At 58.8% G+C, this 57671-nt stretch carries 54 protein-coding genes and 1 tRNA gene (1 of these 55 running past the window's edge); 18 read left to right on the forward strand and 37 right to left on the reverse strand.

The genetic code is table 11. From position 1 onward, the window contains the following. Both QZ534_RS08535 and QZ534_RS08540 read left to right on the forward strand, forming a co-directional pair. A partial coding sequence (locus tag QZ534_RS08535) for a methyl-accepting chemotaxis protein (protein ID WP_296933660.1) occupies positions 1–1075 on the forward strand: 1075 nt, incomplete at its 5' end. Between the two features lie 48 nt (positions 1076–1123). Next, on the forward strand, positions 1124–3610 hold the full coding sequence (locus QZ534_RS08540) for an MMPL family transporter (RefSeq protein ID WP_296933662.1): 2487 nt from the start codon (positions 1124–1126) through the stop codon (positions 3608–3610). Positions 3611–4043: 433 nt separating this feature from the next. On the opposite strand, the gene QZ534_RS08545 is transcribed toward QZ534_RS08540, so the two are convergent. Further along, on the reverse strand, positions 4044–4508 hold the full coding sequence (locus tag QZ534_RS08545; RefSeq protein WP_296933663.1) for a Spy/CpxP family protein refolding chaperone: 465 nt from the start codon (positions 4506–4508) through the stop codon (positions 4044–4046). 242 nt (positions 4509–4750) lie between these two features. Here QZ534_RS08545 and ylqF point away from each other — a divergent pair, with 242 nt between their 5' ends. The 3 genes from ylqF (at position 4751) to fnr (ending at position 7923) form a co-directional block, all read left to right on the forward strand. Then, positions 4751–5689 (forward strand): ribosome biogenesis GTPase YlqF, encoded by a 939-nt coding sequence (ylqF, locus tag QZ534_RS08550; protein WP_296933664.1) that lies wholly within the window; start codon positions 4751–4753, stop codon positions 5687–5689. A gap of 136 nt (positions 5690–5825) precedes the next feature. After that, the gene (fabB, locus tag QZ534_RS08555; protein WP_296933666.1) at positions 5826–7034 is read left to right on the forward strand and encodes a beta-ketoacyl-ACP synthase I; all 1209 of its coding nucleotides are present in this window, start codon (positions 5826–5828) and stop codon (positions 7032–7034) included. A gap of 139 nt (positions 7035–7173) precedes the next feature. Next, complete coding sequence (fnr, locus tag QZ534_RS08560) at positions 7174–7923, forward strand: fumarate/nitrate reduction transcriptional regulator Fnr (protein ID WP_296933668.1); 750 nt, start codon at positions 7174–7176, stop codon at positions 7921–7923. A gap of 29 nt (positions 7924–7952) precedes the next feature. On the opposite strand, the gene QZ534_RS08565 is transcribed toward fnr, so the two are convergent. Beyond that, positions 7953–8831 carry a sugar nucleotide-binding protein gene (locus QZ534_RS08565; protein WP_296933670.1) on the reverse strand — a complete coding sequence of 293 codons (879 nt, stop codon included), beginning with the start codon at positions 8829–8831 and terminating at the stop codon, positions 7953–7955. Positions 8832–8982: 151 nt separating this feature from the next. On the opposite strand from QZ534_RS08565, the gene QZ534_RS08570 reads away from it, so the two are divergent. After that, positions 8983–9339, forward strand: coding sequence for a hypothetical protein (locus QZ534_RS08570; RefSeq protein WP_008176372.1), 357 nt, complete (start codon positions 8983–8985; stop codon positions 9337–9339). Positions 9340–9356: 17 nt separating this feature from the next. On the opposite strand, the gene alr is transcribed toward QZ534_RS08570, so the two are convergent. From alr to rnr, 8 genes are all read right to left on the reverse strand, one after another. Further along, entirely contained in the window at positions 9357–10433 is a 1077-nt protein-coding gene (gene alr, locus QZ534_RS08575; protein WP_296933672.1) for an alanine racemase, read from the reverse strand. Next, on the reverse strand, positions 10433–11839 hold the full coding sequence (dnaB, locus tag QZ534_RS08580) for a replicative DNA helicase (protein ID WP_296933673.1): 1407 nt from the start codon (positions 11837–11839) through the stop codon (positions 10433–10435). Before dnaB ends, alr begins: the two co-directional genes overlap by 1 nt. Positions 11840–12070: 231 nt before the next feature. After that, positions 12071–12517, reverse strand: coding sequence for a 50S ribosomal protein L9 (gene rplI, locus QZ534_RS08585; RefSeq protein ID WP_296933675.1), 447 nt, complete (start codon positions 12515–12517; stop codon positions 12071–12073). 20 nt (positions 12518–12537) lie between these two features. Further along, a complete protein-coding gene (locus tag QZ534_RS08590) occupies positions 12538–13404 on the reverse strand; it encodes a hypothetical protein (RefSeq protein WP_296933677.1) in 867 nt (288 codons plus the stop codon). A 26-nt stretch (positions 13405–13430) separates the two neighbouring features. Next, positions 13431–13661 carry a 30S ribosomal protein S18 gene (gene rpsR / locus QZ534_RS08595; RefSeq protein WP_007154918.1) on the reverse strand — a complete coding sequence of 77 codons (231 nt, stop codon included), beginning with the start codon at positions 13659–13661 and terminating at the stop codon, positions 13431–13433. Between the two features lie 25 nt (positions 13662–13686). Further along, on the reverse strand, positions 13687–14103 hold the full coding sequence (gene rpsF, locus QZ534_RS08600; protein WP_069184037.1) for a 30S ribosomal protein S6: 417 nt from the start codon (positions 14101–14103) through the stop codon (positions 13687–13689). Positions 14104–14349: 246 nt separating this feature from the next. Beyond that, positions 14350–15087, reverse strand: a complete 738-nt coding sequence (gene rlmB, locus QZ534_RS08605) for a 23S rRNA (guanosine(2251)-2'-O)-methyltransferase RlmB (RefSeq protein ID WP_296933680.1) — start codon at positions 15085–15087, stop codon at positions 14350–14352. 15 nt (positions 15088–15102) lie between these two features. Beyond that, positions 15103–17652 carry a ribonuclease R gene (rnr, locus tag QZ534_RS08610; RefSeq protein WP_296933682.1) on the reverse strand — a complete coding sequence of 850 codons (2550 nt, stop codon included), beginning with the start codon at positions 17650–17652 and terminating at the stop codon, positions 15103–15105. 252 nt (positions 17653–17904) lie between these two features. Here rnr and QZ534_RS08615 point away from each other — a divergent pair. Further along, positions 17905–17991, forward strand: a tRNA-Leu gene (locus QZ534_RS08615). Positions 17992–18106: 115 nt separating this feature from the next. Here QZ534_RS08615 and QZ534_RS08620 read toward each other — a convergent pair. From QZ534_RS08620 to mpl, 5 genes are all read right to left on the reverse strand, one after another. Continuing rightward, positions 18107–19993, reverse strand: coding sequence for a hypothetical protein (locus QZ534_RS08620; RefSeq protein ID WP_296933684.1), 1887 nt, complete (start codon positions 19991–19993; stop codon positions 18107–18109). A 138-nt stretch (positions 19994–20131) separates the two neighbouring features. Further along, a complete protein-coding gene (locus tag QZ534_RS08625; protein WP_296933686.1) occupies positions 20132–21874 on the reverse strand; it encodes a protein adenylyltransferase SelO family protein in 1743 nt (580 codons plus the stop codon). 82 nt (positions 21875–21956) lie between these two features. Beyond that, entirely contained in the window at positions 21957–23096 is a 1140-nt protein-coding gene (locus QZ534_RS08630) for an acyl-CoA dehydrogenase family protein (RefSeq protein ID WP_296933688.1), read from the reverse strand. Between the two features lie 122 nt (positions 23097–23218). Further along, positions 23219–23866: a flavin prenyltransferase UbiX gene (locus QZ534_RS08635; protein WP_296933690.1), complete on the reverse strand. Its 648-nt coding sequence runs from the start codon at positions 23864–23866 to the stop codon at positions 23219–23221. Between the two features lie 46 nt (positions 23867–23912). After that, on the reverse strand, positions 23913–25307 hold the full coding sequence (gene mpl / locus QZ534_RS08640; protein ID WP_296933692.1) for a UDP-N-acetylmuramate:L-alanyl-gamma-D-glutamyl-meso-diaminopimelate ligase: 1395 nt from the start codon (positions 25305–25307) through the stop codon (positions 23913–23915). Positions 25308–25462: 155 nt separating this feature from the next. Between mpl and QZ534_RS08645 the strand changes: the two genes are divergently transcribed. Then, entirely contained in the window at positions 25463–26725 is a 1263-nt protein-coding gene (locus QZ534_RS08645) for a 6-phosphofructokinase (protein ID WP_296933694.1), read from the forward strand. Positions 26726–26812: 87 nt separating this feature from the next. Here QZ534_RS08645 and QZ534_RS08650 read toward each other — a convergent pair whose 3' ends face one another. After that, on the reverse strand, positions 26813–27067 hold the full coding sequence (locus tag QZ534_RS08650) for a GrxA family glutaredoxin (protein WP_296933696.1): 255 nt from the start codon (positions 27065–27067) through the stop codon (positions 26813–26815). A 120-nt stretch (positions 27068–27187) separates the two neighbouring features. After that, the gene (locus QZ534_RS08655) at positions 27188–29314 is read right to left on the reverse strand and encodes a methyl-accepting chemotaxis protein (RefSeq protein WP_296933698.1); all 2127 of its coding nucleotides are present in this window, start codon (positions 29312–29314) and stop codon (positions 27188–27190) included. Positions 29315–29374: 60 nt separating this feature from the next. Between QZ534_RS08655 and QZ534_RS08660 the strand changes: the two genes are divergently transcribed. Continuing rightward, positions 29375–29818, forward strand: a complete 444-nt coding sequence (locus tag QZ534_RS08660; protein ID WP_296933699.1) for a YqaA family protein — start codon at positions 29375–29377, stop codon at positions 29816–29818. Here the strand turns inward: QZ534_RS08660 and QZ534_RS08665 are convergent. Continuing rightward, positions 29758–31203 (reverse strand): AarF/ABC1/UbiB kinase family protein, encoded by a 1446-nt coding sequence (locus tag QZ534_RS08665; protein WP_296933701.1) that lies wholly within the window; start codon positions 31201–31203, stop codon positions 29758–29760. The two genes, QZ534_RS08660 and QZ534_RS08665, sit on opposite strands and share 61 nt — an antisense overlap. Positions 31204–31455: 252 nt before the next feature. Between QZ534_RS08665 and QZ534_RS08670 the strand changes: the two genes are divergently transcribed. Continuing rightward, positions 31456–32547, forward strand: a complete 1092-nt coding sequence (locus tag QZ534_RS08670; protein ID WP_296933703.1) for a GGDEF domain-containing protein — start codon at positions 31456–31458, stop codon at positions 32545–32547. A gap of 1 nt (position 32548) precedes the next feature. Here QZ534_RS08670 and lipB read toward each other — a convergent pair whose 3' ends face one another. From lipB to QZ534_RS08720, 10 genes are all read right to left on the reverse strand, one after another. Further along, positions 32549–33187, reverse strand: a complete 639-nt coding sequence (gene lipB / locus QZ534_RS08675) for a lipoyl(octanoyl) transferase LipB (protein ID WP_296933705.1) — start codon at positions 33185–33187, stop codon at positions 32549–32551. Between the two features lie 5 nt (positions 33188–33192). Further along, entirely contained in the window at positions 33193–33462 is a 270-nt protein-coding gene (locus QZ534_RS08680) for a DUF493 domain-containing protein (RefSeq protein WP_296933707.1), read from the reverse strand. Positions 33463–33492: 30 nt separating this feature from the next. Next, positions 33493–34659: a D-alanyl-D-alanine carboxypeptidase family protein gene (locus QZ534_RS08685; RefSeq protein WP_296933709.1), complete on the reverse strand. Its 1167-nt coding sequence runs from the start codon at positions 34657–34659 to the stop codon at positions 33493–33495. Between the two features lie 57 nt (positions 34660–34716). After that, positions 34717–35610 (reverse strand): septal ring lytic transglycosylase RlpA family protein, encoded by an 894-nt coding sequence (locus QZ534_RS08690; protein WP_296933711.1) that lies wholly within the window; start codon positions 35608–35610, stop codon positions 34717–34719. A 123-nt stretch (positions 35611–35733) separates the two neighbouring features. Beyond that, positions 35734–36876: a rod shape-determining protein RodA gene (gene rodA / locus QZ534_RS08695; protein ID WP_296933713.1), complete on the reverse strand. Its 1143-nt coding sequence runs from the start codon at positions 36874–36876 to the stop codon at positions 35734–35736. After that, a complete protein-coding gene (gene mrdA, locus QZ534_RS08700) occupies positions 36876–38765 on the reverse strand; it encodes a penicillin-binding protein 2 (RefSeq protein WP_296933714.1) in 1890 nt (629 codons plus the stop codon). Before mrdA ends, rodA begins: the two co-directional genes overlap by 1 nt. 9 nt (positions 38766–38774) lie before the next feature. After that, positions 38775–39245: a 23S rRNA (pseudouridine(1915)-N(3))-methyltransferase RlmH gene (gene rlmH / locus QZ534_RS08705; protein ID WP_296933715.1), complete on the reverse strand. Its 471-nt coding sequence runs from the start codon at positions 39243–39245 to the stop codon at positions 38775–38777. Positions 39246–39247: 2 nt separating this feature from the next. After that, on the reverse strand, positions 39248–39598 hold the full coding sequence (gene rsfS, locus QZ534_RS08710) for a ribosome silencing factor (protein WP_064227041.1): 351 nt from the start codon (positions 39596–39598) through the stop codon (positions 39248–39250). A gap of 70 nt (positions 39599–39668) precedes the next feature. Next, positions 39669–40319 carry a nicotinate-nucleotide adenylyltransferase gene (nadD, locus tag QZ534_RS08715; protein ID WP_296933717.1) on the reverse strand — a complete coding sequence of 217 codons (651 nt, stop codon included), beginning with the start codon at positions 40317–40319 and terminating at the stop codon, positions 39669–39671. 5 nt (positions 40320–40324) lie between these two features. Next, positions 40325–41581, reverse strand: a complete 1257-nt coding sequence (locus tag QZ534_RS08720) for a glutamate-5-semialdehyde dehydrogenase (RefSeq protein ID WP_296933719.1) — start codon at positions 41579–41581, stop codon at positions 40325–40327. 186 nt (positions 41582–41767) lie between these two features. Here QZ534_RS08720 and QZ534_RS08725 point away from each other — a divergent pair, with 186 nt between their 5' ends. The 3 genes from QZ534_RS08725 to QZ534_RS08735 are packed head-to-tail and all read left to right on the forward strand — an operon-like array spanning position 41768 to position 45227. Beyond that, positions 41768–42784, forward strand: a complete 1017-nt coding sequence (locus QZ534_RS08725) for a GGDEF domain-containing protein (protein WP_296933721.1) — start codon at positions 41768–41770, stop codon at positions 42782–42784. Next, entirely contained in the window at positions 42781–43779 is a 999-nt protein-coding gene (locus tag QZ534_RS08730; RefSeq protein ID WP_296933723.1) for a diguanylate cyclase, read from the forward strand. Before QZ534_RS08725 ends, QZ534_RS08730 begins: the two co-directional genes overlap by 4 nt. After that, a complete protein-coding gene (locus QZ534_RS08735; RefSeq protein ID WP_296933724.1) occupies positions 43776–45227 on the forward strand; it encodes a bifunctional DedA family/phosphatase PAP2 family protein in 1452 nt (483 codons plus the stop codon). The genes QZ534_RS08730 and QZ534_RS08735 overlap by 4 nt, the downstream gene beginning before the upstream one ends. A 3-nt stretch (positions 45228–45230) precedes the next feature. Here QZ534_RS08735 and QZ534_RS08740 read toward each other — a convergent pair whose 3' ends face one another. Continuing rightward, positions 45231–45809, reverse strand: coding sequence for an LON peptidase substrate-binding domain-containing protein (locus QZ534_RS08740; protein WP_296933726.1), 579 nt, complete (start codon positions 45807–45809; stop codon positions 45231–45233). Positions 45810–45861: 52 nt separating this feature from the next. Continuing rightward, positions 45862–47118, reverse strand: a complete 1257-nt coding sequence (locus QZ534_RS08745) for an HDOD domain-containing protein (RefSeq protein ID WP_296933728.1) — start codon at positions 47116–47118, stop codon at positions 45862–45864. Positions 47119–47278: 160 nt separating this feature from the next. Between QZ534_RS08745 and ilvD the strand changes: the two genes are divergently transcribed. Further along, positions 47279–49114 (forward strand): dihydroxy-acid dehydratase, encoded by a 1836-nt coding sequence (ilvD, locus tag QZ534_RS08750; protein ID WP_296933730.1) that lies wholly within the window; start codon positions 47279–47281, stop codon positions 49112–49114. 75 nt (positions 49115–49189) lie between these two features. Here the strand turns inward: ilvD and QZ534_RS08755 are convergent, their stop codons facing one another. Then, a complete protein-coding gene (locus QZ534_RS08755; RefSeq protein ID WP_296933731.1) occupies positions 49190–49603 on the reverse strand; it encodes a peptidoglycan-binding domain-containing protein in 414 nt (137 codons plus the stop codon). A gap of 122 nt (positions 49604–49725) precedes the next feature. Next, positions 49726–50841 (reverse strand): AI-2E family transporter, encoded by a 1116-nt coding sequence (locus tag QZ534_RS08760; RefSeq protein ID WP_296933733.1) that lies wholly within the window; start codon positions 50839–50841, stop codon positions 49726–49728. 127 nt (positions 50842–50968) lie between these two features. On the opposite strand from QZ534_RS08760, the gene QZ534_RS08765 reads away from it, so the two are divergent. From QZ534_RS08765 to QZ534_RS08775, 3 genes are all read left to right on the forward strand, one after another. Continuing rightward, positions 50969–51319, forward strand: coding sequence for a hypothetical protein (locus QZ534_RS08765; protein WP_296933735.1), 351 nt, complete (start codon positions 50969–50971; stop codon positions 51317–51319). 75 nt (positions 51320–51394) lie between these two features. Further along, a complete protein-coding gene (locus QZ534_RS08770) occupies positions 51395–51643 on the forward strand; it encodes a hypothetical protein (protein WP_296933736.1) in 249 nt (82 codons plus the stop codon). A 147-nt stretch (positions 51644–51790) separates the two neighbouring features. Next, on the forward strand, positions 51791–52690 hold the full coding sequence (locus QZ534_RS08775; RefSeq protein ID WP_296933738.1) for a haloalkane dehalogenase: 900 nt from the start codon (positions 51791–51793) through the stop codon (positions 52688–52690). 13 nt (positions 52691–52703) lie between these two features. Here the strand turns inward: QZ534_RS08775 and QZ534_RS08780 are convergent, their stop codons facing one another. Beyond that, on the reverse strand, positions 52704–53492 hold the full coding sequence (locus QZ534_RS08780) for a thioesterase family protein (protein WP_296933740.1): 789 nt from the start codon (positions 53490–53492) through the stop codon (positions 52704–52706). 198 nt (positions 53493–53690) lie between these two features. On the opposite strand from QZ534_RS08780, the gene QZ534_RS08785 reads away from it, so the two are divergent. Further along, positions 53691–55217 (forward strand): DEAD/DEAH box helicase, encoded by a 1527-nt coding sequence (locus QZ534_RS08785; protein WP_296933743.1) that lies wholly within the window; start codon positions 53691–53693, stop codon positions 55215–55217. On the opposite strand, the gene QZ534_RS08790 is transcribed toward QZ534_RS08785, so the two are convergent. The 4 genes in view from QZ534_RS08790 to QZ534_RS08805 are tightly spaced (at most 23 nt apart) and all read right to left on the reverse strand, a layout consistent with a single transcriptional unit that may run on beyond the window. Continuing rightward, positions 55196–55711: a dihydrofolate reductase gene (locus QZ534_RS08790; protein WP_296933744.1), complete on the reverse strand. Its 516-nt coding sequence runs from the start codon at positions 55709–55711 to the stop codon at positions 55196–55198. The genes QZ534_RS08785 and QZ534_RS08790 overlap by 22 nt on opposite strands. 23 nt (positions 55712–55734) lie before the next feature. Beyond that, a complete protein-coding gene (locus QZ534_RS08795; RefSeq protein WP_296933745.1) occupies positions 55735–56574 on the reverse strand; it encodes a thymidylate synthase in 840 nt (279 codons plus the stop codon). Then, complete coding sequence (lgt, locus tag QZ534_RS08800) at positions 56571–57359, reverse strand: prolipoprotein diacylglyceryl transferase (protein ID WP_296933747.1); 789 nt, start codon at positions 57357–57359, stop codon at positions 56571–56573. Before lgt ends, QZ534_RS08795 begins: the two co-directional genes overlap by 4 nt. Positions 57360–57369: 10 nt before the next feature. Beyond that, a protein-coding gene (locus tag QZ534_RS08805) for a sulfite exporter TauE/SafE family protein (RefSeq protein ID WP_296933749.1) crosses the window boundary here: on the reverse strand, positions 57370–57671 show its 3' portion. Its footprint extends 496 nt past the window's final position; only the last 302 of its 798 coding nucleotides appear in the window; its start codon lies beyond the right edge, outside the window — the gene reads right to left on this strand; it ends in the stop codon at positions 57370–57372.

Raw genomic sequence — 57671 nt, forward strand, 5'->3', positions numbered from 1 at the left:
TGATACAGCGCCCGGCTTTGCGCTGGTGGTTGCGGTGCTCATGGTGCTCGAAATGGCCGGCTCCCAATTGCTGATCTCGTTTATCGAACGCCACGTGAATCGCCTGAAAAACACCATGGTCGACGTACAGGCCTCGGGCAACCTGAGTCAGCGGGCGGTGGTGGATTCCACCGACGAAATCGGCGAAATGGCCAGTGCCTTCAATGCCATGCAGGACCGCACCGTTGGGGTAGTCCGCAGCATGAAGGAAGCCACTGATCGGCTGCATCATGAAGTTGAAGAACTCACCTCGGCCGCCGAAGCCCGCCGGGATGACCTGGGCCGTCAACAACAGGGCGCCGACCGTTCCGCGGAAGTCATCGAAACCATGCTGCAGAGCTTCACCGGCATCGCCGAACAGGCCGGAATTGCCAAGACCCTGTCCCACGAAGCCAGCGATGCAGCCCGCGACGGCAGCACCCGTGTTGGCCAGAGCGCCGACAGCATCCGCAAACTCGCAGATGTGGTACGCAATTCCGCCAGCAGCGTCGAAGCCCTGGCCGAGAACAGCCATGACATCAGCCACGCCATCACCGAGATCCGGGGCATTGCCGAACAGACCAATTTGCTGGCCCTGAACGCGGCCATCGAGGCGGCCCGGGCCGGCGAACAGGGCCGGGGGTTTGCCGTTGTGGCAGATGAAGTCCGCAAACTGGCCCAGCGGGTCCAGGACTCCACCGATCAGATTCAGGACACCATCGACCGGCTTCTCAATGCCATCAACACCGCCGTGAACCAGATGACCGGCAGTTCCGAGGATGCTACCCGCTGCGTCGAGGAATCCGAGGAAGGCCGCCGCGCCCTGGAAGCCATCAACGAAGTGGTCAGCCGCATTGATCATACCAACCAGGAAATCGCCAACGTATCGGCGGAGCAGACCGCTGGCACTGACGATGTGCTGGCCAACGTACAGGGCATTCGCGAAACCACCCAGAACATGGTGACCCAGCTTGCCGAGAGCGCGGATATGAGCCGCCGCCTGAAAAAGCTGATCGATTCCCTGGAAGAAGCCTCGTCAAAGGTCACGGTTCACTGAGGTTTATGGCACACTCTGCACTCGTTTGAACCGGCAGAGTAGTTGTTCATGAATCGTCTTCGCGCCCTGTATGACCGCCTGATTTTTCCGCATCCGTTTATTATCCTGGCGGCTTTCGCCCTGCTTCTGGCCTTCGCCGCCATCAAGTTCGGCGAATTCCGCCTGGATGCATCCGCCGAATCCCTGGTGCTCGAAAACGACCGATCCCTGGAACAATACCGCCAGGTAAACCGTCGCTTTACCACCTCCGACGATTTCCTGATCGTCACCTATACCCCCGAGGGCGAACTGTTTTCTGAAGAGGGCCTGGCAAAACTGGGCGCGTTGAGGGATGTACTGCAAAACCTGGACGCCGTGGGCTCCACCAACAGCATCCTCAACGTGCCGCTTCTGCATAGCCCGGATCTGACGCTGGACACCGTGGACAGCGAGATCAAGACCCTGGACGAACACGATGTGGCACCGGACACCGCCCGCCAGGCGCTGCTGAACAATCCGCTCTACCCCAACCTGCTGATCAGTGAAGATGGCCGCACAACCGCGATACAGGTCAACCTGCCCACCCCGGATCGTTATTTCGAACTGCTGAGAATGCGCAACGATCTGCGGGACAAGGCTGACGCCGGCGAAGCCTCCGAGGCCGAGCTGGTCGAACTGGAAAAGGTAAAACAGGAATTCATCGATTTTACCGAAACTCTCGGGGTTGAGCGCGATGCCACCATTCGCACCGTTCGCTCTATCCTCGACAACTACCGGGATAGCGCTGAAATCCACCTGGGTGGCGTGCCCATGATCGTGGCGGACATGATCCGCTTCATCGAAAACGATCTGTCGACCTTTGGGCTCGGCGTGCTCGCGTTTCTCCTGCTCACCCTGGCCATTATCTTCCGGCAATGGCGATGGGTGCTGGTGCCGCTGCTCTGCTGCGGCTTTACGGTCTGGCTGATGATCGGCTTTCTGGGCTGGGCCCAGTGGCCGGTGACGGTTATCTCGTCCAACTTCATTTCCCTGCTGCTGATCATGACCCTGTCGCTCACCATCCACCTGATCGTGCGCTACCGGGAATTCCAGCATGACGAACCCGAGGCCGGCCCACGAGAGATCCTGCGCAACACCGTGATGGCGATGATCAAGCCCTGCTTCTACATGGCCATCACCACCATTGTCGCCTTCGGCTCCCTCACCTTCAGCGGCATTCGCCCGGTCATCGACTTTGGCTGGATGATGACCCTGGGCCTGACGGTGGCCTTCCTCATTACCTTCATCATCTTCCCGGCCCTGCTGACCCTGCTGCCGCCGCCACTGGACAGCCGGGTGACCTCCGACCGGGTTCCCTTCACCGATGCCTTTGCCAGGTTCACAGAACACTTCGGCAAAACGGTACTGGTCGGATCCGGAGTGATTGCTGTTCTGTGTGTTGTCGGCCTGAGCAAGTTGACGGTGGAAAACAGTTTCATCGACTATTTCAAATCCTCCACCGAAATCCATCAGGGCATGATCACCATCGACAACCGCCTCGGCGGTACCACACCCCTGGACGTGGTAATCACTGACGATCCACCACCGGAAGGCGCCGGCACCGGCGACCCGTTCGCCAGCGATTGTGACCCGTTTGTGGAGGACTGCGGTGCAGACGAGGAATACCGGGATACCTGGTACACCTACCAGAAGATGGAAGAACTTGAAGCCGTCCACGAATACCTGGACGGATTACCGGAGACCGGCAAGGTGCTCTCAATCAACACCACGCTGGATATCCTCGCCAGGATCAACCAGGGCGAGCCATTGGATGCCCTGGAACTGGCGTTCGTTCCCGCTGCCGTGCCGGATGACCTGCAGGACACCCTGTTGACGCCCTATATATCCGAGGAGCACGACCAGGCGAGATTCAGCATCCGGATCCTGGAAACCATGCCGGACCTGCGTCGAGACGAGCTGTTGAACCGAATCCACACGCACCTGACCACGGAACTGGGCTACTCGGAGGATCAGGTGCTCTTTGCCGGCATGACGGTGATGTACAACAACATGCTGCAAAGCCTGTTCGATTCCCAGATCAAGACCATCGGGGTGGTTTTCGCCGCCATCATGGTGATGTTCCTGATCCTGTTCCGTTCCCTGAAACTGGCCCTGATAGGCATCGCCCCCAACCTCATCGCCGCCGGCTCGGTGCTCGGCCTGATGGGCTGGCTCGGAATCCCCCTGGACATGATGACCATCACCGTGGCCGCCATCACCGTGGGCATCGCCGTAGACGACACCATCCACTACATCCACCGCTTCAAAACCGAGTTCCGGAAAGACGGCGACTACATCGCCACCATGCACCGCTGCCACCGGAGCATCGGCCAGGCCATGTTCTTCACCTCGCTGACCATCATCTCCGGGTTCTCGATACTGGTGCTGTCCAACTTCATCCCGACCATCTACTTCGGGTTGTTTACGGGGTTCGCCATGTTCATGGCTCTGGTGGGGGCTCTTACCCTGCTTCCGCGACTCATTGTTCTGGTTAAACCCTTTGGCTCAGGCGTGTAGGTCTGGCCTGGGCTCCTAGCCTTCTGGCTTTGGGGTGGCTCGGCGGGTGCGGGCCTTTGTCAGAACCGCTACGAGCACATCCATGTGCGCTTGACGTCGGCCATCCTTGGCCGCCGACATTCTGTCAAAGGCCCACACCCGCCAAGCTTCAGAAATAGGAGTTATAGGAAGACACTCCGCGCCAAATCTTTCAGCCAACCTTATGATCAGTAAGCGATTACTGAACCGTTTGAAGAACAGGGGTGTGGAGCCCTCCCAAAAATGTCTGTGGCCAAGGATGGCCACAGCCAAGCGCACATGGATGTGCTCGTAGCGGTTTTTGGGAGGGCTCCACACCCCTGTTTCTCCCGCCAAACCAGCAGGCTAGGGGCACAAAAAAGGGCCACACCAAAAGATGCGGCCCTTCTCCAACCCAGCTAAAGGGAAGTCAGGATCACTGCATGCCCTGACCTTGCCCCTGCTGCATCTGTTGTTGCATCTGACGACGCTGCTGCATTTGCTGCTGCATCTGCTGCATACGCTTATCCAACTCGTCGCGCTGCTCCTGGGTAAACACGCTGTCGACCTTCGCCTGCATCAGCGTGGACAGAGCTGCAATCTCGCCGGTCACTTCGCCCAGCTCTTTGGCCTGCTCGCGAATAGCCGCTTCGTCAAAGTCTGATTTGATCTCACCCTGCATCTGCTGCTGCAGCGCGCGGGCTTCCTGGCGAAGCTCCCCGATTTCGCCCTGCATCTCATCAATGATGGCACGGATTTCAGTTTGCTGATCTTCGGTCAGCCCTACCATCTGGGCCAGTTGGTCAACTTGGTCAGGCTGGCCACCAGACTGCTGGGCCACGGCCGGGACCGAAAGGCTGAGGGCAACCAGGGCAGTACCAAACAGTTTTGCAAGCTTCATAACTCTCTCCATAAACAGGGTGGCCACGATCTGAATACCACCGACATACATTGGTTTCATCGTTCAGGGACTACACCCTAAAACATACGGATACGGTTTTTCACCCCGATCAGCCCTCTTTTTGTACATACTTCTCAGTATCCCCCGCCAAAAGCCGCCACACACGGGCATTCAAACAAATGTGAAAGTTTGGTCATTCCCCTTCATAATGGCGCCGTTCAAACCAATCCGGAGCAGATACGATGGCCATCAACTGGTTTCCAGGGCACATGCACAAGGCCCGCAAGGAGATCAAGAAAGTCATGCCGCAGATGGATCTCATCATCGAAGTGGTTGATGCGCGTATTCCTTTCAGTAGTGAAAACCCGCTGGTACCGGCCCTTCGTGGTGACAAGCCACTGATCAAGGTACTGAACAAGCGAGACCTGGCGGATCCAGAGATCACCGACCAGTGGTTGGCCTGGTTCGAGAAAGAGCGCGGGGTACGGGCCATCACGCTTACCCACAACCAGCGCAATGAGGCGCTCTCCATCCTGAAGCTGGCGGAAGAGATGACGCCCGGTCACGATCGCCAGAAGAGCGCTTTGCGGGTGATGATCCTGGGCATCCCGAATGTCGGCAAGTCCACTCTGATCAACACCCTGGCGGGACGCCCTGCAGCCAAAACCGGGAACGAACCGGCCGTAACCAGGGCCCAACAGGCCATCAAGCTGCCCAACAACATTCTACTTTACGACACCCCGGGCTTCCTCTGGCCGAAACTGTCGCCCGAAGCCTGCGGTTACCGTCTGGCAGTAACCGGGGCGATTCGCAGCGCGGTTCTGGATTTTGAGGATGTGGCCATGTTCGAGGCCGAGTACCTTCTGGAAGCCTATCCGGAGCTGGTCAGAACCCGCTACGGCTTCGAGGAACTGCCGAAAGACGCGCTGGCGTTGATGGACGGGATTGCTGCGAAACGCCGATTTTTCGGTCGTGGCGGCATACCGGATCTGCACAAAGTGTCCGAGGTATTGCTCAATGAATTCCGGGCCGGCACTTTGGGACGTATTTCGCTGGAAACCCCTGACATGGTCGAGCGCGAGGCCCGGGAGGCCGAGGCAGCGGCGGCTGAGAAAGCGGCTCGCGAGGAAGCTCGCGGCGTCAAGAAGGGTTCCAGAAAGGGTAATAGCGGCAAGCGCTAGACACTCTATAGAGCTATATCCGATCGTCTCCCCTTACCAAGGTCAAATATCGTATCCGGGCCAAAGCGCCTAGACTGTTAAATAACGTAATTGATCGCAAGGTCGGCCATATCGGCCGATCGGTAAGGAGGAACTTATGAGACGCGTCGTCGTCACCGGCATGGGCATTGTGTCTTGCCTCGGCAACTCACTGGACGAGGTCACCCAGAGCCTGAAGAACGGAAAATCAGGGATCCGCTTCAACGAAACCTACAAGGAAATGGGCTTCCGCAGCCAGATCGCAGGTTCGGTGGATGTGGACACATCCGTTATCGACCGCAAGATCCGCCGGTTCATGGGCCCTTCTGCCATGTACAGTTTCCTGTCCATGGAGCAGGCCATTGCTCAGGCGGGGCTGACCGAAGACCTGATCTCCAACGACCGTACCGGCCTGATCGCCGGTTCCGGCGGCGCTTCCTGCTCAAGCCAGGTGGAAGCTACCGACATCATGCGCGAGAAAGGCGTGAAGCGCATCGGGCCCTACATGGTTCCCCGCATCATGACCAGCACGGTCTCCGCCTGTCTGGCCACGGCTTACAAGATCCGGGGCGTGAACTACTCCATGTCTTCGGCCTGCGCCACCAGCGCCCACTGCATCGGCCATGCCATGGAGCAGATCCAGGCCGGCAAGCAGGACATTGTGTTCGCCGGCGGCGGTGAAGAAGAGGACTGGAGCCTCACCATGATGTTCGACGCCATGGGCGCGCTTTCTACCAAGTACAACGATGCCCCTGAAACAGCTTCCCGCCCCTTCGATACCGGCCGGGACGGTTTCGTGATCGCCGGTGGTGGTGGCATGATGGTACTGGAGGAGCTGGAACACGCCAAAAAACGTGGCGCCAACATCATTGCCGAGCTCACCGGCTACGGTGCCACCTCTGACGGCTATGACATGGTCGCTCCCTCAGGGGAAGGCGCCCAGCGCTGCATGAAACAGGCCATGGCCACTATTCGTGGCAAGATTGACTACATCAACGCCCACGGCACCAGTACCCCTGTTGGTGATGTTGCCGAGATGGGTGCGGTGCGCTCAACCTTTGGTTCCGACATTCCCACCATTTCCTCTACCAAATCACTGACCGGTCACTCCCTGGGTGCCGCAGGTGTTCAGGAGGCAATCTATTCTCTGCTGATGCTGCAGAATGGCTTTATTGCCGGCACCAAGAACCTGAACCATCCGGACGAGAAGATCAGCGATCTTCCTCTTGTTGGACCGGAAAGCCGCGAAACCGCGCTGAAAACCGTGATGTCCAACAGCTTCGGCTTTGGTGGAACCAACGCGTCTCTGGTATTCGAGACACTCTGAAGCCAGCAGAGATAAGGGCCCACGGGCCCTTATCTTTTAAAAATATATTCTAAGATCATTAAGCTTGATTATTGGCAAAGACAGTTATCCGTATTAAGGTACATAGTTGATATGGATCAACTCGGACGGATCATCACGTATGGCTCAAGCAATTCCGTTTCGTCAGGCTTCTCCCCTCAAGGCGTCTTGCCACCAGTGCAGCCTGAGCAATCTTTGCCTGCCACTGGCTATCGAGGAAAATGACCTCGACCGTCTGGAGGACATTGTCCAGCAGGGGCGGATTTTCAACCGCGGCGAACATATCTTCGACCAGAGCACACCCTACCGCTCCTGCTTTGCAGTGAAAAGCGGCTCCATAAAGACCTCGATCATTACTGAAAACGGTGAAGAGCAGGTGACCGGCTTTTTCATGCCCGGTGAACTGGTGGGTCTGGACAGCATCGGCAGCGAACACTACGCCTGCACAGCCAAGGCACTGGAACGGACCAGCGTGTGCGAGTTTCCGATCGACCGGCTTGAGGAACTGACTGGTAAACTGCCGGAATTGCAGCACCACATGTACCACCTGATGAGCCAGGAGATTCAGAACAGCCACCAGTTGGCCATGCTGCTGAGCAAGAATACCGCCGAAGAACGTATTGCCGCCCTGCTGTTGTCGCTGTCCAGTCGATTCCAGCGCCGCCGGATGTCCCCGACCAATTTCAGCCTGCCCATGGCGCGTAACGATATCGCCAACTTCCTGGGTCTTGCTGTTGAAACGGTAAGCCGGGTGTTCACGCGCTTCCAGAACCAGGGGATTATCAAGGCCCGTGGACGGGAGGTCGAACTTCTGGATATTGAAGCCTTGCAGATGGTCAGCCGGGAATTCTCCCGCCAGTGCAATAACTGAGAAACTGCTTCTTGTGCCCGCCGCTGGCGTTAACCGGCGGGCTCACTCTCCACTTCCCTGCCGTTGTTCTTTTTCAGCATGGCCAGCTCATCCACCAGCCCCGAGCGCCATGGCATTTGTTTGATACCGAAGGTATTGCGGATTTTGGTGCAGATCAGCGTGGTATTGACCGGCTCAAGATGGCCCCATTCGGGCACCTCATCCACCACACGGATACCCTCGGGAATGCCCGGCAGGCCGGCAATGGCCAGGCCAAGCTCGTACAGATTGATTTCCTCGGCACCCGCGTATTGATAGGTACCCCAAACCTCGGCCCCGCAGTCGAGCTGCAGAACCACCGCCTCGATCACCCGGGCAAGGTCCCTGACCGCCACAGGCTGGCCACGGCACCGCCCTGGCAATGACAGTACCTCGCCTGCAGCTGTACTGGCCTGAACCTTCCGGATAAACCGTGCCAGGCTCCAGCCGGTCCGCAGGATGATGTGTCTTGGCAGCAGGGTCCTCAGTGCCTGCTCGCACTCCCATTGCCAGTTGCCCAGCTCATTCACCGGCTGCCCCGGGTTCGAGGTAATATACCCGCTTTGCTTGCGGCCATCGAATACGTAGCAGGAGGAAAGCTGGAGCAACGCCATGCCGCGATCACGGGCAAACTCGGCGATGGCCACCGGTAGCGAAAACGCAGCCATGTGGACGCCCTCAGGGTCTTTCTCGGCGACCTCGGGATCAGCCATCCAGAGTGCGTTTACAATCAGGTCGGTATCTTCAGGAATCCAGTTTTCCAGCGCATTGAGATCGGCATTGGAAGGGTCGCTGACAAGCAATGGGCTGACGTGCAGGTGAGTTTCCCGCAGTCGCTCCAGCAAAACCTTCCCCAAGGGGCCGTAATCGTGAACAACAAGTACATGCACGAGGATTCAATGCCTCCGGATATCACTGATGTGACGGTATTTCGGAACCGGTCTGGCCAATGGTTTATCCATTCCGGTCCATACACTGTGATGCAGTCTGGACTTAATGCTTTGCTATTTCTTTCAAGAGCATACAACAACAGGAACTCTCATGCTGAAACAACAGAGCCACATTGTGGCGCCGATCCCCGATGAGTTGCGAACCCGCGCCCTCTACACCGTTGGCGAATTGCGCGAACGGGGCAAGGCCGACAAGGAAGCCATCGACAAACTCTTCAACCTGATTGTGGACATGACCGAAGAAGGCCTGGACTTCTTTTTCCTGGAGCCGCTTCGCCGCCTGCATGCCAGCAACATGATGATGGGCATGGCCAAAATGGGCATCAGCAGCATGCTCAAAGGCAGCAAGATGGTCGTACACAAGGTGCTCAAAAAGCTGGACGACCGCAGCCTCGCTGCCATTCTCGACTTCATCGAGGAAATCATTCACGAACCGGAACAGGGCTGACAGAGCGCCCCGCGATTCTAACGGTATTGCCGCGGTACCCGCCCGGTGATGCCGGTCATCAACTCGTAGGAGATGGTGCCGGCACAGGTCGCCACCTCATCCACCCCGACCGTACGCCCCCAGAGTTCGACAGTGTCGCCTTCCTTCGCATCCGGCGCATTGGTGAGATCAACCGCCAGCATGTCCATGGATACCCGGCCGATGAGCCGGATCCGCTGGCCATTGATGGCCGCCGGGGTGTTGGTGCCGGCATGCCGGGGGTACCCATCACCATACCCGATCGCCACCATGCCCATTCGGGTATCACGGTCGGCAACCCAGCTGGCTCCGTAACCAACAGATTCTCCCGCTGGCACCATTCGGGTGCTGATCAATGGCGCTTCCAGCGACATTACGGGCTCGAGACCAAGCTCCGGACCGGTCTTGCCAACCATGGGCGAACCGCCATACAGCATGATGCCCGGGCGGCTCCAGTCAAACATCGGCTGGTCCGGGTGAAAATGGGCGGCCGAATTGGCAACGCTCCTCATCAGCGCCGGGAAAGCAGAGGTGGCCTGCTCAAACACCAATGTCTGCTGCGCTGTCATGGCGCTCTCAGGGTCGTCGGCACAGGCGAAGTGGGTCACAAAGCCAAGCAGCCCGTTGTCAGCCCCGATGGCTTCTAGCCTGCTCATGACTCCAGCCAGCTCGTCCGGGTGAAAGCCAAGACGATTCATACCGCTATTCACTTTCAGCCAGAACGCGGGCCATGCCTCAAGGCGCTCCAGCCACGCCAGTTGCTGAAAACTGTGAAAAACCGGCTCAAATCCCTGTTGGGCGCACTCCTCGATATCAGCGTCGGCGTGCACACCTTGCAGCAGGGCCACTGGCTGTTCCAGGCCGGTTTCCCGAATGGCCCGCGCCTCTTCCAGGCAAGCCACTGCATATTTCAGCGCCAGGCTATCCAGCGCCAAAGCCACCCGCTCGATGCCGTGGCCATAGCCATCGGCTTTCACCACGGCCATAACCCTTGCACCGCCAGCCCGCTTCTGGGCAGTCTGAAAGTTCCGGCGGAGGGCCTCCAGATCAATCCGGGCAACCGTACTGCGGGGCATCAATAGTCCCCGCCATAATCGCTGTAGTCGCCGTGGGCCAGATCCTCGAATTTGGTGTACTTGCCGATAAACGCGAGTCGGATAGTGCCGATGGGACCGTTCCGCTGCTTACCAATAATGATCTCGGCAATGCCCTTGTCCGGAGTGTCCTCGTTGTAGACTTCATCCCGGTACACGAACATGATCACGTCGGCGTCCTGCTCAATAGCGCCGGACTCCCGCAGATCCGAGTTCACCGGGCGCTTGTTGGGCCGCTGCTCAAGGCTCCGGTTGAGCTGGGACAAAGCCACCACCGGGCAACTCAATTCTTTTGCGATACCCTTCAGCGACCTGGAAATTTCCGAGATTTCCGCGGTCCGCCCCTCGGTGTTGCCAGGCACCCGCATCAGCTGCAGGTAGTCGACCATGATCAGGCCAATCTTCCCATCGTTCTCGCGGGCAATACGACGAGCCCGGGAGCGCATTTCCGTGGGGCTCAGACCCGGCGTGTCGTCGATATAAAGGGGTTTGTCCTTGAGCAGACTCACCGCCGACGTCAGCCGGGGCCAGTCGTCTTCTTCCAGCTTGCCGCCGCGGACCTTGGTCTGGTCAATGCGCCCGAGCGACGAGAGCATACGCATGGCGAGAGCATCCGCCGGCATTTCCATACTGAACACCAGAACCGGCGTGCCGGTGCTGATCAGGGCATTTTCAACGATGTTCATGGCAAAGGTCGTCTTACCCATGGAAGGGCGACCCGCCACAATAATCAGATCCGAAGGCTGCATGCCCGAGGTCTGCTCGTCGAGATCCTTGAAGCCCGTGGTCAGACCGGTGGTCTGCTCGCCGGACTCAAACAGCTCCTCGATCCGGCTCAGGGTCTTGGCCAGAATGGGGTTAATCGCCTGGGGGCCGGAACCTTCCTTGACCCGAGCTTCGGCAATCTGGAATACACTGCGCTCGGCTTCGTCGAGAATCTCATTACTGTTCCGGCCGAGCGGGTTGAAGGCCGAGTCAGAAATCTTGCCGGATACTTCTACCAGCTGTCGCAGAATGGACCGCTCGCGGACGATATCGGCGTAGGCGCGGATGTTGGCAGCACCCGGGGTTTTCTCGGCCAGTTCCGCCAGATAAGACAAGCCACCGGCATCTTCGATGTCACCGGCCCGCTCAAGGAATTCCGCCAGAGTTACAACATCCAGTGGCTCGCTCTCACTGGCGAGGCGCTCCACGGCACCGAAGATCAGGCGGTGGTCCTGTCGATAGAAATCAGCCGCCGAAATCACTTCCGAGATCTCATCAAACCGGCGGTTGTCGAGCATCAGGCCGCCCAATACCGCCTGCTCTGCTTCCACAGAATGGGGAGGCACCTTGATACGACTGGTTTCGAGATCGGTACTCGCGGGCTTCAGATTGGGCTTGGCCATGAACACATCTTCAGTTGGACAAAATTACCACGACAGTTTAAGCGACCTGCCGCAGCAATGGGAGAGGGTTACAGGGACTTAACAGCATACCAGAAAGCAACAGGCCCGAAAGCCGCAAGTGCGGTTCGGGCCTGTCAGGTTGGCCGGCGCCCAGCCCCAGAAGAGGCAGCGACGGCCACCAGCGTGTTACCAGAGCCGGGAAACCCCGGCGCCGTTTTCAGGGAAAACGGCTTACTCGGCAACCACCGCCAGCTTGACCGTTACTTCAACGTCGGAGTGCAGCTGAAGCTCGATCTCGTACTCGCCAGTTACCCGGATCGGGCCTTCCGGCAGACGCACTTCGCTCTTCTCGACTTCGGTACCACCGGCAGTAATCGCGTCAGCAATGTCGCGAACACCGATAGAGCCGAACAGCTTGCCTTCTTCACCAGCCTTGGAGCTGATGGTGAAAGCAGCACCCTCGAGAGCCTCGGCGCGAGCCTGGGCAGCAGCCAGCTTTTCAGCAGCTGCTTTTTCGAGCTCCGCACGACGCTCTTCGAACGCCTTCAGATTTGCTTCAGTGGCAGGTACAGCCTTGCCATAAGGAAGCAGGAAATTACGACCGTAACCGGCCTTGACCTTTACCTTGTCACCCAGGGAGCCAAGGTTTGCAACTTTCTCGAGCAGAATAACTTCCATCTCGTTAACCTCTTCGTGCTTTATTCAGCCGGCCCGGCAGCGCTTATACGCCTCCGGATATCCAGCCAGCTATCCACAAAAGCCAGAACCACTAACAGAATCATCAGACTTGGGCCCAAAAGGATCAGCGCGACGTAAAACATCGCCAACCAGTTCCCACTGAGCTTTTTCAAACCAACAACACCGTGCACCAGTGCCAGGCTGGCCAGGAACAGCGGTGTTCCCGCAGCCCAGGCAAGCAACATGGAGTTAAGCCCGAGGAACGGACCAACCACCATGGTCACCGCGCACAACACCGCAATTGGCGGCGAAAGACGCAGGGCGTGAAATTCCTTGCGGAATCCGCCGGGGTTATAAAGCCCCGCCTGCCAGGCCCTCGCCAGCATGGTCATGCCCACACCTGTCGCCAGGTATGTGCCTGCCATGCTCGCGTTCATCGTGTCCCGGATAACCTTATCGAGGTCATCGCCGAGACTCTTCGCAATTTCGGCATTGTACTGTTGGTAAAAACTCACCCCGGCCTGGACCAGATCGTCCAGCAACCCCGGGTAGACCACAGGCAACATCAGGCCTGTGACGATTGCGAGGAAACTTCCCGCAAGCAGAGCTTTTTCCCAGGACAGCGTGGTTCTGATCAGCGACGCCATGAGCATAACCTGAAGCAACACGGCCAGAGCAGTCGGGTCCTGCCCGAAAATGCTCCAGCCAAGCGCCGGAAGTAATGCCCAGAGCCCGATGTTGAGCCCCTGACTGATGCCAAGCCTGAGAATTACCAGACCGACAACGGCTGCGCCAATCCAGAACAACAAGGGTATGGCAGTTGTGACTGCTGCTACCCCGCCGGCCTGGAAGGGACCGCGCATTACATACTGTGCAAGTGCACGCATGGTCCCAAGTCCCGTGTTTCTGTTACTTAGTTATCGTGGCTGTCCGAGTACGGCAGCAGTGCCAGGTAGCGGGCACGCTTGATAGCGGTAGCCAGCTGACGCTGATAACGTGCTTTGGTGCCGGTGATGCGGCTGGGCACGATTTTGCCGGTTTCAGTGATGTAGCCTTTCAGGGTGTCCAGATCCTTGTAATCGATCTCCTTGACACCCTCTGCCGTGAAGCGGCAGAACTTACGACGTCTGAAAAAACGAGCCATAATTTAACTCCTCAACTCCGGTTAATTACTCTTCTTCGTCCTGGGTTTCAGCACGCTGACGTGGCTCGTCAGATTCGGCTGAACGACGCGGGCGATCATCGCCGCCACGACGATCTTCACGGGACTCGGAAGCTTTCATCGGGGACAGTTCTGTATCCGCACCATCGCGGCGCAGGATCATGTCGCGGATGATTGCATCGTTGAAACGGAAGTTGTGAGTCAGCTCGTCCATTGCGGCCTGTGAACATTCAACGTTCATCAGTACGTAGTGAGCCTTGTGAATCTTGTTGATCGGGTATGCCAGGTGACGACGGCCCCAATCTTCCAGGCGATGTACCTTGCCGCCATCTTCAGTGATGACGCCGGTATAACGCTCGATCATCGCGGGCACCTGCTCGCTCTGATCCGGATGTACCATAAAAACGATTTCGTAGTGACGCATGAGTTCTCCCTACGGTTTAAACAGCTTCCTTTTTATCGACACGGCTTTGACCCCGCGACCGACAAACATGAAAGCAAGGAGTTGACAGCATTCTGCTGCCGGTTTCTTTTTGCTTTATCAATAAGGCTTTACAAGAAAGGCTTGATCAAAAGCTTGGTCCCATAATGCCTGCGTTCAGGCAATACAAAACCACCCCTTAAAAAAGGGGTGACGTATTCTAGGCGGGGAAGCCCTTGTGTGCAAGGGTTAACCAAGCCGTTGGCGCAGGGCTTCGTATAGGCAAACACCCGTAGCCACGGACACGTTGAGGCTGTCCACATGGCCGAGCATGGGGATATTGATCAACTGGTCGCAGTGTTCCCGGGTCAGTCGGCGCATACCCTTGCCTTCAGCCCCCATAACCAGAGCCACAGGACCCTTGAAGTCGGCCTGATAGAGCGTTGCATCTGCCTCACCGGCGGTACCGATTAGCCAGACCCCCTGATCCTGCAAACTGCGCAGAAAGCGGGCGAGATTGGTAACCCGAACAAAGGGCACCGTCTCAGCAGCCCCGCAGGCGACCTTGCGGGCCACCGGTGTCAGCGAGGCGGACTTGTCCTTGGGCACAATAACCGCCTGAACACCCACCGCATCGGCGGTGCGCATGCAGGCACCCAGATTGTGGGGATCGGTCACGCCATCAAGCACCAGCAGAAACGGAGGCTTGTCACTGCCGGCCAGCTGAGCGAGCAGATCGTCTTCTGTCCATTCCCGGCTTTCACTGACGGCCGCAACAATGCCCTGGTGCACCCCGGACACACGCTCGTCGAGCTCCCTGCGATGCACAACTTTCCAGCGCACGCCCAAGCTATCCAGGGCATCGGTAATGCTCTTGACCCGCTTATCCTGCCGGCCGGTCTGAATCCATACCTGCTGCAGACGTTCAGGCTCGCGCTTGAGGACAGCCTCAACCGCGTGCCAGCCAAACACGAATTCTCCGGACACTGATTCTATTTCCTGTTACTTGCCTGATTTTCGCGGCTTGCGCTGCCTGCCGCCAGCAGAGGGTTTGCCCGACCCTTTGCCGGACTTTTTCTTCGCCGCTTCACGGGCCGCGTCGGCGACCAGCTGGTCTTTGGCGCTGCCGGGTTTTCCGCTCTTCCCGGATTTTCCGGGCTTTGCACTCCCCGTCTTTGCCTTACCCCGCGAAGTTGAACCACCACCTTTCTTGCGGCCACCCTTGTCGCTCCGGCTCCGATCACTTCGCTTACCCCCCTTTCCGCGATCCTCTCGCTTGGAAACATCCAGGGCATCCCGGTCAGCCTGGCGCCGTTTCGGGGTGCTGATCAGCTCCAGATCAATCTTGCGATCCTCCAGGTCAACACGAACTACCCGGACACGAACTTCGTCACCAAGACGGAAGCTGACCGCCGTGCGCTCACCAATCAGGCGATGCTTGGCAGCGTCGTGGTGGAAGTAATCACCACTGAGTGTGGAAACGTGAACCAGACCTTCGATATAGATGTCCTTCAGCTCCACGAAGAATCCAAAAGGCACCACTGAGGCAATAACCCCGTCGTACTCTTCACCCTCATGGTCCTTGAGGAATTCACACTTGAGCCATGCCATCACATCCCGGGTAGCGTCATCCGCCCGCCGCTCGGTCATGGAGGTGTGTTCGCCCAGCTCTACCATGCGGGCATGATCATAAGGGTATTCGGCCAGCTCCGGATCCGGCGAAGGCGGCGTCACAACGTCCTTCCTGACCTCCGGATTGTGAATCCGGGACTTGATGGCCCGATGCACAATCAGATCCGGATAGCGGCGGATTGGCGAGGTGAAATGCGTGTAGCTTGCAAACCCGAGACCGAAGTGACCGCTTTCATCCGGGCTGTAAACCGCCTGACTGAGTGAGCGCAGCATCACCATCTGGATAACGTTGGCGTCCGGCCGGTCTGCCACTTCCGCCAGCAAGGCCTGATAGTCTGCCGACGTGGGCTTGTCACCGCCTCCCAGTTGCAAACCCAGCTCACCAAGGAACAGGCGCACTGCATTCAGTCGCTCTTCCGAGGGACCGTCGTGAACCCGATAGAGTGCCGGGACTTGGTGCTTCTTCAGGAAGCGCGCCGTCGCCACATTGGCGCAAAGCATGCATTCTTCAACGATCTTGTGTGCATCGTTGCGGTGGACCGGCACGATTTCCTCAATCTTGCGCTCGGCATCGAACACAATCTTGGTTTCGGTGGTCTCGAAATCGATCGCTCCGCGCTCGGTGCGAGCCCGACGCAGCAGCTTGTACAGGTCGTACAGGTTGTGCAGGTGCGGAAGAAGATCGGCGTAATGGGCAGCCAGCCGGTAACCCTGCTCGGTATCCGGGCGCTCCAGCATGTCGCTGACCTTGTTGTAGGTCAGACGGGCATGGCTGCGCATTACTGCCTGATAGAAGGTGTAACCGCTGATGTTGCCCGCTGCGCTGATGGTCATGTCGGCGACCATGCAGAGGCGGTCGACATCAGGATTCAGGGAGCACAGACCATTGGAGAGCTTCTCCGGCAGCATGGGTACCACGTGATCCGGGAAGTACACCGAATTGCCCCGGCGAATGGCCTCTTCATCCAGTGGCGAACCCGGACGCACATAGTGAGACACATCGGCAATCGCCACCACCAGACGGTAACCGCCACGGGGACGGGGTTCGCAATAGATGGCGTCGTCAAAATCCCGGGCGCTCTCGTCGTCGATGGTTACCAGCCGCATGTTGCGGATATCAACGCGATTGGTTTTATCTTTTTCGGCAACTTCGGAAGGAATCGAAGCTGCCTGGTCACCCACCGCCGGTGGCCAGCTGTGAGGGATATCGTAGGACCGGATGGCGACATCAATCTCCATGCCGGGTGCCATGTGCTCGCCCAGAATCTCGATCACCTTGCCTGTCGGCTGGGTGCGAATGGTGGGCTGGCGCAGAATCTCCACGACCACATACTGGCCGTGATACGCCTCACCCGCGTGTTCCTCTGGCACCAACACCTCATGGTTGATGCGGGCATTCTCCGGGACGACAAAAGCGATTCCGCTTTCCTTGAAGAAGCGCCCCACAGTCTGCTGGGTACGATGCTCCAGCACCTCCACAATGACGCCTTCACGGCGCCCACGATCATCCACCCGGTCTACCCGGGCAGCTACCCGGTCACCGTGGAACACCTGGCGCATCTGGCGGGCGGTGAGAAAGAGATCAGAACCGTCGTCGTCGGGCACCAGAAAGCCAAAGCCGTCCTTGTGGCCAATTACCCGACCAGTCACAAGATCGGCTTCTTCAATGGGGAGGTAAGCGCCACGCCGGTTACAGATCAGCTGCCCGTCCCGGCACATGGCAATCAAACGCCTGCGAAGAGCCTCGATGCCCTCCTCCGACGACTGGCCAAGCTCGGAACACAATGTTTCATGTGTCGCGGGCGCCCCGCGCTCTTTGAGATGCGAGAGGATAAACTCCCGGCTTTGAATAGGGTTATCATACTTCTGGGCCTCACGGCTGGCGTGAGGATCCCGGTTATTTTTCTTCCTGGAAACCATTCGGATCCTTGTTCTGAGGCTGCGCCAGGGCGGCACAGTTTAAATTAATTTGCAATGGAGTATAACGTTGGGACGGAGCTCCTGCCTATCAACCTGCCCGTAATAGGCACAAATACCTGCGATTCTTTTTGCAAAAAAGTGTTTGACAGCCTCGACCGGAATTATTAAAGTACGCGCCATCGGTTGAGGCACACACCTCAACGCTGGCAGAAACGTTTAGTTTTCAACAAGCTAAAGTTCTGCAAATCACCTGCCGAGGTGGTGAAATTGGTAGACACGCTAGCTTCAGGTGCTAGTGGGGGCAACCCCGTGGAGGTTCAAGTCCTCTCCTCGGCACCACTTCCTCTCTCAGGAAGTGGCGAGATAGCCAACCGGCGAAGCTTTAACTCCCTTCCATTTTCCCATTGCCTCTGACTTTGCACTTATGTAGCAATAGGATTGGGCCTAATTTCGGCTATTCCAGCAACCCCACCAGATACTCAGACAACCTCTGGTAACCGTACTCAACACGCGCGTATGCAGAATTTGGAATACCCTCAAATTCGCGGCCACAATCGCCGGCCGGGTTGTAGCTTTTCAGGTAGGCATCCCGGATAAGGTTCGGTTGCTCAGTAACAAAACCCGGCCCGTCTGCTGCCGGATAATTCATCGCCCACTCGAAACTTCCATCACCGTCAACCCGAGACAGCTGGAGCCGATCCGGATCGAGGAATCCATAGCGCAACAGCCGAAGATTCGGTTGTTCGGATCCCGAAAATTCCCTTCGATCAAATTCGAGAACCAGATCGGTAAAGCCAGCAGGCTGGGGGTCGTAGCCAGAAAACTGGTATGGCTGAACGCCTGTTACAACCTGGCTCGCGTCGACGGCATCCCCCTGTGGGGTGCAGGCGTTGATGCCGGTCGCGAAAGTTATGGCTTCCACCTCACTGCCCTGCTCTGAAATCCGGTAACCGGGAAATACAGCAGAGGAATTTGCGGTTTCTGGAACCAGCGTACGGGTCACGCCATTGCGAATCTCTGCAACCAGCTCCACCAGATCACCACTGTCCCTGGTCCAGCTGTAGGTGACCTCCGGAGGGCCGCCCAACTCCGTTGAATCCGCTGAAATACCCCGATGTTCGTGGCAGGTGGTGCTGGTCTCGAAGTGAATTCGCCGGTTGTCCCAATCAAAAACCAGACGTTCATCCGTTCCCTCGTCATCGAAATTCAAGCGGCTCTGCTCCGAGAGGGCGGCGGAGGGCAACCACTGGGTTTGCAAGTCCGCCATGTAGCCATTTACACCGATCAGTCTTGCCAGTTCCGGCATGGAAGGCGCCAGGCAGCCATTTGCGGAGACAGATAAAAGGCGTCCGCTTTCACTGTAATCGAAGGCCAGCTCGGCGGAAATCTGCAGGCCGGAGCGACTGGCGGGCACTGTGTCCTGGTTGGAGGGCTCGGCGTAAATTTTCTGGCTGGTGAGCAGCACCGGATCGCTCAATTCCACAGCCACTTCGGGCAGGGCCAGGGCGTCGACGTCGACATTGGCGTACTGCCCCTGAGGCGCGGTGGCATCCACCACCGCGATGACATCCCCGGCATTCTGCACCAGAGAGACACCTAACAGAAACGCAGCTTCCCTGCTCAGGAATCGCTCCGTGCCGTCACTATCTCCGGCCGCCAGCAGGTCGTTGTAAGCGGCAGGAATCTGGCTGGCCATGAACCTTGCCAATGCCCGGGCGTAAGCGTGTGAGCGCTCGTCCTGGGCGAGGATATAATCGCGCACCAGATTCAGGTCAGCCAGGCTGGCAGCAACGCCGGACGGCGTTTCCAGGAACGCCCCCAGCCCGACGATGCCCCGATAGCGGGCCAATGTTGTCAGTGGCGTGATATTGCGAACACCCGGGGGCGCCGACATCAGATAGGCGCTCGCCACCGGGACTTCTCCGCTGCGCGTTTCTTCAAGGGTTTTCCCCGGCAGGGCGACAGCATGGAGCGGATAGTCCCTTGGATCGAGATCAGGCCCTACGGCAGGCTCCAGGACCAGTTCCGAGATATCCATTGCAAAACGGCCGCCGGCGCCGCTCATTGCGGTGGGCTCACCGGAGGCCAGGGTGACTTCGCTGCCGTTATCCAGTTCGATAACGAGAGGCCCCGGGGTGTACTGGCTGTCACCATCCATATCCAGCCAGACCCGGGCGTTCTTAAGGTAGCCGTCGATAACCTTGCCCGTATAAGGCGCGGGCTCGCTGTACTCCACGCCATCGAAATCCCGCCCGTCCACGGGCAGCTCATCGGATTCCTCACCGCAACCGGCCAGGGTAAGGGAGAGAACAGATACAGAGAGACCTATCAGGCGTTTCATCGCGGCAACCGTTTATCCTTGTTAGAGGTTGTGCCGCTACTTTAGGGGATGTGGTGATCGGAGACCTTGATAGGTTTGGCAATTTGTAAAGTTTGGTAACTGGCGCCCCGTCTGATTAATAACCAGACGGGGCACCAATCACGATGAGCAGCTGTAATGGGAAACCCCGCCCAGATTGAACAGCTCCAATGGCTTCAGCCGGTAGTATTGCGACTCAACGGCAGTCGACTGCTCCGCGTAGGGTTGAGTCAATACATCCTGCAGCGCCCTCAACGGCTGGTAATCACCCTCGGCTGCCCGCTGATAGGCAGGCACCACGAACCACTCGCGCATGGTGTATTTCGGGTTCACGAGTTTCATGCTTCGGGAGCGCTCCTCCCGCAGCCGGGAACCGTTGCCAGCCCCGGTGAGTCCGATCTGGGATTGCCACTCGGCCAGCCAGTCAGACCAACGCTTGAGCAGCCCTGCCGAATCCGCATCCCCGCCTTCATCCAGTGACCTGTAAAAACTCTTTTTGAGAGGCTCTATGTCGTCGGGTATTGCCGAAAGCTCGCGGAAGAAAACGGTGTAATCCACCGGCGTGTGCGTCATCAGCATCATCAGTTCCCTGAAGAGTTCGACATCAAACGCCTCCAGCCCCAGCTTGGCTGACCACATGCTCTGCATCTCGGCCTGCATCACCTGAGGAAAACTTTTCTGGATTTCGTCAAGTTCAGCCAGTTCGCCTTCATGGCCATTGAGCAGAGGCCGTAGGGCCGAGCAGAAACTCTTGAAGTTCTGCTCGGCCGCCGCCGGTTGATTCAGGAAGGCAAAATGTTGCCCGCCGCCGGTCCAGGGTTGGTAAAACGGCTCAAATACTTCGCAGAAGCCGAAAGGTCCGTAATCCAGTGTGAAGCCGCCAGCTGCGCAGTTGTCGCTGTTGAAATTGCCCTGGCAATAACCAACCCGGATCCAGTTCGCCACCAGGGAGGCAAAACGGCTCCGGAACGCCCGCGCAAGCATGAGGATTTTTTCGGGAGTCGCAAGCGCCTGATCGATAACATCGCTGTATTCCCGATCAATCAGGTGCAGCACTAACTGCTCAAGCTCCTGCATCGCCCGCGGATGTTCCTGCTTCCGGGCCCTGCGACCGAAGAGTTCAAGTTGCCCTACCCGAATGAAAGACGGGGCAACACGGGTGGAGATGGCAACCGGCTCGGTAACAAGCTGATCTGGATCCAGGGAATCGGATCCAGGAGAGTACCAGGGGCGCCGCACCCTCTCTGTTTTCGAAACATAGAGACTCAGTGACCGCGAGGTCGGCACACCCAGTGCATACATGTGCTCCTGGGCCAGGAATTCACGGACGCTGGAACGCAGAACGGCCCGGCCATCGGCGCCGCGACAATAGGGCGTCTGTCCGCCACCTTTCAGCTGCATTTCCCAACGCTGACCGTTCAGAACAGCTTCCAGCACCGAAATGGCACGGCCGTCGCCATAGCCATTGCCGGTCTGGAACGGGCACTGCTGGGTGTATTCGGTGCCGTAGATGGAAAGCGCGTAGCCAGAAGCCCAACCCACTTTGCTAATGGGTGCCGGCACGTGAGAAAGGTCTCCGGAAAACATCCGGACAAAGTCACCGGATTGGGCCAGGCTGTCTGCAAAGCCCAGCTCGCGAAACAACCCCGGGCTGTGGGCCACATATTCAGGATTTTCGATGGGCGTGGGCCGGACTGGAACATAATGCCCCGAATAGACCTGCCTGGGCTGATGATCCACACCATCGGGAGTGGCATCCGGATCACAGTTCAGACTATCCATGAGAGAATAGTCGGCCATCGGTGCAAGTTCTTCGAGGTTGGTCACTTCGAAACGGGTTTCTCGCGACAACGGCTTATTCATCTGTGCCTCTCCTGATCAAAGGAAACGGGCAGTGCCAGCACTGCCCTCCATTGCCCTTATGACCAGCCGCCGTGGCGAGGGTTCAGAATGAACGGGCAACGATTTCCTTCATGATTTCATTGGTGCCGGCGTAGATCCGCTGCACCCGCGAGTCTGCCCAGGCCCGTGCGATCGGATATTCCCACATGTAGCCGTAGCCGCCGTGAAGCTGCACGCACTCGTCCATCACCTTGCACTGCAGGTCCGTGGTGAGCTGCTTGAGCATCGCCGCGGTGGGGATGTCGAGCTTCTTGTCCAGATGCAGTTCCAGGCAACGATCGGTGAACACTCGGGCAGCGGTGATTTCCGCCTTCATTTCCGCCATCTTGAAGCGGGTATTCTGGAACGCAATCACCGGCTTGCCGAAGGCGTTGCGCTCCTTGACGTAATCCAGGGTCCACTGCCAGGCGGCTTCAGCAGCGGCGACAGCCCCCAGAGCCACCTGCAGGCGCTCGGCCGCCAGCTCCTGCATCAGCTGGAAAAAGCCCTGGCCTTCGCCCGGGCCGATCAGGTTCTTCTCAGGTACCTTTACATCCTGGAAGAACAGCTCGGAAGTATCCTGGGCCTTCATGCCCACCTTGTTCAGGTTCTGGCCTTTCTCGAATCCTTCCCAGGCGGTCTCCACCATGAACAGGCTGATACCCTTGGCGCCTTCCTTCGGATCGGTCTTGGCGACCACAATAACCACATCGGCCAGCTGACCGTTGGTAATAAAGGTCTTGGAACCGTTCAGAACGTAATGATCGCCGTTCTTGACCGCGGTGGTCTTCACGCCCTGCAGGTCCGAACCGGCACCCGGCTCGGTCATGGCGATGGCGCCAATCATTTCACCGCTGGCCAGCTTGGGCAGATAATGATTCTTCAGCTCGTCCGAGCCGTAGTTGAGCACGTAAGGCGCAACAATGTCAGAGTGCAGGCCCCAGCCTATTCCCGTCAAGCCGGCCCTGGCGACCTCTTCGATCAACACCGCGCTGTAACGGAAGTCCGCGCCTACACCGCCAAATTCCTCCGGCAGACAGGGACACAGAAAACCCAGCTCACCGGCCTTTCGCCAGAGTTCACGGCTGACCTGGCCGTCTTTCTCCCACTGATCATGGTAAGGCGCTGCCTCCGTTTCCAGGAACTTGCGAACGGAATCGCGGAAGCCTTCAAGGTCGGCGTCGAAGAGAGTACGTGGAATCATGGTGAACCTCGGTGAATAACCTGTGTTGTGATTGTCGTTCACCAAGTCTCTGCCCGGAGCCCGGTTTGCTCAATGATGAAAAGCATCAATCGGGCTGACCAAAACCATCGCCCGGAGCAGCCTCAGCACTTGCGCTTGTCCTCGGCACGGGCCTCGCCCCAACGGGGCATGAGGTCTTGGGGCAGGTCCAGATGATCAAGGATTCTGGCGACAATAAAATCCACCAGATCCTCAAGTGATTGCGGTTTGTGGTAGAAGCCGGGGCTGGCCGGCATGATAACGGCGCCCATGCGGGTCAGTTTCAGCATATTCTCCAGATGCACCTCAGAGAATGGCGCCTCCCGGGGCACCAGGATCAGCGTGCGTCGCTCTTTCAAAGCCACATCACCGGCGCGCTCGATCAGGTTGTTGCTGGCGCCGGTCGCCAGGGCCGACAGCGTGCCGGTACTACAGGGGCAAACCACCAGCGGTGCTTTCTCTCCAGAGCCGGAGGCCGGCGGCGCAAACCAGTCTTCGCGGCCGAACACCAGAATCTGGCCCGGTTCCGCGCCGGCATAGGCAGACAGGGTTTCCTGCATCGCCGGCGGCGTTCCCGGCAGCTTGAGGTCGGTTTCCGTGGCGATCACTACCTGAGCTGCCCGGCTGACCATCACATTTACCCGGCAACCGGCCGATACCAGGCACTGCAGCAGGCGCAGGCCATACTGGGCACCGGAAGCACCGGTGAAGGCCAGGTTTACGGTTGATGGCCGGTTCTGGTCATTGCTCATGGATGTCGCCAATTGTCAGTCAGAGAAAGTCGCCGGTTGCGCCGGATCAGCCACGAATACGCTCAAGCTCGGCAATAAGTTTACCGTGAATACCGCCAAAGCCACCGTTGCTCATGATCACAATGTGGCAGGGGCTGGGAAGATCTTCCAGGGTGCGCGCCAGCAAATCCTCTACCGTGGCCTCTACCCGATGCCTCTCGGAGCCAGCATTCAACGCCTGCCACCCGGCAATCAGTTCTGGCAGCCAATCCATATTATTCAGGTTGGCCCACAGAATGCGGTCTGCGGTCTCTGCACTGGGCAGCAGTGTCTGCTGGTGGACACCCTGCTTCATGGTGTTCGAGCGCGGCTCGATCAATGCCAGGATGGGCTCGTCGCCCACCTGGTTGCGCAGGCCCTCCAGGGTGGTGGCAATGGCGGTCGGGTGGTGGGCAAAGTCGTCGTACACACGCACACCGTCTATGTCCGCCAGCAGCTCCATCCGCCGCTTCACACCGGAGAACCGGCACAGGGCCGCTACCGCATGATCGGGCGTTACACCCACGTGGCGGGCGGCGGCAATCGCAGACAGCGCATTGCGGACATTGTGCAGACCGGTCTGATCCCACTTCAGCGTGGCCACCGGCTGCTCATGGTGAATCACCAGAAACCGGCTGCCATCCTCAGAGAGCAGCTCGGCCCGCCAGTCCGACATGCGTGGGGTCTCGCTACCAATGGCGGTGTCCTGCACCGGGCTCCAGCAGCCCATCGCCAGGGCATTATCAAGATGGCCATCCACCGCCGGGCGAATGATCAGTCCCTGGGAGGGGACGGTCCGGACCAGGTGATGGAACTGACGCTCAATCGCCTCGACGTTTTCGAAAATATCCGCGTGATCAAATTCCAGATTGTTCAGGATCAGGGTGTGGGGACGATAATGGACAAACTTGGAGCGTTTATCGAAGAAGGCGCTGTCGTATTCATCCGCCTCGATCACAAAAAAGTCGCTGTTGCCCAGACGGGCCGACACGGGAAAATCCCGGGGAACACCGCCCACAAGGTATCCCGGTTCAAATCCGGCCTGGTCCAGTATCCAGAGCAACATGGACGTGGTTGTGGTCTTGCCGTGGGTACCGGCCACCGCCATCACCCAGCGGTGCCGAAGCACCTCGCGGCTCAGCCACTCGGGCCCGGACATGTAGTCAATATTCCGGTTGAGAACCGCTTCGACTTCCGGATTGCCGCGGGACATGGCGTTGCCGATCAGCACCAGGTCCGGCTTCGGCTCCAGATGATCGGGGCTGTAGCCTTCCATCAGGCTGATACCCTGGGCCTCCAGCTGGGTGCTCATGGGCGGATAAACGCCCTGATCGGAGCCGGTCACGGTGTGACCCAGCTCCCGGGCCAGAACGGCCAGGCTGCCCATGAAGGTGCCACAGATTCCGAGGATGTGAATGTGCATTCGGCAACTGCCCTCTGAGTTGAAACCCGACAAGCCTCCCGTATCCGCCCCACCCCGTCAAGAGCCACGCTATCCGCAATCCTGCTCATGAAAAATGCCGGCGATTGGCGTATCATCGGCGCCATTGTCGAACCAGCAGGAGGCTCCAGCCCGAGATGGCCATCAAGAACGCATTCTACGCTCAGTCCGGCGGTGTCACCGCCGTCATCAATGCCAGTGCTTGTGGCGTCATTCAGACCGCCCGCAAGCATCCGGACAAAATCGGCAAGGTGTTTGCCGGACGCAACGGCATTATCGGGGCGCTGAAGGAAGAACTGATTGATACCAGCTTCGAGAGCGACGATGCCATCCAGGCGTTGATTCACACCCCCGGGGGCGCTTTTGGCTCCTGCCGCCACAAGCTCAAGAACATTTCCGAGAACCGGCGCGAGTACGAGCGGCTGATAGAGGTGTTCCGGGCCCACGACATTGGCTACTTCTTCTACAACGGTGGCGGGGACTCACAGGATACCGCCTACAAGGTTTCCCAGATCGCCGACAAGATGGGCTACCCCATTACCTGCATCGGCGTACCCAAGACCGTGGATAACGATCTGCCGTTCACCGACTGCTGCCCCGGCTTCGGCTCTGTGGCCAAGTACATTGCCACATCCACCATGGAAGCCAGCCTGGACATCAAGTCCATGTGTGAAACCTCCACCAAGGTGTTCATACTGGAAGTCATGGGGCGCCATGCCGGCTGGATTGCCGCTTCCGGCGGCCTGGCCGGACAGGGCGAGGGCGAGCCCCCGCACATTATCCTGTTCCCGGAAATCCCGTTTAATCGCGAAGCCTTCCTGGCTCGGGTTGATCACTGTGTGAAGGAATATGGCTACTGTGTTGTCGTGGCGTCCGAGGGTGCCCAGTACGAAGATGGCCGCTTCCTGGCGGATGCCGGTGCCAAGGATGCATTCGGTCACACCCAGCTTGGTGGTGTTGCCCCGGCTCTGGCCAACATGGTCAAACAGGCCCTCGGCCACAAATACCACTGGGCGGTTGCAGACTACCTGCAGCGCAGCGCTCGCCACATTGCCTCCGCCACCGACGTGGAGCAGGCCTACGCGGTCGGCCAGGCAGCAGTGGAAATGGCCATTGAGGGCAAGCAGGCACTGATGCCCACCATCGTCCGTGAGCAGGCCAAACCGTATCGCTGGAAGATTGGCGAAGCCCCACTTAGTGAAGTGGCAAACCAGGAAAAGAAGATGCCGATCCACTTCATCACCGACGATGGCTTCGGCATCACCCAGGACTGCCGGGACTACCTGGAACCCCTGATTGCCGGCGAGAGCTTCCCGCCGTTCGATAATGGCCTGCCGCGAGTGGCCAGACTCCAGAACACGTTGACCGAGAAGAAGCTGAAAACGGATTTCCAGCTGTAGCCCATCTCGGCCCCATCGGAAAGCAAAAAGCCTGACAGGTCGTCCCTGTCAGGCTTTTTGCGTTGTGCGCGGAATCATCTGCCCTGGTTAGCGGGCCAATTCCGCCTGGTGGTCGCGCACATAAGCATAGAACTGGTCAAAACCGCCCACGTACTGACTCCCGACAAGAATTTGCGGCACCGTATAGACAGGCCGGCCGATCCGGTCGGCGATATCCTGCTTGCTCATCCCCTTCTCGATCATGTCGACCCAGACATAGGGAATATTTCTGGCCTCACAAAGGTGCTTTGCCTGCACACAGAATCCACAACTCGAGCGACCATAAATCGTGACCTGCTCCATAAACACCTCCCCAAGATCTCTGACGATAAATTCCGGGACTAAACACACATGCCGGAATCATGACACGGCACCGGGTAATTGAAAATTGATGCTTTGAATCGCTGCCATAGTGGCCGGCCATCATGTTCTGAGACGGCTCAGCTCTCGCTCCAGAACCTGAACCTGGTCGTCCAGTGCCTGACCACTGCCCTTGACCCTGCTGGCCAGCTCCCGAAGGTCGTTGGCAGCATCGCCGATATGAGTGAGGTTGCGGTTGATTTCCTCGCTCACCGAGCTCTGTTCTTCCGCTGCAGTGGCCACCTGGGTTACATGTTCTACAATGGTGCCGATTCGGTCGACAACGGTGGCCAGTGAATGGGCCGCTTCCTGGGTGCCATCAACCGCCGAGGTGGCACGATCAACCCCGCTCTGGATCACCGAAACGGCACCGTTCACATCCTGCTTCAGGCCGTCGATCATGGTGCTGATTTCGTCGGTGGATTCCCGCGTACGGGAGGCCAGCGTGCGAACCTCGTCGGCAACCACGGCAAACCCGCGTCCCTGCTCGCCCGCCCTGGCGGCCTCGATGGCAGCGTTCAGGGCGAGAAGATTGGTCTGTTCGGCGATACCGCGGATGACATCCAGAATCCTGTTGATGTCCTCACTACGGTTGGCCACCTGCCCGATTGCCGTACTGGCCTCGCCCATGTCGTTGGCGACCGCGCTCACGCCATTCACCGCCGATGACAGGGTATCCTGGGTAAACCGGATGCCGTCCTGGGCCATGCGGGCGTTGTCTGCAGCTTCGCCGGCAAACCCGGCTACTTCGCCTGCGGCGGCAGACATTTCGTTCATAGCGGTGACCACACTGTCGATGTCCTGGTGTTGTCGACCTGTCTGTTCATCGGTCTCAACCGCAATACTGCCCACATCCCGGGCCTGCTCGCGGACTTTGGCGTTCACGCCTTTGAGGTCATTGATCATTTCTCTTAGCCGCGCCAGGAAGGCATTGAATCCGCCAGCCAGGTCGATCAGCTCGGAATGGGTGTCAATCTCCAGTTCACGGGTCAGGTCACCTTCAGCGCTGGCGAGGTTTTTCATGCGATCCCGGATTTCATCCAGCGGGCGGGTCACCGAGCGCACCAGAAGCACCAGAGCCACGATCGCCAGGACCACCACACCGATGCCCACAAAACTCTGGCGAGTCGCGGTCGCGGCGACCTCCTCCGACAACAGGCCGGTGATTTCTGAAACACTGGCGAGGGCGGCATCCCGTGGCAGCTCGATCAGCAGTGACCATTGTGCATCCGGCAGACGGATCTCAACGGGGTACGCCACGGCCAGGGTTTGCCCGTCATCAAAGCTGCCCTCGCCCTGGTGCAACTTGGCAAAGGTGTTGCCATGCTCGGGCACGGCCTCTTGGAGAGGCCGTCCAAGGTGCTCTTCATAATGACTTGAGGCCGCAATCAGCCCCTGCTCACTGATCAGCGTAACTCTGGACTGACCGTTGAACAGCTCCTGACTGACACCGGCAATGGTTCTTTGCAGTGTCGAGAGATTGATATCGACACCGACCACACCGGCGAAGGTTCCATCATCCAGAATCGGAACCACCAGGCTGGTCATTAATTCGGAGTAGCCCTCACTGATTTCGTAGTCGTAAGGCTCCATGATGCAGGGGGCCTTCGTATCCCGTGAACAGAGATACCACTCGGCTTCCCGGATCCCGAATTCGTTCACGCTGTCCAGATACTTGGTGGCCGGATCCTCGGTGCGACTGAACTGAACCTGGCCGTCCGGATCCCGATAGTAATAGATCTCCAAGGTGCCTTCGTCGCTGCTGTGCTCTTCAACTCCGCCCGTAAAGTAGCGATCCTGGCCATCGTAGCCATCAGGCTCAAACTGGGCGTAGATCGAACTCAGGCTTTTCTGCTCCTCCAGAACCGCGCCAACGGTCTCCTGCAGGGCCGTCCGACTGATACGTCCGGAGCTGTCAGCCTGAATGTTCCGGATAATGACATTGCGGACGACTTCCGGGGTTCGAAAAGCGGTCGCAAACTGGCCACTGACCAGTTCGCCATATTTGCCGGCGGTTGCGCCGAGCTGATCCATCACAATACCCTGAACCGTATCCCGGGTCTCGGCGGTCAATCTCTCTTCCATGTCTCCGAGTGACAGCTGGGCCGTAACCACGATGCTGATCCCCATAATCAGGAGCAGGGACACAACGAGGGCATAGAGCTTGAAGCGGAGCGATAACTGTTTCATGGTAAGGCCGGACCTGCGGAGTGTTGGAGGTTCATTTCATCTTAAAGCACGGAGGGCCCGGTGGCCTACCTGACGCTATTTCTGACCGCGTTCGCTGCCGCCACGCTGTTGCCTGCTTACTCGGAAGTACTGCTCGGCACCCTGATAACGCAGGGCTACTCCTGGTGGTGGCTCTGGTTCTGGGCAACACTCGGCAACACGTTGGGCTCGGTCGTTAATGGGATTATCGGCCGGCAGGTGGATCGCTTTAAGCATAAACGCTGGTTTCCGGTCAGCGAGATGCAACTGCACAAAGCGCGGAACCGCTTTAACCGTTATGGCCAGTGGTCGCTATTGATGGGCTGGCTCCCTCTCGGAGGCGACGCGCTGACCCTGGTTGGCGGGATCATGCGCGTCCCCTGGCTCAACTTTGTCATCCTGGTGGGTATCGGAAAGGGCGCCCGCTATGCCTTCGTGTTGTGGCTCGTGGCAGAGGCATCCGGTGCGTCATCCCCCTCACCGTAGAGGTATTTCCTGAGCAGTGGCTCGCCGTTGAATTCGGAATTCAGCACTGCAACGAAGGTGTAGACCCCGATCAACTTGCGGTTAAGAAACACAAATTCCTTCGGAGGCACCCGGAAATAACGACTGATGGCCGATCGCGCCGCCTGACGCGCCACACGTGACGGCAATTCACTCTGCTTCCAGCGATACTGGCCGTGACTGTTCACCGCATAATCCGGCCACGAGTCCTTGTCGCTGGATAGAGGCTCAAGAACCGACATACAAACCTGGCCAAACTTCTCCAGTACTTCCTCGGGCCAATCGGTGCTCATGAAGCGCAACTTCACGCCACCATCGATCACCCCCTGGAGATCATTCTCGTAGGAGGCTCTGATCATCTGGATGACCGGCTTGAGAAAGTCATCCGAGTAGGCCTGAACCGCCCCGAAATCAAGTAGGACAATACGGTCGTAACCCGGATCGTCCCCCTCTTCGCCGGCAATACGGATGCGATAATTACCGAAGTTCGGATCCGTCTGTATCTCGCCCCAGACAAACAGCTCCCGGAAAAACAGCTCCAGGGCAGCCTTGCCCAGGTCGCTGCGACGTTCCAGCGGAAGGTCCCGGACTGCCTGGGAACTGACCGAATGACCGTGTTCGTAGGTTGAGCAAATAACGTGGGCTGTTGAGAATTCCGGCAGGACCCTGGGCACGATGAACCTGGGATCCGACGCCAGCATGGTGCGGAATTTCTCGGTGGTTTTCGCTTCCAGGCGATAATCCACTTCCCGATGCATCATCTGCCGGACTTCTTCCAGCCAGTCATTGAACTCCGGGCCAAAACTGACCAGTCTCGCTACCCGCAACAGCTGGGCAACGGCATTCAGATCACTGTCAACCGCATCGGCAACGCCGGGGTACTGCACCTTAAGCACCAACTCCAGGCCGTCACTTTTGCGCCAGGCTCTGTGCACCTGCCCAAGCGAGGCCGCCCCGATGGGATCGGGTTCCACATCCAGTTGAGCCAGGCGGTCTGCCCCCAGCTCATCTTTCAATACACGTTCAATGGCCGGCCATTCCAGTGAGGTGGTCTGATCTTCCAGGGTATGCAACGCTTCGGTGACTTCCTCCGGGAGGAAATGCTCGCCATACAGGGCCATAACCTGGCCGATCTTGACCACGCTGCCTTTCAGTTGACCCAGCTCATCCACCAGGAACCGGGCCTGGCTCGACAGCATGGCCCGGTGCCGCTTCTCCCGGTTTTCCCGACTGCTGAACCAGTTGGTTGCCATATGAGAAGCCATACGGGTACCCGCGAACAACCCGGCGCGGGTCAGGCTCAACCTGCGCTCGAAACTGCCTGTCTTGATGCGGGAAACCGAATTTCCTGAACGTCTGGAAGACATAGTGACCTGTTCGGATCAGAGAATTTCACCACGTTTGGCGGTTGTTACCATTATACGGATAGTCAGGGTAGCTGACCTAACCGAGTCGACCGGCTTTCCGCGGCCATGGGGCCAATGTGTCAGCGTCGTCGCCGGTTTACACCTGACCAACCGGATCGTTTACGTTTCGACACAGTTTCTGGCAGGAAACCGGTCTAGTATTTCTACATACGTAAGGTCCAATAACGACTATCACAAGAACAAGATCCAAACATGCCGCAGTCCGCAAGAAAAGCACCGGATACGGAACTGTCCCAGTTCCGGGTCAAGGGCGAAATTCCTGTCCCGATCCTGATCAACTGGCTGACTGCCGTTGCCGTTCCCCTGCTGTTCTTCTTCGCCTGGCGCTCAAGCCTGCAGGACGACCCGGTTACGCCGCCGCTGCTGGTTGCCTTTGCCATTCTTCTGGCGATCAATTCTGTAACCTATCTGCTATCTGGCAACAAAACCCTGCAGCGACGGGGCTTCATTGCCCTGATCACGGTGCTGTTCACCTATCTCGCGATCTATGCAGTGGAAGATGGCTCAGCCATTATCTGGTTGTTTGCCTACCCCCCCATCATTTTCTATATCAGTGAATCCCGGGTTGGCGTGCTCGCCTGCAGTGGCGGATTCGCCGCCGTCATTCTGCTGTTCAGCCCGTTGGGAGACCTGCTGTTCGAGCCCCCTCACAGCACCAGTTTCCGGATTACCATGGTGGCGGTGCTCGGCTTTGAAATGGTCACCTGCTACATCCTTGACCAGAGCCGCCGGCGCAGCAAGCTGGGCCTGCTGAAGCTGGCCGCGGAATTCGAATATGCAGCCAAGCATGACGCCCTGACAGGCCTGGCCAACAGACGAGAGGCGCTTGAGCAGCTGGACATCGAGTACCAGCGCTACCTTCGCAATGCCCGGCCCTTTTCGGCGCTGCTGATGGACATCGACCTGTTCAAGAGCGTCAACGATAACTACGGGCATCATGTGGGGGACGAGTTGATCATCCTGGTTGCCCGGACCCTGCGGGAGCAATGTCGCAAGGTTGACACACTGGCCCGGTGGGGCGGCGAGGAATACCTGGTACTGTTGCCGGAGACCACGACCGAGGAGGCCATGTCGTCTGCCAACCGGATCCGGAAAGCCTTTGCTGCCAAATCCGTTGGCACCGAGCAGGGTCGGGTTCAGGCCACGATCAGTGTGGGTGTGGCATCAATCCGGGGATCCGAGTCCATCGACCGCCTTCTGCAGCGGGCAGATGAGGCCTTGTATCGGGCCAAATCCGAGGGGCGAAACAGGGTATGCGGTTACGAGAAGGAAGCCGCCGCCTGAACTACCAACCCTCGCGAAACTCGACATTCTGGTGGGCCAGACCGGTCACAAGTTGCTGCGACAATCGTTCCTGCACGTCGGCCAGGGTTACACCAGGAACAAAGTCCCGCACCTGACACATGGCCATGCCGGCGTAGCCGCAAGGGTTGATCCGCTGGAAGGGCTCCATGTCCATATCGACATTCAATGCCAGCCCGTGAAAAGAACAGCCCCGGCGAACCCGGAGGCCAAGAGAAGCTATCTTGGCGTCCCCCACGTAAACGCCCGGGGCGTCCGGTCTCGGAGCTGCCTCAATGCCCAATCCTGCAAGGGTACGGACAATGGCCTGCTCAATCTCGTCTACCAGAGAACGTACACCGAGTTTTTTGCGGGTCAGGTTGATCATCAGGTAAATCACAAGCTGACCGGGCCCGTGATAGGTCACCTGCCCACCCCGATCCACCGGGATAACCGGGATATCGCCCGGGGCGAGAATGTGTTCTGCCTTACCTGCCTGGCCCTGGGTGTATACCCGGGGATGCTCAAGGCACCAGAGTTCGTCCGCCACACTGTCATCGCGGTCGGCAGTGAACGATTTCATGGCTTCCCAGGTTTCCAGGTAGGGCTGTTCCCCCAGGGATCGAACAATCAGGTCAGGCATCTGGCTCAGAGCACCATGTGTACGCGGCCACTGGCCTTGAGATCCTCGAACAGGGCCTTCAATTGCGCCTCACCCGTGGCCACAATCCTCAGCTGAACCGAGGAAAAACGGCCTTTGCTGCTATCGTTAACCGTAATGTCAGTTTCACTGATCCCGGGTGCGTGCTGTTCCACAACCTCGACCACGAACTCGGTGAAATCCGGCGCGGCATTGCCGATCACCTTGATCACGTAGTCGCAAGGAAACTCAATTTTTGGTGCTTTCGGCTGACTCATGCCGTTTTACTCCCCGGGATCAACATCACCCTACTGAAATAACTGAATGAAAAAGAGCTTGATGGCATCCCAGATGCGTTTGAAGAACCCGCCCTCGGGAACCTCGGTCAGGGCCAGCACAGGCTGATCAACCAGTACCTCACCGTTATAGGACACCTTGACCCGCCCCAGCTCATCCCCCACGTTGATGGGTGCTTTGATGACAGAATCAAGGTCTACCGTGGACTCCAGATCGTTTCGGGACCCCCGGGGAATGGTGACATAGACGTCTTCGGTCATGCCGACAGAAAGCTGGTCAGCCTGGCCGCCCCAGACACGGGCCTCAATCAGCTCCTGGCCGGACCGGAACAGGCGTTCGCTCTCGTAGTAGCGAAAGCCGTAATTCAGCATCTTCTGGATTTCCTGGGCCCGCGCTTCAGAGCTGCTGGTGCCCATAACGACAGCAATGAAACGGGTGTCGTTGCGCTTGGCCGAAGCAACCAGACAGTAACCGGCTTCCTCAGTATGACCGGTCTTCAGTCCGTCAACGCTGTCATCCCGCCAGAGCAGGCTGTTCCGGTTGGGTTGGCGGATATTGTTATAAGTGAAGTGCTTTTCAGCGTACAGCGGATAGTTTTCCGGATAGTCATTGATGATTGCCTGCGCCAGCATGGCCAGGTCATAGGCCGTTGAAAAATGATCCGGCGAAGGCAGACCGGTAGCGTTTTCGAAGTTGGTGTCTTTCATGCCCAGCAACTGGGCCTGCTGGTTCATGATATCAACGAAGGCGTCTTCGCTACCGGCAACGAACTCTGCCAGGGCGACGGACGCATCGTTACCCGACTGGATGATCACTCCCCTGAGCAGATCCTCAACCGACACCTGGGTGCCTTCCCGGACGAAGGTTCGGGAGCCCTCGGTTTTCCACGCATTCACGCTGATCGGCACCATGTCGGACATGGAAATGCGGCCCTCATCAAGCTCCCGCTCGACGATATAGGCGGTCATCATTTTGGTCAGACTGGCCGGAGGCAAACGCTCGTGGCTGTTCTCCTCCATGATGATCCGTCCGCTCTTGGGATCCATCAGAACATAAGAGCTGCCGGCAATCTGCGGCGGCGACGGAATCAGTACCGACTGGGACATCGCCTTGCCTGTCACGGCAAGCATCAGCACAAAGACAACAGATAGGGTTCGAAAAGCAGAGTTTAAGGCCATGGGTCCATTCATTCGTCGTTAAGTGTGTTTCTTATACAGGTGTCTTTTTCGTCGCGCTCAGTGTGTATCGGTCAGCAGGATGGACTGATCGAAGCCCCGGGCTTCCAACAGGCTCTGGGTGCGCCTGGCGCTGTCTTCATCGCTGAACGGGCCTACCTGAACCCGATGAAACCGCCCTGAAGACGTATCAACAGCTCGCACACGCATCGGATTTTCCAGCACCGCCTTCGCCCGGCTCAGCAACTTTTCGGCCGGATCCCGGCTACTGAAGGAACCCAGCTGCACAAACAATGACCGGTTGGTCATCGCCATATCACCACTTGCCTTCACCCGGCTTTCAGCGTATCCGGTCGAGTCTCCGGGAGAGAAGGGCTTGCCGGCAATGAACATGGCTCCGTCCGGCCTGACTGTAATGGCGGCGACTTCTACCCGTGCCGTGCCCCGGGCCTGGTAACCCAGCTTTTTGGCAGCAGCATAGGACAGGTCAATGATTCTATCGCTGTGAAAAGGACCACGGTCGTTGACCCGAACCACTACGGAACGGCCATTATCAAGATTCGTTACCCGGGCATAACCCGGGATCCGCAGCGATTTGTGGGCGGCAGACATGGCATACATGTCAAAGGTTTCGCCGTTGGAAGTCTTGTGGCCATGGAATTTCTCGCCATACCAGCTCGCCGTGCCCCGGGCAACATAGCCGTCGTTGCTGTCGAGCACGTGGTACTGCTTGCCCCAGACCGTGTAGGGCGATTTATTGCCCGCCCTGCGAGGAGCCTCGTAAACCGGCACCGCATCGTCAAGCCCGGAGACATCAAAGTTGCCCGAGGGTGCCCTGTCGGTTGCCAGGGTGTAGCGTGACGAATGGTCCGTTTCCGGGGCTGATGCACAGCCGCCGAGCACCAGCAACGCAACAACCGTCAGCAGAAGAGAGAATGGGGGCTTGCAGTTCACTGTCCGGAGTTCCTCTTGACTACACTGGCCACCGCCATCAGCTTTCGGGCGGCCTGATCTTCATTGTAACGGGTTCTGCGCCGGAATCACCATTACCCGACCGCCATGGTTCGACCAACCCGGTCAGGCGCCAATCATCCGTCGGTGCGTATGGATCGACATCAAAACACCGAACGCCGCCATCAGCGTCACCCCCGAGGTTCCGCCGTAGCTGATCAGGGGCAATGGCACACCAACCACAGGCAAAAGTCCACTTACCATCCCGACATTCACGAAGATGTAGATAAAGAACGTCATGGTAAGCGCGCCGGCCAACAACCGACTGAACGAATCCTGGGCTGTGGCGGCAATGTAGAGGCATCGCAGGATGATCAGGAAATACACCGTCATCAGGATCAGCATACCGACAAAACCGAATTCCTCGGCCAGCACCGCCACGATAAAGTCGGTATGGCTCTCCGGAAGGAACTCGAGGTGTGACTGGGTCCCTTGCAACCAGCCTTTGCCATCCACTCCCCCGGAACCAATGGCTGTCTTGGACTGGATGATATTCCAGCCGGCCCCCAAGGGATCACTTTGCGGGTCCAGTAGTGTCAGCACCCGTTGCTTCTGGTACTCCCTCATGACGAAAAACCACATCAGAGGAGCGGACACGGACACCATGGCCACAAACGCGGTGATCAGTTTCCAGCTGATGCCGGCAAAAAACACCACGAAGATGCCGGCCATACCCACCAGCAACGAAGTCCCCAGATCCGGCTGCTGCATGATCATGATCATCGGCACCAGAACAATGGCCAGCCCAACGGCCACATGCCGGAACCTTGGCGGCAGGAAATGCCTGGACAGATACCAGGCCGCCATCATGGGCACCACCAGCTTCATCAGCTCCGAAGGCTGAAAACGGGGCAGCCCGGGGATCGCCAGCCAACGTTGGGCGCCTTTGGCCCCGACGCCCACCAGCATGACTGCAATCAACGCCACAATGCCAGCCGCATACAGCCACGGCGCCCATCGGCGAAACACCGAGGGATCCAGCTGGGCAAACACCAGCATCACGACAAAGGCAACGCCCAGGCGTATGCCCTGAGCCTTGACGACTTCCAGGTTCCGGTCGGCACCGCTATACAGCACGAACAGCCCGCCGGAAACCAGCAGTAGCAGCAGCAGTAACAGAATCGGGTCCAGATGCAGCGCGCTCCAGATACTGCGGTGACGGCCAAGCGGGTTGCTCGCCGTTGAATCCATTAACGCCTTGAACGCCATCAGTTGGCCACCTCGTCAACGTCGCTGACCAGTGTGCCATCGGCCTGCCCATAGTCGAGCAGCCAGGAATCGAACAGGGCGCGAGCCACCGGCGCGGCCGTGCCGCTGCCGCTGCCGCCGTTTTCAACGATTACCGCAACCGCGATCTCCGGGTTATCCGCCGGCGCAAAGCCAACGAAAAGCGCGTGATCCCGGAGCCGCTCGCGGATTTCTTCCTCATCGTATTCCTCATCCTCAGCCAGGCTGAAGACCTGGGCAGTTCCTGTCTTGCCCGCCATCTTGTAGGGTGCACCCCGCCCCACAGAGCGGGCCGTTCCCTTCGGCCCATGCATGACCTCAACCATGGTGTCGACGACGTATTCCCAGTCGTCGGGATTCTTGAGGCTAAGCGGCTCGTGGGTCTCGGCGGGCAGGAATTCCTCGACCGGTCGGTCTCCCTTGATGTCCTTTAGCAGCCTCGGCTCTACCCAGCGGCCACGGTTAGCAATCAAAGCGGTTGCCGTGGCCAGCTGCAATGGCGTAGCCAGCATGAAACCCTGCCCGATGCCCATATTGACAGAGTCCCCCGGATACCAGGGCTCGTTCCGGACCGCCCGCTTCCAGTCCCTCGAGGGCAGCAACCCGCTCAGCGCTCCCGAGACATCAAGGGTGGCGTCCTCTCCGAAGCCGAAACGGGACAGGTAGCTGTGCATGGTATCCACCCCCATCTCGACTGCCACCTCGTAGAAATAGACATCGCAGGATTCGGCCACAGCGTCTTTCAGATCCACCCAGCCATGGCCGGTTCGCTTCCAGTCGCGCCATAACCGGCCGCCTTCATTCAGGCGAAAATGCCCGGGATCCCAGATGGTGTAATCGCGGGTGGTGGCTTCGCTATCAAGGGCAGCTACTGCGAGCATCGGTTTCACCGTCGACCCCGGGGGGTACTGCCCACGCAGCGCCCGATTGAACAGTGGTTTGTCCTTGCTGTCGCTCAGTTCCCGGTAGTCATTAACGCTGATACCGGTAACGAACTTGTTGGCGTCAAAACCCGGCACGCTGGCCAGTGCAAGAATGCCACCAGTATCCGGTTCGATCGCAATGATGGCGCCCCGGCGACCATCCAGAAGTTCGTGGGCGCGCTGCTGCAGCCGGAGATCCAGATGCAGCTGCAGGTCCTCTCCGGGCACCGGGTTCTCCCGCTCCAGGACGCGCAGCGTGCGGCCGCGGGCGTTGGTTTCAACGTGCTGGTAACCGACCTCCCCATGGAGGATCTCTTCATAGAAGCGTTCGATGCCCGATTTTCCGATGTAGTTGGTGCCGGCATAGTTGACCGGATCGATCCGCTGCAACTCGTCCCGGTTGATACGACCAACAAAGCCCAGGGCATGGGCTGTCAATTCACTGTGCGGGTAGAATCGGACCAGCTCGGCCTTGACCTCAACCCCCGGAAGCTCATGGCGATGCACAGCGAGACGGGCCATCTCTTCTTCATTGAGGTCATAGCGAAGGGGGATTTCCTGGAAGGGTCGGCGAGGTTCCTGAAGCCGCCGCTCGAAACGTTCACGGTCTTCGTCGGAAATTTCCAGAATACTGCCAAGCTGCGCCAGGGTATCGTCCATGCCCTGAACCCGCTCGGGGACCAGCGTCACACTGAAAACGGGCCGATTCTCGGCCAACAGGGTGTCATTTCGGTCGTAGACGAGCCCCCGGGGTGGCGGTACCGACTGGACCTGAACGCGGTTCTTGTCTGAAAGGGTGGTATATACCTCATGCTCAACAACCTGAAGCTGGTACATCCGCACAATCAGACCGCCAATCGCCAGCATCACAAACACCAGCATCACCAGGGTACGGCGCTGGAAGAGCCGGCGTTCTGCTGCCGTATCCTTGAACTCACCCCATGGCATGGTTACCCCCTAGGCCCGGTGATACGGGTGATTGCGGGTGATCGACCAGGCCCGGTACAACTGCTCTGCCAGAACGATGCGTACCAGGGGATGAGGCAAGGTGAGCGGCGACAGCGACCATTGCTGGTCGGCCCGCTTCCGGCAATCGTCGGCGAGGCCATCGGGGCCGCCCACCAGAAAACTCACATCGCGGCCATCCTGTTGCCAGTTTTCCAGTTGAGCCGCGAGTTTTTCGGTCGACCAGGGCCGACCGCCAACCTCCAGCGCAATCACGCGGTCTTTCGAACCGGTGGCGGCCAGGATTGCGTCGCTTTCTCGCTGCATCAGCCTGGGAATGTCGGGATTTTTGCCCCGGTGGGCGACAGGAATTTCAACCAGTTCCACGGGAAGCTCCGGCGGCATGCGGCGGGCATAGTCTCCGAACCCGGTACTGACCCAGTCGGGCATTTTCTGCCCCACACAGATCAGGCGTAACCGCATGATTATTCGCTGCCCGCAACACCAAGATCCGGAGCATCGCGCCAGAAGCGCTCCAGATCGTAAAACTCCCGTGTGGCAGGCATCATCACGTGAACAACCACATCGCCCAGGTCCACAAGAATCCAGTCGCTGACGCCAGCACCCTCAACGTTGCTCGCGCGCACACCCTGCTCCTTGGCCTCGATAACAACGGAATCGGCGAGAGATTTCACATGTCGATTGGACGTTCCGGATGCCAGAACCATGAAGTCGGTGACACTGGTGCGGTCACGGACATCAATCACGCTGATGTCCTGTGCTTTCACATCTTCAAGCGCATTAATTACCAGATCTTTCAGTTGCTCTGCCTGCATAATCACCCTGTTGGACGGGCGTTTGCCGGTATGGCCGCCCGAAATATCATATTCAGACGCGATTGTAGCACTAAAAGTTCCCGTCGGGGCATGCACCATAGAGCCCCTGGCGACGAATTTCCGCCCAGACCGGATCGGGCATCAAATAGCGGGGTGAACGTCCGTCACCAATACGCTCCCGGATCCCCGTGGCGGAAATATCCAGAAGCGGCGGATCCAGCTCGAGAAAATGGCCGCAGGGCTTGTGCTTCAGAGTTTCGGGGCCTTCCACGCCCCGTTCCGCCAGCAGCCGGGCCGGTATGCCTGAAGGGTCCAGTGCAGGGCCTGGCCGACGGACAACCACCACATGGGCCAGCTCCGGGATCTGCCGCCACTCCCGCCACCGGTCGAATCCGGCGAATGCGTCAGTGCCCACCACCATCACCAGGGGCTCATCCGGCCCAAGCTCCGCGCGAAGCTGACGCAGGGTGTCGGCCGTATAGGAGGCACCCTCCCGTGCCAGCTCCCGGTCGTCAATTCGTAGCTGGGGCTCGTTGGCCACCGCCAGCCTCAGCAACTCCAGACGCTGACCGGAGGTAGCCCCGGTCTGCCCCCGGTGCGGTGGAATATGACAGGGCACCAGGCTGACGTAATCCACGCCAAGGCGGTCGCTGATTTCCAGGGCAAGCCTGAGATGGCCGTGGTGCACCGGATCAAAGGTTCCGCCATAGATCACATGCATGGGCATCAGGTCCGGATATGGCCGTCGCCGAAAACCACGTATTTCTGGGACGTGAGACCCTCAAGCCCCACCGGCCCACGGGCGTGAATCTTGTCGGTGGAGATGCCAATTTCGGCACCCAGACCATACTCGAAGCCATCGGCAAAGCGCGTGGAGGCATTGACCATGACGGAACTGGAGTCCACTTCGGTGATGAACCGGCGGGCCCGGGTGTAGTTCTCGGTGATGATGCTGTCGGTATGCTGGGAGCTGTAGCGGTTGATATGGTCAATAGCGCCGTCCAGGCCGCCAACCACACGCACCGCCAGCACAGGAGCGAGGTATTCAGCCTCCCAGTCCGCCTCGGTGGCTTCGGCCACGCCCTCTACGATAGCCCGGGTTCGTTCACAGCCCCGCAACTCCACGCCTTTCTCAACAAAAGCCCGGGCCAGAAGAGGCAGGATATCTTCGGCGATCTCGGAGTCCACCAGCAGGGTCTCCATGGTGTTGCAGGTCCCGTACCTGTGGGTTTTGGCGTTGATCGCCACGTTCACCGCCTTTTCCGGGTCGGCATGGCTGTCGATGTAGACATGGCAGACACCATCGAGGTGTTTGATGACCGGCACCCGGGCATCACGGCTGATACGCTCGATCAGACCCTTGCCACCTCTGGGCACAATGACATCAACATGGTCCGGCATGGTGATCAGCTCACCCACCGCAGCACGATCGGTTGTCTTGATCACCTGCACCGCATTCTCGGGCAGACCCGCTTTCGCCAGGCCCTCGGAAAGACAACGGGCAATGGCCTGGTTGGAGTGGATCGACTCCGAGCCGCCCCGGAGGATGGTTGCATTACCCGACTTGAGGCACAGGCTGGCCGCCTCGACGGTCACGTTGGGGCGGGACTCGTAGATGATTCCTATGACGCCCAGGGGAACACGCATCTTGCCCACCTGAATACCGGAGGGGCGGTAAGCCATATCCGTGATGGCCCCAATAGGATCGGGCAAGGAAGCCACCTGGCGCAGCCCTTCGATCATGGTGTCGATTCGCTGGGGGGTGAGCTCCAACCGGTCCAGCATCGCCGCATCCAGGCCATTTTCACGGCCCCGCTGCAGATCCTTGCCATTGGCCAGGGCGAGCTCTTCTCGCGCGGCATCAAGAGCCTCTGCCGTGGCCAGTAGCGCCTGATTACGCACAGCCGTGGTCGAACGCGCCACTCCGGCTGCCGCTGCTCGGGCCTGCTGTCCAACCTCGGCCATGTACGCTGCAATATCCATTCAAATACCTTTCTGTTTTCAAGCGGAATCAGGAATAAGTGCCTAACTTTACCTTTCCCGTTTCAAGTACGCATCCCAAACAGATATTATACCGCTGCGATATGCCATACTCGGAATCTGGAGGAGCTTTTGAACAACTCCCCGGGGACGGTTTTTTCAGGGAGTTCGGGAAAAAGGAAGGACACAATGGCCCAGATGGCCGAAAAATTCCTGTTAAGCAAGTTGTCGCGGGCAGGCTTCGTGGCCCTGATCGCCATTGCCACCCTCTGCGCCGTACTGGGAGAACCCATGGTTGCGGCGGCTGCGGCTGCGGCCGCAGGCATAGTGATTTCCGGCAAGACTTTCCACCCCAGCCGGGTGAATCAACCCTGGCCCCGTGTCCAGCAGGCCTTCTTCGTGATTCTTCTTCTGATTCTGTTGGCCAGCTTCTGGACCGGCCCCTGGATTTTGAGCCACTGGCTGTACGCCCTTCCCCTCGCCGCTTTCGCATTGATTCCGCCTGCGGCAGCAGCCGTGGTGACCCTGGCTATCGCCATTCTGGCTATGATCGCAACACAGTGGGCGGTAGGCCTTGCCGACCGCCACCAGATGATCAGCGCTTTTCTGCTAACGATGCTGCTCTCGGCTCTGCTGGTATTCCTGCGGGACTATAAGGCCCGGCAACTGGCCCCATTGCGCCGGACTGATGAACTGACCCAGGCTGCCAGCCGGGAATATCTTTCCGCCGACCTGCACAAGGAAATCCAGCGCAGCGAACGGGAAGGCACCGATATGTCCATTATCATGATCGGGCTGGACACCCACCTGAGCGACAATGATCCAGATGAAGACATACGCTCGATTCTTCCGCGCATCGGTCGCTACCTGCATTCCCAGATCCGCGATTTCGACACCTACTACCGGGTGGCCGATCTGCAGTTTCTGGTAATCCTGCCAGGTATTGCCACCAGTGACGCCATCGCCCGCGCGGAGACAATCCGCAAGGGCCTGGCAACGCTTCTGGAATCACACGGAATGAACCTTACGGTCAGTACCGGAATCGCCGGCCTGAATATCGGTGACGATGCCAACAGCCTTCAGCAGAGCGCGGCGAATGCCTTGCGCCGGGCCCAGCAGCAGGGCGGCAACCGGAGCCAGGCCTACAGTTCATGGTCGCAACCGGCGCAGCCGAGCCAACCACGGGCAGAGGGGCCGGCAGCATGACCGAGACCCGCCTGAGAACCTGGACACACGCCTTTGGTTACGGCATTGCCTGCCTGTTTATTTTCACCCTGGCCATGCAGAACCTGCGCTATGGCTTCTACGAACTGTTCTATCTGGCCTCCGGAATGGCGGTCCTGACCCTGGCCGGCGCAATTTACACCATTATCTGCCGCCGGCATCAGTTGTCGGCACCGGGGCATCTGGTCATCCTCTCCGGCCTGAACAGCGGCATGCTGGCAGCTCTGCTGACCATGAATGCGCCCGGCATCAGCCACTGGGCAATGCCCCTGCTTGTGCTGAACCTGCTTATCCTGCCGCTGCGCCAGGGCGTAGGGCTCTCTCTTTTGCTGTTAGTGCCCATGTCGATCATCCTTTTCCTGGAACAGCCACCGGCCGAAGCCATTGCCATCACGGGAGGTCTGTTCATTCTTCTGGCGGTCGCGGCACTGTACATCTGGCACTATGACCACATGGCCCAGTCGGCCGAGGATCTCGCCATTACCGATCCCGTAACCGGTGCTCATAACGCCCGCTTCCTCGATGAAACCCTGCAGAAAGAGATCAGCCGGGCCATCGCCACCGGGCACTGCCTGTCTGTAATCGATCTGAGTATTGATTACGCGGATGAAGTGGCCGACCTCCATGGCAGGGACCAGGTTCAGGGTCTGTTCCGGGACATGACCGAACACCTCTTCGGGGTTATTCGTGCCGGCGACACACTCTATACGCTGAAAGACTCCGAATTCTTCCTGATCCTGCCGTTTACGCCGGAAGAAGGTGTGAGAGTCATTGCCGAGCGGATTCGCCGGACCATCGCTGAACACCACTGGCCGGTGGTCGGCAAAGCCACCGTCAGCCTCGGCTGCACCACCCGCGGCAGCGGTGACACCCGCACCGACACACTCAGAAAACGGGCCCACCAGGCCATGGAGGAAGCTCGCAGACGGGGCACGGATTCAGTCTGGTTCAGTCCGGGAGAAACCATCGAAACATGAGCAGTGCCTGGTTGAACGACCTGTCGGCATGGTTGAGCCTGCATCCCGGCTGGCTGGCAATGGCTCTGTTTACCACCGCTTTTATCGAATCCCTCGCCATCGCCGGCATTATTGTCCCTGGTGTCGCCATCCTGTTTGCCGTTGCTGTGCTGGCCGGTGAAACCGGGATGCCGTTACCGGAAGCACTGCTCTGGGCGGGCCTGGGCGCCATTGCCGGCGACACCGCCAGCTTTGGTCTTGGGCGGCTGCTGCAGGGCCGCCTGACAACAGCCTGGCCGCTGAGCCGTTACCCGAAAATCATCAGCACCGGAGAGCGTTTTTTTACCCGACACGGCGGCAAAAGCGTGATCATCGGGCGCTTTGTCGGGCCGGTGCGCCCGGTCATTCCCCTGGTGGCCGGTGCGCTGATGATGTCCTGGCGTCGCTTTCTGGCCTTCAACATCGGCTCAGCCATCGCCTGGGCGCCAGTCTATATTTTCCCGGGTTTTTTGGTGGGCAGCGCACTGGCCAGCGAAATCAGGCCGCCGGCGCACTTCTATGCGGTAATCGGCATCAGTCTCGCTGCCCTGACCGCGGTCTATTTCGTGCTGTTGCGATTTCAATTGGGGCTCGGTGAAACCAGCCGTTTTTACCAATGGCTGAAACAATGGATGGCGAAGTACGAAGCGACACACCGATTCTGGCGTCTGTATACCAATCAGCGGCCAGCCCGGGAGGGTGAATTTCCGCTGTCTTCATTTTTGCTCGCGCTGGGCGCTTCCGCTCTGCTGCTGCTCTGGGGTCAACTGGCCACAGCAACTCACCTGCTCGACGGGTTCGACCAGGCTACCCGTCTCTGGTTCGAGCAACTCCGCCAGCCCCTGCTGGACGGTCCCTTCATTGCCATTACGCTGCTTGGAGACCCGCCGGTACTGATAGCTGCTGGTGCGCTGGCTTGCATGGCGCTGGTGTTTCGTGGCTACTATGCCGCTGCCGTACACATTCTGGTGGCTGTCGTTGCTACGGTTATTCTGGTCTGGGGCCTGAAATCCCTGCTCGGCGTCCCCCGGCCAGACGAAGTCATGGACCCGCCAAGTTCCGGCGCCTTCCCAAGCGGTCACACTGCAGGTATTACCCTGCTGGTCACCCTGCTGGCCAGTTTCGTTGCCGGAGAAAGCCGTCACCGGAAGCGCTGGCAGTACTATGTCCTGCTGTCTCTACCACTGGTTCCTGTGGCTCTGAGCCGGCTTTACCTGGGGGTTCACTGGTTCACGGACGTGATTGGCGGGCTGTTGCTCGCACTGGCCGTTACCGGGGCGGTGCGAGCCAGTTACAGCCGTTACGACAAGGTACCTCTGGCAACGGATATAACCGTGGTAGTTGCAGCGATCGCGTGGGCGGCCTTTGCTTGCGGGTATATTGCGCTGTCGTGGGACGAGGCTGTGATGAATTTCCGGCCCCTCGGCTAGCCCTTAGCCTTCTTCCAACGCCTCCAGAAGCCCCTGCAGTCGACTGAGGCGTTCCAGTGGATCCTGCAACTCCACCAGCTTCTGCTTCTCCTGTTTGTCCAGGGGCAAAAGCTCCGTGAGCCGCCAGCCAACATCCCGGGCATCGCCATAGTCGATGTCCATATTCAGGTCCCTGATTACCGGATGCCGGAACAGTGCCTTGAGAACAGAGGGCAGCTCGCTGAAGCGTTCCGGCACCTCGCTTTCGGCCTCCTCAATCAGGCATTCCACGTCGCCAACATTCAGGCCGTCTTCCTGCTGCCAACTGCGGACCACCGACACCTTGGACTCGCCCTCCACGGTGATCCCCAAAAGGCCGTTATCAAGCTGCTGGAAATCAATAATCCGAACATAGGTGCCAATGTCGTAGAAGGCTGCGGTGCGCCCTGTTTCTCCGCCTTCCTGCAACAACACCACAACAAACCCCCGATCTTCCTTGAGGCAACGCGTCAGCATGTCGATGTAGCGCGGCTCGAACAGCTGTAAGGGAATCCTCCCCCTGGGCAGGACGATGGAGTTCAGGGGGAACAAAGGTACATTCATAAGTGCAACAGTCACCGGAAAGCAGACTCCACAGTTTACACAGCCCGGACGATCACCGAATGGACAGCAACTGCTGAACTTCGTCGACCCGGGCCCTGGCCTCCGTGAGAAGCTGCAAACTGCGGGAGGCATTGAGTTCAAGTTCACCCAGACGCCGATACGCCGGCACCTGGTCGAACGGAGGCAGCTCGGCATTCTGGCTGGAACCGATCATTGAATGCAATTGCGCCACGATAACCACATCCACCAGTTGCGGCGACGCCTCACGGCATTCATAGCCCCAATCCTCGGCATGGCGGACCGCCTCCACGAAGGCCGGCGGGAAAGACCAGTTTTCGAGAACCGCCGTGCCCACATCGGCCCGGAGTTCCCGGATTGCATGGCTCAGGTTGGCCTCATCGGCAAAAAGGTTCACATGGTGCTCGGCCTGGACCAGAATGGGCACCACGCCGATATCATGGAGCAGCCCCGCCAGCAGCGCTTCTTCCGGATTCAGTTTGGTCGCGTGATCCGCCAGCACCCAACACAGGGCTGCCACTTCCCGGGAGTGCCGCCAGAGCTTTTCCATTTCTTTTTGCAACGATGCCTGACGGGTCTTGAACACCTCCCGCATCGAGAACACTGTCACCAGTTGCCGGGTGGTACGCATGCCAAGACGAACAACCGCTTCCCGGACATTCCGGACGTCACTGAACCCGCGATAAAGCGGGCTGTTGCAGGCGCGGACAAGCTTGGCGGCCATGGCCGGATCCGCAGACACCGCCAGTGCCACCTGGTCTGCCGTCGATTCCTCTCGATCGACCGCACGACGGACCTTCCAGGCCACATCCGGCACACTGGGCAGCTTGACCTGATTCGACCTCAACTCCGACAGGAACTCCATCAACAGATGATGTTCCTCGCTTTCCATGCCGCCGGTGCCTTCACCGGAATCCATTTCGACCTGTTCCACAGGCGCCGAGCGCAGCAGCTGGTTGAGGATTTCCTGCTCAACCACCAGGAACTCGCAGGGTTTTACCGCCGTTACGTCGTACATCCGGGGCTGAAGCCGGGCTATGGGATTCTGCGCTTTCTCCGTCTCGGCTTCGATGATCGATTTACGGCCGTCGAGGGATTCAAGTTCCACCTTGCCGGCAATCAGGAAAAAGTCGAGACCATCCCGGACACCGCGCTCCAGAACCCGCTGCCCGGGCCCATGGGTGCGTCGCTCGGCGCGGCTGGCAAGCAGGACCAGTTGATCATCGGTCAGCCGGTTCAACGGCTGAAACTCTTTAAGGCGACGAAGCGGCAGGCTTTCCTGGCCGGCCATAGGCATACTCCTTGTCGGTTCAAACCGGAAAATAATTGGGCAACTGTGTTAACTATTGTAAACAGCGGCTCTGAAAACAACCATGCGCCTCGAGTCTAATCTGGTATCCTCTGTTTTTTTGATCATCGTCATCAGGTAACAACAGAGAGAACAGACCACCATGCCTCAGTATCGTTCGCGGACATCCACCGCAGGCCGCAACATGGCCGGCGCCCGTGCCCTCTGGCGCGCCACCGGCATGAAAGACGGGGATTTCGGCAAACCCATTATTGCGGTTGCCAACTCCTTCACCCAGTTTGTGCCAGGCCACGTCCATCTCAAAGACCTCGGCCAGCTCGTGTGCCGCGAAATCGAGGCCGCCGGCGGTGTGGCCAAGGAATTCAACACCATTGCGGTGGACGATGGCATCGCCATGGGCCATGACGGCATGCTGTACTCCCTGCCCTCCCGGGAAATCATCGCAGATTCTGTAGAGTACATGGTGAACGCCCACTGCGCCGATGCCCTCGTCTGTATTTCCAACTGCGACAAGATCACCCCGGGCATGCTGATGGCCGCCATGCGCCTGAACATCCCAACGATTTTCGTCTCCGGCGGGCCGATGGAAGCGGGCAAGACCAAGCTGTCCGAGCACAAGCTCGACCTGGTAGACGCCATGGTCATCGCGGCAGATCCCAACGCCTCCGACGAACAGGTGGAAGAATACGAGCGCAGCGCCTGCCCCACCTGCGGCTCCTGTTCCGGCATGTTCACCGCCAACTCCATGAACTGCCTGACCGAAGCCATTGGCCTGGCGCTGCCGGGCAACGGTTCACTGCTGGCTACCCACGCCGATCGGGAGCAACTGTTCCTGAAGGCCGGTCGACAGATTGTGGAGAATGCGCGGCGCTATTACGAGGAAGACGACGCCAGCGTACTGCCTCTGAGCATCGCCTCCATGGCGGCCTTTGAAAATGCCATGGTCATGGACATTGCCATGGGCGGCTCGACGAACACTATCCTTCACCTGCTGGCGGCTGCCCAGGAAGGTGGCGTTCCCTTTACCCTGAACGAAATCGACCAGCTGTCACGCCGGGTTCCGCAGCTGTGCAAAGTGGCCCCCAACTCCCCCAAGTACCATATGGAAGACGTGCACCGTGCCGGCGGCATCATGGGCATTCTTGGCGAACTGGAGCGGGGCGGGTTGATCAACACCGATCTTCCGACTGTGCACAGCAAGACCATGAAAGAGGCCCTCGAGACCTGGGATATCATGAGGTCACCGACCACCGAAGTGGTCGAATTCTACAAAGCCGGGCCGGCCGGCATTCCCACCCAGACAGCCTTCTCGCAGAGCACCCGTTGGCCGACCCTGGACGGTGACCGGGAAACCGGCTGCATCCGCTCGGTCGAGAACGCCTACAGTTCCGAGGGCGGCCTGGCCGTGCTCTACGGCAATATTGCCCTGGACGGCTGCGTGGTCAAAACCGCGGGGGTGGACGAAAGCATTTATGTGTTCGAGGGCAAGGCACGGGTGTTCGAGAGTCAGGATTCCGCCGTTGCCGGCATTCTCGCAGACGAGGTGAAGCCGGGCGAGGTTGTGATCATCCGCTATGAGGGCCCCCGTGGCGGCCCGGGTATGCAGGAAATGCTGTACCCGACCAGCTACCTGAAATCCAAGGGCCTTGGAAAGGACTGCGCACTGCTGACAGACGGGCGTTTCTCCGGCGGAACCTCAGGCCTTTCCATCGGCCACGCATCGCCAGAAGCTGCCGCCGGCGGTGCAATTGGCCTGATCGAGAATGGCGATACGATCCGTATCGACATACCAAACCGGAGCATCAACGTTGAACTGGACCAGCACGAGCTGGATCGTCGCCGGGAAGCCCGGAATGCCAAGGGCTGGAAACCGGAACTGCCAAGGGACCGCAAGGTATCTGCGGCCCTGAAAGCCTACGCGCTGCTGGCCACAAGCGCCGACAAGGGCGCCGTTCGGGATCTCGAAAAGCTCGACTGAGAATCCCCGGCACCAGGCAGCAAAAAAGCCCGGCGGGACAAGCCCGGCGGGCTTTTTATGTTCAGGAGACTCCGATCACCAGAGTGACCAGCCACCGTCTTCCTCTTCTTCAATGGCGTCATCCTGCTCGGGCTCGGGAGCCGAGGTTTCCGCCGCAGAAGAAGCCGACTCCTGAGTCGGAGCGCTGCTGGATCCGGTGGACTGCGCTGACGCGGCCACCTGAACCGAAATCATGCCCAGGGCTTCCTTGGTTGGGTCGTCCAGGATACCGGTAGCCTGAAGACCGTTATCCTGTTGGAACCGGGTCAGCGCCGACCGGGTTGAGTCATCCATCTGCGGGCTGACATTGGTAATGTCGTAGCCTGCTCCGTAAAGCGCGTTCTTGAGTGCAACGATCTCATCCGCGAAGGCCGCAGGGGCAAAGCCCAGTGTGACCGCCAATCCGGCCGCAGCGGCCAGGCGTCCCAGTCGGGTAGTTGCTTTTCTCATGGTACTCACCTGCTTACTCCTGATATCTCGCCGATATCCGTTTCTTTCTTGTTATGTGGTGCCTATCTCCACAGGCTGGGGCAAACGGGTAAAAGCCTACCATACTTTTGTCGTATGTCGCCTTACCGGACATCATGTCCCGTTTTCCTGCCGGACTCCTGCGTCTCATCGTCCACACTGGCCGGCGAGCGGTGGGCCTCTTCACTGAACTCACGGATGAAGATTCCCCAGAAAGCCATGAACAGAGCCGCCACCAATGGTCCCATTACAAAACCGTTGATGCCGAACATGACGATACCGCCCAGGGTTGATAACAGAACAATGTAGTCCGGCAGCTTGGTATCGCGACCCACCAGTACCGGGCGCAGCAGGTTATCCGCCAGCCCGATGACCACCACTCCGAAAGCGGTCAGCACCACCGCTTCGATCACATCTCCGACGGCCGCCAGGTAGATGGCGGCCGGCACCCAGACCAATGCGGCACCTACCGCCGGTAAAAGCGATACAATCGCCATCACGACACCCCAGAGCAAGGCGCCAGAGATCCCGAGTATCCAGAAAATCAGCCCGCCCAGGGCCCCCTGGATGATTGCAATCAGCAGGTTTCCCTTAACGGTCGCCCGGGTCACCTCCGCGAACTTGGCAAACAGCAATCGCTCCCGCTCATCACCGAGCGGGAGTGCCCGGATGATCAGTTCTACCAGCGCACTGCCATCCCGCAGCAGGAAGAACGCCAGATACACCATCAATGCAAGGCCCAGGAAAAACTGGAAGGTATTCTGGCCCACGCCCAGTGCCTGCTTGCCAAGGAACTGGCTACCGCCGACAAAAATGCTCACGGCCCTGTCCCTGAGTTCTGCAAAGCTGATATCAAACTGTGCCAGGAACGCCTGAATCGCGGGAAAAGACTGATTGACCCGATCAATGTACTCGCCGGGCCGTATTTCACCGCTCTGGATCTGCTGGTAGAGCGCGACGCCCTCGGCAACCAGGGATGTCACCAGGATCAGCACCGGGATAACGACGATGAACATGCAAATGCACAGGGTGATCAGCGCATTCACATTGGGCCGGTCACCCAGTTTACGCACGAGCAGTTGCTGCACGGGATGAAAAATCAGAGCGATGGCGACCGCCCAGAATATGGGCCCGAAAAACGGCTTCATGAGAAACACGAAGGCAAGGGAAACGCCAATCAGCAACGCCAGAAAAGTCCGTGTTTCGAGTTTTGCGTACATAGTCTTTGCGGTTCCCCGATGTTGGTTCTGCGTTTTACCGAGCCATTCTACCCTACCACGCTGTCGTGGCCACTGTAGCGCTCTTCAGGTTATAGTGGACGGTTGTTGTTCAACTAATAGACAGGTCATGTTGTTGGAACTGGAAACCTTCACCGTCGAAACAGCCCTGGACGCGGCCACGCAGCTGCGCAAGGTACTGGCCGCCAGAACTCACCGGCGCAAGGTGATGGGCCAGGAGGTGGTAGTGCCCGGCCAACTCGGCGAAGCCCTGCAGTTGCCACGGATTATCAACCGGCTTCAGAGCAAACAACAGCGACAGCGGGACCTTGGCCTTGAGGATTTCCAGGAGCTCTGGCCTACCCTGTCGCCAAAGACACGGGAGAGAGTGCTGGAGGCGATTGGCTGGTACGATCCGAAGGAGCTTGACTGGGATGACAAACGCTCCAACCGCCGGCCACTGGTCGATCCAGACAGTTAAGCCGTATTAATACGGCAACCTGACTTTGAAATGTCATACTTGGCCCATATGTTGGGCAGTATCAGGAGGATATTTATGACTCAACCACAGCATTACACGGCACTTCTGGCTGAGGGCAGCGCGGTTCCCACCCTGCTGTGCGGCCACTGCCACTCGATTCTCTCCAGGGCCCGCATTTTCCGGAATCAGGGCGACCAGCACCAGAATATGGAATGCCGGACCATTGGCCTTTGTTCAGCCGACGATTGCGGTGCAGTCAATTGCTGCGACGAGGCTCTGGCCCACGTAGACAACCCCGAGCGACTGTTCGGCATCGCGTCCTGATTCAAAGCGGCAACGCTCTGTTACGCAACTCAAACACACAAATTTTCCATCTGCTTTATCCTGATATTCGACGATTGTAGTAGGGCATCCTGATCACCGGATGCCGCCCGGCAATCACGCAACCAATCAGTCAGGACAGTCGATGGCATGCGTATTCTGAGAACCGATGAAGCCCGCTTCGCAGGTCTTCCGGATTACCCTTTTGCTCCAAATCATTTTGACGTAGAACCCGGGCTCCGGATGCACTACGTTGACGAAGGCCCGCGAGGCGCGTCGCCGGTACTCATGCTCCATGGCGAACCTTCCTGGTCCTATCTTTACCGGCACATGATTCCCCTGGTGGCAAATGCCGGGCATCGGGTGCTGGCTCCGGATCTGATTGGCTTCGGTAAATCCGACAAACCGGCCTCGATCGCTGACTACAGCTACGGCCGCCATCTGGCATGGCTGGCAAGCTGGCTGGAACAGCTGGACCTCAGCAACATCACCCTGGTGTGCCAGAACTGGGGGTCACTGCTGGGCCTGCGCCTGGCGGCCGAACACCGACAGCGCTTCAGTCGCATTATCGTGGGGAATGGTATGCTGCCAACCGGCGAGGCACCCGTTCCTGCGGTGTTTTCCATCTGGAAGGCCTTCGCCACGCATAGCCCCTGGTTCCCGGTTGGGCGCATCGTGCAACTGGGCACCGATCGCACGCTGAGCAAGGCTGAGCTTGCGGCCTATGAGGCGCCTTTCCCCTTAGCGGAGTTCAAGGCAGGCGCCAGAGCGTTTCCAAAGCTGGTACCCACGGAGCCGGGCACGCCGGACAGCGATGCTAACAAGGCCGCCTGGGAGGTGCTTGAAAGGTGGAAAAAACCATTCATTACCTGCTTCAGCAGCGGCGACCCGATTACCAGGGGCGGAGACCGGCATATGCAGCGTCGGATTCCCGGTGCCCACGGCCAACCTCACATCACGCTCCGGGGCGGGCACTTTTTGCAGGAAGATTCGCCTGAAGATTTCGCCCGCATTATCATTGATGCACTGAAATCGGAAATGGCGGCCTGAGCCGCCTTTTCTACTAACCGAAAACGGTTACCGTCTGACGGCTCAGCGCCACCAGTTCGCCCTTCGCCGTCCATATCCCGGCCTGGGTATGACCATAACCTGCGCCCGCCTGATCAATGCCAACCTTGTAAAGGAGCCAATCACCCGGCTCCATGACCGGCCTCGGGTGTACGATATCCAGCGCCCAGCTCAGGGAACTGGTTCGCACCCGCTGTTTTACATACGGCAGTACTGCCGGGGGCCAGGCATCAACCAGGGCAACAATATGGGCGTCCGAGAATGACTCCGGGGTTTTCCGGAACTGCATCCAGCCGCCAAGTTCCCGGCCGCCCTTGCCACTGAACGGCAGGTTGCCAAAGGCCCAGCGCATCTCTATTTGCTGGATGAATTCCGGAGTGACTCCTTCGATGTAATCCAGGCCGGGACATTGATCGACCGGTGGTGCCTCGGGCGCCGGAATGGCATCCACCTGAACCGCCGACTCCCGGTCGCCGCCAAAGCTGGCCAGGCATACCAGCCGGGTTTCTCCTTTCTGGACGATGCGCCCTTGTACCTGACTGACCGCCTTACCCTCGCGCAGAATCTCAGCCTCGAAACCGGCCGGAATTTCCGGCTCCACAGGGCCCACGAAAGAGACCTGCAATGACCGCATCGCCCGGCCCCCGGCAACAAGCTTCTCCATTCGCTCGAACATCAACGCGGCCGTGAGACCACCGAAAGTGGCCCTGCCCTGGGACCAGCTTTCGGGCATTACCAGCACCTCACTGCCACGGGCCGTCCGTAGTAATTCATCAAAGGTCATCTCAAGTTCCTGTTAGCAACCTATCGGGATAAATACGAAGCCTGCCCAAGATCGGACAGCAACGCAATGGCCTGTCCCCGGCAACTACCTACAGACCTGGCAGGGTTTTGCGTATTAAAGGAGCAATAAAACCGCTATAATGGCGGCACATCACGCATTGCCCGGCAATGCTCTACCTCCCGAATTCCGAGTGAATCAATGTCTGAATTGTCCTTTGCCGAACTGGGGCTTGATCCAGCCGTACTTGAAGCTGTGTCCTCCGTTGGCTATGAAACCCCGTCTCCCATCCAGGCCCAGTCTATTCCAGCGCTGCTTTCCGGCAATCATCTGCTGGGCGTGGCCCAGACGGGTACCGGTAAAACTGCAGCGTTCGCACTGCCTCTGCTGAGCCGGATTGACGCCTCCGTGACCGACCCCCAGATTCTGGTTCTGGCGCCAACCCGGGAACTGGCCATTCAGGTGGCTGAAGCCTTTACCACCTACGCCAGCAAGTTCCGGAACTTCCATGTTCTGCCGATCTACGGCGGCCAGGATTTTTATCCCCAGATCAAGGGGCTTCGCCGTGGTGCCCAGGTGATTGTGGGCACTCCGGGGCGCATGCTCGACCACCTGCGCAAGGGCACTCTGAAACTGGACAGCCTGAAGGCACTGGTTCTGGACGAAGCCGATGAAATGCTGCGTATGGGCTTCATCGACGACGTGGAAGCGATTCTGGCCAAGACACCGGAGAACTGCCAACGCGCCCTGTTCTCGGCCACCATGCCGCCGCAGATCAAGAAAGTTGCCCAGACCTACCTGCGTAACGCCACGGAAGTCCGCATTGAAAGCGAGACCCGCACGGTCGAGCGCATTTCCCAGTTCGTTCTGCCGGTGTATGCCGAGCGCAAACTCGACGCCCTGACCCGGATCCTCGAGGTGGAGCCGTTTGACGCGTCGATCATCTTCGTGCGCACCAAGGCGGAAACCACACTGCTGGCCGAGAAGCTGTCGGCACGCGGACACGCGGTGGCACCGCTGAACGGCGATCTGAACCAGCGCCAGCGCGAACAGACCGTTGAGGACCTCAAGCGCAGCAAGAAAGACATCATCGTCGCCACGGACGTCGCCGCCCGCGGGCTGGACGTACCCCGTATCACCCACGTGATCAACTACGATGTGCCTTACGACACCGAAGCCTACATTCATCGCGTCGGCCGCACCGGTCGTGCGGGACGGGAAGGCAAGGCCATACTGCTGGTCACGCCCCGCGAGCGGAGCTGGCTGCGCACCCTGGAGCGGGCCACCAACTCCCCGATGCAGGCCTATGAGCTGCCGTCACCGGTTGAACTGAAAAAAATGCGGGAGCAGCAGTTTGAAACCCAGCTGCTGGCCTTCGCTGAAGACAAGAAGCTGGCCAAGACCATGGCTCTGCTGGACGAGATTGCCGAACGCAACGAAATGGATATGGCCATGGTGGCCGGTGCATTGGCCTGCTGGATGGAAGCGGCCCAACCCGGTTCCCTGCCCCTGGAGCAGCCGGAGGCTCTGCCGGTGGTCTCAGCCACCCCGCCACCGCGTCGCGACCGCAAGGGTGGCCGCCCGGGCGATAACCGCAAAGGCCCGAAAGGCGGGTTCAAAAAAGGACCAAAGGGGCGCGGAGGCCCCGGACCGAAGGGTAAGCCCCCCGGCAAGGGCGGCAAACCATCAGGCAAGCGCCCGCCGCGTCAGGCTGACGCCAAGCGCTGATAGACGACGAAGCTGTAGTCGTATGGATTGTTATCGGACGCGGAGAAATCCTCCCGTCCGATTTCTTCCCACTCATCCCAGTTCACTTCCGGAAAAAACGCATCCCCGTCCACCTCGGCGTGCACCTGGGTGATGTACATACGATCCACCAGGGGCAGCGCCTCGGCATAGATTTGCCCGCCACCGATAATCATTACCTCGTCACCACCTTCCAGCTCCGCCTGCGCCTCAGCCTTCACCAGTGCTTCGGGCAATGACTTCGCAGCCACCGTTCCGGTTGGCGCTTCCCAGGTTTCATTCCTGGAAATAACCACGTTCATCCTTCCCGGCAACGGCCGGCCGATAGAATCCCAGGTTTTACGGCCCATGATAATCGGTTTGCCCATGGTGGCCTGTTTGAAATAACGAAGGTCACCCGGCAGATACCAGGGCAGATTGTTGTTCCGGCCAATGACCCGGTTCCGGGACATGGCGACAATCAGGGCTTTTCTCATGTGCTCGCCTTTTTAGAGTTCATTCAGATGGCAATCGGCGCCTTGATGCCCGGATAGGGGTCGTAGCCTTCAAACTCGAAGTCTTCCAGCTCGTACTCGAAAATGCTCGCGGGCTTGCGTTTGATCAGGAGTTTCGGCAAGCCCCGCGGCTCGCGCTTCAACTGCTCGAAGACGATGTCATCGGTCAGGTGATTCTGGTACAGGTGGCAGTCGCCAAAGGTATGGACGAACTCACCTACATCCAGGTCGCACTGCTGGGCGATCATGTGTGTGAGCAAGGCATAGGAGGCGATATTGAACGGTACCCCCAGGAAAAGGTCGGCGCTGCGCTGATAGAGCTGGCACGACAGCTTGCCGTCGGCCACGTAGAACTGGAACAGGCAGTGACAGGGCGCCAGGGCCATGCGGCCCTCGCGAACATTATCCTGGGGACCAATGGATTCGTCCGGGAGTTCTGCCGGATTCCAGGCCGAGACAATCAGTCGGCGGGAATTGGGCTTGGTGCGGATTTGTTCAACCACTTCGCTGATCTGGTCGACCACCTCACCATTCGGGCACTGCCAGCTACGCCACTGTTTTCCGTAGATGGGCCCAAGGTCACCATCTTCCAGGGCCCATTCGTTCCAGATGGAGACCTTCCGTTCCTGCAGCCAGGTGTTGTCGGTGGAGCCCCGGAGAAACCAGAGCAATTCATAAATGATGCTGCGCAGGTGGACCTTCTTGGTGGTCACCAGGGGAAAGCCTTCCTGCAGGTTGAAACGGATCTGGCGGCCAAAGACAGATCGGGTACCAACGCCGGTGCGGTCCCCCTTGTCAAATCCGTTATCGACAACGTCTTGCATCAGGTCGAGATAGGCTTTCATTCGGCTTGTCTCCGGTAAGCGATAAACATCAGGGCGGCGCCGGCAACAATCATCGGGAAGGACAGTACCTGCCCCATGGTTAGCCAGTCAAAAGCAAGGTAGCCCAGCTGCGGATCCGGCTGACGGACAAATTCCACCAGGAACCGGAACACGCCATAGCAGATCAGGAACAGACCGGAGACCGCCATGGTGGGCCGCTGCCTGGATGAGAACCACCAGAGGATCACGAACAGCGCCACGCCCTCCAGGGCAAACTGGTACAGCTGGGAAGGATGCCGGGCCAGCGAATCCGGCGCCGTCCGGAACACCATGCCCCAGGCCACGTCAGTGGGCTTGCCCCACAGCTCGCCGTTGATAAAGTTTCCTATCCGCCCTGCCCCAAGACCCAGGGGCACCAGCGGGGCCACGAAATCAGCCATGCGCCAGAAACCACTGCCCACTTTGCGGCCGTACCACCACATGGCGAACATCACGCCCAGCAGACCGCCATGGAAGGACATACCGCCTTCCCAGACCCGGAGCAACCAGAGCGGGTCCGCCAGGAAGGCATCAAAGTTGTAGAACAGGACATAGCCGAATCGCCCGCCCAGGATCACCCCCAGGGCCAGGTAGAAGAGCAGGTCACCCATCTGTTCTTCGTTGATCGGTGACCAGGGTTTGCGGGTACGGATGCGCCCAAGCCACCAACCGGCCACGAAGCCGAACAGATAGGTCAGACCGTACCAGTGGATCTTGAGGGGGCCGATGGCGATGGCCACCGGATCAATCTGGGGATGCTGCAGCATCAACTACCTCTCAGCTCAGGAGAAAACGGAGACCCACCAGCAACAGCATGATGGAGAACGTTCGTTTGAGAATTCGGGGGTTCAGCCGATGGGCCAGATTGGCACCCACCCGGGCAAAGAAAACGCTGGCAAAAATGATACCGATCAGCGCCGGCAGGTAAATGAAGCCGGCGCTCAGTTCCGGCAATGCGGGATTGTTCCACCCGGTCCAGATATTACCCAGAGCACCGGCAATGGCGATAGGCAGACCGCAGGCAGCAGATGTTCCCACCGCCTGCTGCATCCGCACGTTGCACCAGCTCAGATACGGAA

The sequence above is a fragment of the uncultured Marinobacter sp. genome, from assembly GCF_913055835.1.
Lineage (GTDB): Bacteria > Pseudomonadota > Gammaproteobacteria > Pseudomonadales > Oleiphilaceae > Marinobacter.

Bases quoted from the DNA above. Each gene is read 5' to 3' on its own strand.
- QZ534_RS08540 (WP_296933662.1), top strand. From the start codon at position 1,124: ATGAATCGTCTTCGCGCCCTGTATGACCGCCTGATTTTTCCGCATCCG.
- QZ534_RS08545 (WP_296933663.1), bottom strand. From the start codon at position 4,508: ATGAAGCTTGCAAAACTGTTTGGTACTGCCCTGGTTGCCCTCAGCCTT.
- ylqF (WP_296933664.1), top strand. From the start codon at position 4,751: ATGGCCATCAACTGGTTTCCAGGGCACATGCACAAGGCCCGCAAGGAG.
- fabB (WP_296933666.1), top strand. From the start codon at position 5,826: ATGAGACGCGTCGTCGTCACCGGCATGGGCATTGTGTCTTGCCTCGGC.
- fnr (WP_296933668.1), top strand. From the start codon at position 7,174: ATGGCTCAAGCAATTCCGTTTCGTCAGGCTTCTCCCCTCAAGGCGTCT.
- QZ534_RS08570 (WP_008176372.1), top strand. From the start codon at position 8,983: ATGCTGAAACAACAGAGCCACATTGTGGCGCCGATCCCCGATGAGTTG.
- alr (WP_296933672.1), bottom strand. From the start codon at position 10,433: ATGCCCCGCAGTACGGTTGCCCGGATTGATCTGGAGGCCCTCCGCCGG.
- dnaB (WP_296933673.1), bottom strand. From the start codon at position 11,839: ATGGCCAAGCCCAATCTGAAGCCCGCGAGTACCGATCTCGAAACCAGT.
- rplI (WP_296933675.1), bottom strand. From the start codon at position 12,517: ATGGAAGTTATTCTGCTCGAGAAAGTTGCAAACCTTGGCTCCCTGGGT.
- QZ534_RS08590 (WP_296933677.1), bottom strand. From the start codon at position 13,404: ATGCGTGCACTTGCACAGTATGTAATGCGCGGTCCCTTCCAGGCCGGC.
- rpsR (WP_007154918.1), bottom strand. From the start codon at position 13,661: ATGGCTCGTTTTTTCAGACGTCGTAAGTTCTGCCGCTTCACGGCAGAG.
- rpsF (WP_069184037.1), bottom strand. From the start codon at position 14,103: ATGCGTCACTACGAAATCGTTTTTATGGTACATCCGGATCAGAGCGAG.
- rnr (WP_296933682.1), bottom strand. From the start codon at position 17,652: ATGGTTTCCAGGAAGAAAAATAACCGGGATCCTCACGCCAGCCGTGAG.
- QZ534_RS08620 (WP_296933684.1), bottom strand. From the start codon at position 19,993: ATGAAACGCCTGATAGGTCTCTCTGTATCTGTTCTCTCCCTTACCCTG.
- QZ534_RS08625 (WP_296933686.1), bottom strand. From the start codon at position 21,874: ATGAATAAGCCGTTGTCGCGAGAAACCCGTTTCGAAGTGACCAACCTC.
- QZ534_RS08630 (WP_296933688.1), bottom strand. From the start codon at position 23,096: ATGATTCCACGTACTCTCTTCGACGCCGACCTTGAAGGCTTCCGCGAT.
- QZ534_RS08635 (WP_296933690.1), bottom strand. From the start codon at position 23,866: ATGAGCAATGACCAGAACCGGCCATCAACCGTAAACCTGGCCTTCACC.
- mpl (WP_296933692.1), bottom strand. From the start codon at position 25,307: ATGCACATTCACATCCTCGGAATCTGTGGCACCTTCATGGGCAGCCTG.
- QZ534_RS08645 (WP_296933694.1), top strand. From the start codon at position 25,463: ATGGCCATCAAGAACGCATTCTACGCTCAGTCCGGCGGTGTCACCGCC.
- QZ534_RS08650 (WP_296933696.1), bottom strand. From the start codon at position 27,067: ATGGAGCAGGTCACGATTTATGGTCGCTCGAGTTGTGGATTCTGTGTG.
- QZ534_RS08655 (WP_296933698.1), bottom strand. From the start codon at position 29,314: ATGAAACAGTTATCGCTCCGCTTCAAGCTCTATGCCCTCGTTGTGTCC.
- QZ534_RS08665 (WP_296933701.1), bottom strand. From the start codon at position 31,203: ATGTCTTCCAGACGTTCAGGAAATTCGGTTTCCCGCATCAAGACAGGC.
- QZ534_RS08670 (WP_296933703.1), top strand. From the start codon at position 31,456: ATGCCGCAGTCCGCAAGAAAAGCACCGGATACGGAACTGTCCCAGTTC.
- lipB (WP_296933705.1), bottom strand. From the start codon at position 33,187: ATGCCTGACCTGATTGTTCGATCCCTGGGGGAACAGCCCTACCTGGAA.
- QZ534_RS08680 (WP_296933707.1), bottom strand. From the start codon at position 33,462: ATGAGTCAGCCGAAAGCACCAAAAATTGAGTTTCCTTGCGACTACGTG.
- QZ534_RS08685 (WP_296933709.1), bottom strand. From the start codon at position 34,659: ATGGCCTTAAACTCTGCTTTTCGAACCCTATCTGTTGTCTTTGTGCTG.
- rodA (WP_296933713.1), bottom strand. From the start codon at position 36,876: ATGGCGTTCAAGGCGTTAATGGATTCAACGGCGAGCAACCCGCTTGGC.
- mrdA (WP_296933714.1), bottom strand. From the start codon at position 38,765: ATGCCATGGGGTGAGTTCAAGGATACGGCAGCAGAACGCCGGCTCTTC.
- rlmH (WP_296933715.1), bottom strand. From the start codon at position 39,245: ATGCGGTTACGCCTGATCTGTGTGGGGCAGAAAATGCCCGACTGGGTC.
- rsfS (WP_064227041.1), bottom strand. From the start codon at position 39,598: ATGCAGGCAGAGCAACTGAAAGATCTGGTAATTAATGCGCTTGAAGAT.
- nadD (WP_296933717.1), bottom strand. From the start codon at position 40,319: ATGCATGTGATCTATGGCGGAACCTTTGATCCGGTGCACCACGGCCAT.
- QZ534_RS08720 (WP_296933719.1), bottom strand. From the start codon at position 41,581: ATGGATATTGCAGCGTACATGGCCGAGGTTGGACAGCAGGCCCGAGCA.
- QZ534_RS08725 (WP_296933721.1), top strand. From the start codon at position 41,768: ATGGCCCAGATGGCCGAAAAATTCCTGTTAAGCAAGTTGTCGCGGGCA.
- QZ534_RS08730 (WP_296933723.1), top strand. From the start codon at position 42,781: ATGACCGAGACCCGCCTGAGAACCTGGACACACGCCTTTGGTTACGGC.
- QZ534_RS08735 (WP_296933724.1), top strand. From the start codon at position 43,776: ATGAGCAGTGCCTGGTTGAACGACCTGTCGGCATGGTTGAGCCTGCAT.
- QZ534_RS08740 (WP_296933726.1), bottom strand. From the start codon at position 45,809: ATGAATGTACCTTTGTTCCCCCTGAACTCCATCGTCCTGCCCAGGGGG.
- QZ534_RS08745 (WP_296933728.1), bottom strand. From the start codon at position 47,118: ATGGCCGGCCAGGAAAGCCTGCCGCTTCGTCGCCTTAAAGAGTTTCAG.
- ilvD (WP_296933730.1), top strand. From the start codon at position 47,279: ATGCCTCAGTATCGTTCGCGGACATCCACCGCAGGCCGCAACATGGCC.
- QZ534_RS08755 (WP_296933731.1), bottom strand. From the start codon at position 49,603: ATGAGAAAAGCAACTACCCGACTGGGACGCCTGGCCGCTGCGGCCGGA.
- QZ534_RS08760 (WP_296933733.1), bottom strand. From the start codon at position 50,841: ATGTACGCAAAACTCGAAACACGGACTTTTCTGGCGTTGCTGATTGGC.
- QZ534_RS08765 (WP_296933735.1), top strand. From the start codon at position 50,969: ATGTTGTTGGAACTGGAAACCTTCACCGTCGAAACAGCCCTGGACGCG.
- QZ534_RS08770 (WP_296933736.1), top strand. From the start codon at position 51,395: ATGACTCAACCACAGCATTACACGGCACTTCTGGCTGAGGGCAGCGCG.
- QZ534_RS08775 (WP_296933738.1), top strand. From the start codon at position 51,791: ATGCGTATTCTGAGAACCGATGAAGCCCGCTTCGCAGGTCTTCCGGAT.
- QZ534_RS08780 (WP_296933740.1), bottom strand. From the start codon at position 53,492: ATGACCTTTGATGAATTACTACGGACGGCCCGTGGCAGTGAGGTGCTG.
- QZ534_RS08785 (WP_296933743.1), top strand. From the start codon at position 53,691: ATGTCTGAATTGTCCTTTGCCGAACTGGGGCTTGATCCAGCCGTACTT.
- QZ534_RS08790 (WP_296933744.1), bottom strand. From the start codon at position 55,711: ATGAGAAAAGCCCTGATTGTCGCCATGTCCCGGAACCGGGTCATTGGC.
- QZ534_RS08795 (WP_296933745.1), bottom strand. From the start codon at position 56,574: ATGAAAGCCTATCTCGACCTGATGCAAGACGTTGTCGATAACGGATTT.
- lgt (WP_296933747.1), bottom strand. From the start codon at position 57,359: ATGCTGCAGCATCCCCAGATTGATCCGGTGGCCATCGCCATCGGCCCC.